This is a genomic window from Paraburkholderia sp. JHI869, assembly GCF_038900775.1.
GTDB lineage: Bacteria > Pseudomonadota > Gammaproteobacteria > Burkholderiales > Burkholderiaceae > Paraburkholderia.
The window spans coordinates 57,672-114,095 of sequence record NZ_JAYMSC010000009.1 but is presented as its reverse complement, the minus strand read 5'-3'; the positions used below and the strand labels follow the sequence as shown (position 1 = coordinate 114,095).

53 protein-coding genes (2 of these 53 running past the window's edge) are annotated in these 56,424 nt (G+C 65.3%); 37 read left to right on the top strand and 16 right to left on the bottom strand.

The window, feature by feature from the left end; genetic code table 11:
* From VSR72_RS17425 to VSR72_RS17415, 3 genes are all read right to left on the bottom strand, one after another.
* Positions 1-1,007, bottom strand: partial view of a branched-chain amino acid ABC transporter substrate-binding protein gene (locus VSR72_RS17425; RefSeq protein WP_342953589.1) — the 5' portion only. The gene continues 142 nt to the left of window position 1, outside the view; 1,007 of the gene's 1,149 nt are visible here — the first part of the coding sequence; its start codon is at positions 1,005-1,007; its stop codon lies beyond the left edge, outside the window.
* Positions 1,008-1,083: 76 nt separating this feature from the next.
* Positions 1,084-2,316: an FAD-binding oxidoreductase gene (locus VSR72_RS17420; protein WP_342953588.1), complete on the bottom strand. Its 1,233-nt coding sequence runs from the start codon at positions 2,314-2,316 to the stop codon at positions 1,084-1,086.
* A complete protein-coding gene (locus VSR72_RS17415) occupies positions 2,316-3,647 on the bottom strand; it encodes an amino acid permease (protein WP_342953726.1) in 1,332 nt (443 codons plus the stop codon). The genes VSR72_RS17420 and VSR72_RS17415 overlap by 1 nt, the downstream gene beginning before the upstream one ends.
* 366 nt (positions 3,648-4,013) lie before the next feature.
* Here VSR72_RS17415 and VSR72_RS17410 point away from each other — a divergent pair, with 366 nt between their 5' ends.
* Both VSR72_RS17410 and VSR72_RS17405 read left to right on the top strand, forming a co-directional pair.
* On the top strand, positions 4,014-5,441 hold the full coding sequence (locus VSR72_RS17410; RefSeq protein ID WP_342953587.1) for a PLP-dependent aminotransferase family protein: 1,428 nt from the start codon (positions 4,014-4,016) through the stop codon (positions 5,439-5,441).
* Between the two features lie 307 nt (positions 5,442-5,748).
* Positions 5,749-6,285 carry a hypothetical protein gene (locus VSR72_RS17405; RefSeq protein ID WP_342953586.1) on the top strand — a complete coding sequence of 179 codons (537 nt, stop codon included), beginning with the start codon at positions 5,749-5,751 and terminating at the stop codon, positions 6,283-6,285.
* A 23-nt stretch (positions 6,286-6,308) separates the two neighbouring features.
* Here VSR72_RS17405 and VSR72_RS17400 read toward each other — a convergent pair whose 3' ends face one another.
* A complete protein-coding gene (locus tag VSR72_RS17400) occupies positions 6,309-7,913 on the bottom strand; it encodes an EAL domain-containing protein (RefSeq protein WP_342953585.1) in 1,605 nt (534 codons plus the stop codon).
* 192 nt (positions 7,914-8,105) lie between these two features.
* On the opposite strand from VSR72_RS17400, the gene VSR72_RS17395 reads away from it, so the two are divergent.
* From VSR72_RS17395 to VSR72_RS17365, 7 genes are all read left to right on the top strand, one after another.
* Positions 8,106-9,572: an MFS transporter gene (locus VSR72_RS17395; protein WP_342953584.1), complete on the top strand. Its 1,467-nt coding sequence runs from the start codon at positions 8,106-8,108 to the stop codon at positions 9,570-9,572.
* Between the two features lie 159 nt (positions 9,573-9,731).
* Positions 9,732-10,790 carry a LysR family transcriptional regulator gene (locus tag VSR72_RS17390; protein WP_342953583.1) on the top strand — a complete coding sequence of 353 codons (1,059 nt, stop codon included), beginning with the start codon at positions 9,732-9,734 and terminating at the stop codon, positions 10,788-10,790.
* A 100-nt stretch (positions 10,791-10,890) separates the two neighbouring features.
* On the top strand, positions 10,891-11,547 hold the full coding sequence (locus VSR72_RS17385) for a hypothetical protein (RefSeq protein WP_342953582.1): 657 nt from the start codon (positions 10,891-10,893) through the stop codon (positions 11,545-11,547).
* A gap of 62 nt (positions 11,548-11,609) precedes the next feature.
* Complete coding sequence (locus tag VSR72_RS17380) at positions 11,610-12,929, top strand: MFS transporter (protein ID WP_342953581.1); 1,320 nt, start codon at positions 11,610-11,612, stop codon at positions 12,927-12,929.
* An 80-nt stretch (positions 12,930-13,009) separates the two neighbouring features.
* Entirely contained in the window at positions 13,010-13,711 is a 702-nt protein-coding gene (locus tag VSR72_RS17375; protein WP_342953580.1) for a DUF2848 domain-containing protein, read from the top strand.
* 38 nt (positions 13,712-13,749) lie between these two features.
* Positions 13,750-15,132, top strand: coding sequence for an amidase (locus tag VSR72_RS17370; RefSeq protein ID WP_342953579.1), 1,383 nt, complete (start codon positions 13,750-13,752; stop codon positions 15,130-15,132).
* A gap of 68 nt (positions 15,133-15,200) precedes the next feature.
* Positions 15,201-15,551, top strand: coding sequence for a DUF2322 family protein (locus tag VSR72_RS17365; protein WP_342953578.1), 351 nt, complete (start codon positions 15,201-15,203; stop codon positions 15,549-15,551).
* A gap of 49 nt (positions 15,552-15,600) precedes the next feature.
* Here VSR72_RS17365 and VSR72_RS17360 read toward each other — a convergent pair whose 3' ends face one another.
* The 3 genes from VSR72_RS17360 to VSR72_RS17350 all read right to left on the bottom strand — a co-directional run bounded on the left by VSR72_RS17360 (position 15,601) and on the right by VSR72_RS17350 (position 19,310).
* A complete protein-coding gene (locus VSR72_RS17360) occupies positions 15,601-17,040 on the bottom strand; it encodes an MFS transporter (protein ID WP_342953577.1) in 1,440 nt (479 codons plus the stop codon).
* A 163-nt stretch (positions 17,041-17,203) separates the two neighbouring features.
* Complete coding sequence (locus VSR72_RS17355) at positions 17,204-18,355, bottom strand: CaiB/BaiF CoA-transferase family protein (protein WP_342953576.1); 1,152 nt, start codon at positions 18,353-18,355, stop codon at positions 17,204-17,206.
* 16 nt (positions 18,356-18,371) lie between these two features.
* Positions 18,372-19,310: a hydroxymethylglutaryl-CoA lyase gene (locus VSR72_RS17350; RefSeq protein WP_342953575.1), complete on the bottom strand. Its 939-nt coding sequence runs from the start codon at positions 19,308-19,310 to the stop codon at positions 18,372-18,374.
* Positions 19,311-19,438: 128 nt separating this feature from the next.
* Between VSR72_RS17350 and VSR72_RS17345 the strand changes: the two genes are divergently transcribed.
* Entirely contained in the window at positions 19,439-20,368 is a 930-nt protein-coding gene (locus VSR72_RS17345) for a LysR family transcriptional regulator (RefSeq protein WP_342953574.1), read from the top strand.
* A gap of 9 nt (positions 20,369-20,377) precedes the next feature.
* Here the strand turns inward: VSR72_RS17345 and VSR72_RS17340 are convergent, their stop codons facing one another.
* Positions 20,378-21,325: a LysR substrate-binding domain-containing protein gene (locus VSR72_RS17340; protein ID WP_342953573.1), complete on the bottom strand. Its 948-nt coding sequence runs from the start codon at positions 21,323-21,325 to the stop codon at positions 20,378-20,380.
* Between the two features lie 191 nt (positions 21,326-21,516).
* On the opposite strand from VSR72_RS17340, the gene VSR72_RS17335 reads away from it, so the two are divergent.
* From VSR72_RS17335 to VSR72_RS17290, 10 genes are all read left to right on the top strand, one after another.
* Complete coding sequence (locus tag VSR72_RS17335) at positions 21,517-22,584, top strand: ABC transporter substrate-binding protein (protein ID WP_342953572.1); 1,068 nt, start codon at positions 21,517-21,519, stop codon at positions 22,582-22,584.
* A gap of 55 nt (positions 22,585-22,639) precedes the next feature.
* Entirely contained in the window at positions 22,640-23,710 is a 1,071-nt protein-coding gene (locus VSR72_RS17330; protein WP_342953571.1) for an ABC transporter ATP-binding protein, read from the top strand.
* A complete protein-coding gene (locus tag VSR72_RS17325; protein ID WP_324140554.1) occupies positions 23,697-24,569 on the top strand; it encodes an ABC transporter permease in 873 nt (290 codons plus the stop codon). Before VSR72_RS17330 ends, VSR72_RS17325 begins: the two co-directional genes overlap by 14 nt.
* A 12-nt stretch (positions 24,570-24,581) precedes the next feature.
* Positions 24,582-25,379, top strand: coding sequence for an ABC transporter permease (locus VSR72_RS17320; protein ID WP_342953570.1), 798 nt, complete (start codon positions 24,582-24,584; stop codon positions 25,377-25,379).
* Positions 25,376-26,518, top strand: a complete 1,143-nt coding sequence (locus VSR72_RS17315) for an FAD-dependent oxidoreductase (RefSeq protein WP_342953569.1) — start codon at positions 25,376-25,378, stop codon at positions 26,516-26,518. The genes VSR72_RS17320 and VSR72_RS17315 overlap by 4 nt, the downstream gene beginning before the upstream one ends.
* 7 nt (positions 26,519-26,525) lie before the next feature.
* Complete coding sequence (locus VSR72_RS17310) at positions 26,526-26,900, top strand: (2Fe-2S)-binding protein (RefSeq protein WP_342953568.1); 375 nt, start codon at positions 26,526-26,528, stop codon at positions 26,898-26,900.
* Positions 26,890-28,320, top strand: a complete 1,431-nt coding sequence (locus VSR72_RS17305; protein WP_342953567.1) for an NAD(P)/FAD-dependent oxidoreductase — start codon at positions 26,890-26,892, stop codon at positions 28,318-28,320. The genes VSR72_RS17310 and VSR72_RS17305 overlap by 11 nt, the downstream gene beginning before the upstream one ends.
* Positions 28,313-29,494 (top strand): FAD-binding oxidoreductase, encoded by a 1,182-nt coding sequence (locus tag VSR72_RS17300; RefSeq protein ID WP_342953566.1) that lies wholly within the window; start codon positions 28,313-28,315, stop codon positions 29,492-29,494. Before VSR72_RS17305 ends, VSR72_RS17300 begins: the two co-directional genes overlap by 8 nt.
* Positions 29,495-29,551: 57 nt before the next feature.
* The gene (locus VSR72_RS17295; RefSeq protein WP_342953565.1) at positions 29,552-29,905 is read left to right on the top strand and encodes a RidA family protein; all 354 of its coding nucleotides are present in this window, start codon (positions 29,552-29,554) and stop codon (positions 29,903-29,905) included.
* Positions 29,906-30,062: 157 nt separating this feature from the next.
* On the top strand, positions 30,063-30,728 hold the full coding sequence (locus tag VSR72_RS17290) for a DUF2278 family protein (protein WP_342953564.1): 666 nt from the start codon (positions 30,063-30,065) through the stop codon (positions 30,726-30,728).
* A 67-nt stretch (positions 30,729-30,795) separates the two neighbouring features.
* On the opposite strand, the gene VSR72_RS17285 is transcribed toward VSR72_RS17290, so the two are convergent.
* The gene (locus VSR72_RS17285; protein ID WP_342953563.1) at positions 30,796-32,985 is read right to left on the bottom strand and encodes a TonB-dependent receptor; all 2,190 of its coding nucleotides are present in this window, start codon (positions 32,983-32,985) and stop codon (positions 30,796-30,798) included.
* A 361-nt stretch (positions 32,986-33,346) separates the two neighbouring features.
* Here VSR72_RS17285 and VSR72_RS17280 point away from each other — a divergent pair, with 361 nt between their 5' ends.
* Positions 33,347-33,652 carry a hypothetical protein gene (locus VSR72_RS17280; protein ID WP_342953562.1) on the top strand — a complete coding sequence of 102 codons (306 nt, stop codon included), beginning with the start codon at positions 33,347-33,349 and terminating at the stop codon, positions 33,650-33,652.
* A 156-nt stretch (positions 33,653-33,808) separates the two neighbouring features.
* Positions 33,809-34,924, top strand: coding sequence for a linear amide C-N hydrolase (locus VSR72_RS17275; protein ID WP_342953561.1), 1,116 nt, complete (start codon positions 33,809-33,811; stop codon positions 34,922-34,924).
* Positions 34,925-34,945: 21 nt separating this feature from the next.
* On the opposite strand, the gene VSR72_RS17270 is transcribed toward VSR72_RS17275, so the two are convergent.
* Positions 34,946-35,371, bottom strand: a complete 426-nt coding sequence (locus VSR72_RS17270; RefSeq protein WP_342953560.1) for a VOC family protein — start codon at positions 35,369-35,371, stop codon at positions 34,946-34,948.
* 102 nt (positions 35,372-35,473) lie between these two features.
* Between VSR72_RS17270 and VSR72_RS17265 the strand changes: the two genes are divergently transcribed.
* The 10 genes from VSR72_RS17265 to VSR72_RS17220 all read left to right on the top strand — a co-directional run bounded on the left by VSR72_RS17265 (position 35,474) and on the right by VSR72_RS17220 (position 44,263).
* Positions 35,474-36,364, top strand: coding sequence for a LysR family transcriptional regulator (locus VSR72_RS17265; protein WP_342953559.1), 891 nt, complete (start codon positions 35,474-35,476; stop codon positions 36,362-36,364).
* A gap of 37 nt (positions 36,365-36,401) precedes the next feature.
* Entirely contained in the window at positions 36,402-37,004 is a 603-nt protein-coding gene (locus VSR72_RS17260; protein WP_342953558.1) for an alpha/beta fold hydrolase, read from the top strand.
* Between the two features lie 134 nt (positions 37,005-37,138).
* Positions 37,139-38,260 (top strand): alanine racemase, encoded by a 1,122-nt coding sequence (gene alr / locus VSR72_RS17255; RefSeq protein WP_342953557.1) that lies wholly within the window; start codon positions 37,139-37,141, stop codon positions 38,258-38,260.
* Positions 38,261-38,403: 143 nt separating this feature from the next.
* The gene (locus VSR72_RS17250; RefSeq protein WP_342953556.1) at positions 38,404-39,474 is read left to right on the top strand and encodes a fatty acid desaturase family protein; all 1,071 of its coding nucleotides are present in this window, start codon (positions 38,404-38,406) and stop codon (positions 39,472-39,474) included.
* Between the two features lie 43 nt (positions 39,475-39,517).
* On the top strand, positions 39,518-39,826 hold the full coding sequence (locus VSR72_RS17245) for a non-heme iron oxygenase ferredoxin subunit (protein WP_342953555.1): 309 nt from the start codon (positions 39,518-39,520) through the stop codon (positions 39,824-39,826).
* Between the two features lie 178 nt (positions 39,827-40,004).
* Positions 40,005-41,237, top strand: coding sequence for a SpoIIE family protein phosphatase (locus VSR72_RS17240; protein ID WP_342953554.1), 1,233 nt, complete (start codon positions 40,005-40,007; stop codon positions 41,235-41,237).
* A 14-nt stretch (positions 41,238-41,251) separates the two neighbouring features.
* The gene (locus tag VSR72_RS17235; protein ID WP_342953553.1) at positions 41,252-41,815 is read left to right on the top strand and encodes a SiaB family protein kinase; all 564 of its coding nucleotides are present in this window, start codon (positions 41,252-41,254) and stop codon (positions 41,813-41,815) included.
* An 18-nt stretch (positions 41,816-41,833) separates the two neighbouring features.
* Positions 41,834-42,220, top strand: a complete 387-nt coding sequence (locus tag VSR72_RS17230; RefSeq protein ID WP_342953552.1) for a DUF1987 domain-containing protein — start codon at positions 41,834-41,836, stop codon at positions 42,218-42,220.
* A 23-nt stretch (positions 42,221-42,243) separates the two neighbouring features.
* A complete protein-coding gene (locus tag VSR72_RS17225) occupies positions 42,244-42,984 on the top strand; it encodes a GGDEF domain-containing protein (protein WP_342953551.1) in 741 nt (246 codons plus the stop codon).
* A 163-nt stretch (positions 42,985-43,147) separates the two neighbouring features.
* Complete coding sequence (locus VSR72_RS17220; protein ID WP_342953550.1) at positions 43,148-44,263, top strand: patatin-like phospholipase family protein; 1,116 nt, start codon at positions 43,148-43,150, stop codon at positions 44,261-44,263.
* 101 nt (positions 44,264-44,364) lie between these two features.
* Here the strand turns inward: VSR72_RS17220 and VSR72_RS17215 are convergent, their stop codons facing one another.
* The 4 genes from VSR72_RS17215 to VSR72_RS17200 form a co-directional block, all read right to left on the bottom strand.
* Positions 44,365-45,612 carry an FAD-dependent oxidoreductase gene (locus VSR72_RS17215; RefSeq protein WP_342953549.1) on the bottom strand — a complete coding sequence of 416 codons (1,248 nt, stop codon included), beginning with the start codon at positions 45,610-45,612 and terminating at the stop codon, positions 44,365-44,367.
* A 17-nt stretch (positions 45,613-45,629) separates the two neighbouring features.
* A complete protein-coding gene (locus VSR72_RS17210; protein ID WP_342953725.1) occupies positions 45,630-46,622 on the bottom strand; it encodes a sugar ABC transporter substrate-binding protein in 993 nt (330 codons plus the stop codon).
* Between the two features lie 97 nt (positions 46,623-46,719).
* A complete protein-coding gene (locus tag VSR72_RS17205) occupies positions 46,720-47,043 on the bottom strand; it encodes a non-heme iron oxygenase ferredoxin subunit (protein WP_321939159.1) in 324 nt (107 codons plus the stop codon).
* A gap of 49 nt (positions 47,044-47,092) precedes the next feature.
* Complete coding sequence (locus tag VSR72_RS17200) at positions 47,093-48,151, bottom strand: fatty acid desaturase (protein ID WP_342953548.1); 1,059 nt, start codon at positions 48,149-48,151, stop codon at positions 47,093-47,095.
* 251 nt (positions 48,152-48,402) lie between these two features.
* Between VSR72_RS17200 and VSR72_RS17195 the strand changes: the two genes are divergently transcribed.
* The 4 genes from VSR72_RS17195 to VSR72_RS17180 all read left to right on the top strand — a co-directional run bounded on the left by VSR72_RS17195 (position 48,403) and on the right by VSR72_RS17180 (position 52,992).
* Positions 48,403-49,440, top strand: a complete 1,038-nt coding sequence (locus VSR72_RS17195; protein WP_342953547.1) for a LacI family DNA-binding transcriptional regulator — start codon at positions 48,403-48,405, stop codon at positions 49,438-49,440.
* Positions 49,441-49,581: 141 nt separating this feature from the next.
* Positions 49,582-50,373: a DeoR/GlpR family DNA-binding transcription regulator gene (locus VSR72_RS17190; RefSeq protein WP_342953546.1), complete on the top strand. Its 792-nt coding sequence runs from the start codon at positions 49,582-49,584 to the stop codon at positions 50,371-50,373.
* Positions 50,370-51,584 (top strand): MFS transporter, encoded by a 1,215-nt coding sequence (locus VSR72_RS17185; protein ID WP_342953545.1) that lies wholly within the window; start codon positions 50,370-50,372, stop codon positions 51,582-51,584. Before VSR72_RS17190 ends, VSR72_RS17185 begins: the two co-directional genes overlap by 4 nt.
* A 112-nt stretch (positions 51,585-51,696) precedes the next feature.
* Positions 51,697-52,992 carry an MFS transporter gene (locus tag VSR72_RS17180; RefSeq protein ID WP_342953544.1) on the top strand — a complete coding sequence of 432 codons (1,296 nt, stop codon included), beginning with the start codon at positions 51,697-51,699 and terminating at the stop codon, positions 52,990-52,992.
* Between the two features lie 25 nt (positions 52,993-53,017).
* Here VSR72_RS17180 and VSR72_RS17175 read toward each other — a convergent pair whose 3' ends face one another.
* On the bottom strand, positions 53,018-54,112 hold the full coding sequence (locus VSR72_RS17175; RefSeq protein ID WP_342953543.1) for a beta-propeller fold lactonase family protein: 1,095 nt from the start codon (positions 54,110-54,112) through the stop codon (positions 53,018-53,020).
* Between the two features lie 53 nt (positions 54,113-54,165).
* Positions 54,166-55,725 carry a methyl-accepting chemotaxis protein gene (locus tag VSR72_RS17170; protein WP_342953542.1) on the bottom strand — a complete coding sequence of 520 codons (1,560 nt, stop codon included), beginning with the start codon at positions 55,723-55,725 and terminating at the stop codon, positions 54,166-54,168.
* A gap of 418 nt (positions 55,726-56,143) precedes the next feature.
* Here VSR72_RS17170 and VSR72_RS17165 point away from each other — a divergent pair, with 418 nt between their 5' ends.
* Positions 56,144-56,424 carry the start of an MFS transporter gene (locus VSR72_RS17165; protein WP_342953541.1) on the top strand. 1,075 nt of this gene lie beyond the right edge of the window, so the window shows 281 of its 1,356 coding nt (coding positions 1-281); the start codon lies at positions 56,144-56,146; its stop codon lies off the right edge, out of view.

Below are 56,424 nucleotides of genomic sequence, written 5' to 3'. Positions count from 1 at the left end.
AAGCTCGCGACGATCTTCGCGCGGTCGAGCGAATCGGCGTCGCGAATCGCCTTGATCATGGCGAGTGCGGCGTCATACGCAAACGGCGCATATAGTTCGACATCCTGATTGAAGCGCGCCTTGTAGCGCTTCGCGAACGCCTGCGCCGAAGGCAGCTTGTCGAGCGCCGGCCCCGGTTCCAGGTCCTGCGTGCCCTCGCCCGCCGGACCCGCGATCTGCAGGAAGGCATTGCTCTTCAATGCACCCGCGCCGAAGAGCCGCGCCGGCATGCCGAGCGTGCGCATCTGCTTGGCGAGCATCGCGCCTTGTTCGTCGAGCCCGCCAAAGAAAATCACGTCGACGTTCTTCTCCTTGAGCGTCGTGAGAATGGCGCGAAAGTCCACGGCCTTGTCGTTGGTGAACTCGCGGTCGACGATATTGCCGTTGGCCTCCTTCGCGCCTTTCTGGAACGCGTCGGCGAGCCCCTGGCCGAACGCCGTGCGGTCGTCGATGATGCCAATGCGCTTCGCCTTCAACTGCTCCACCGCGAACTTGCCGGCGATCACGCCGCCTATGCCGTCGTTGCCCATGGTGCGAAACACGTTCGCGTAGCCCTGCTGGGTCAGCGCCGGGTTGGTGGATCCCGGCGTGATCATCGCGACATTCGCGTTGTGATAGACCGCCGAAGCAGGAATGCTGCAGCCCGAGTTGTAGTGGCCAATCACGCCGACCACGCCGTCGTCCACGAGCTTTTGCGCCACCTGGACGGCCACGTGCGGGTCGGCCTGGTCGTCCTGCACTTCGAGCACGTACTTCACCGGCTTGCCCGCGATCGTCGGGTGTTTGGCGTTCTCCTCGTCGATCGCGAGCTGCGCGCCGTACTGCAAATCCTTGCCGACGCGCGCGACCGGGCCCGTGAGCGGGCCCGCGAAGCCGATCTTCACAACCTCGGGGTCGGCCGCCTGCGCGGGGCCGTGCAAGCCCATCAGCCCGAGGGCCATCGTTAGTACGAGAGTGCGGCGGTTCATGATGGAAATCCTCGCTCGGAGACTGTTGCGGTGGGTGTTACGTGGTTTGTGGCCGACAAGTGGCTGGAAAAATGGGTTAAAACCGGCGCGGACTATAAGGCGCGAGATCGAGTGGCGGCGCACGTTGCGCAACGAGATCGGCCACCACGCTGCCCGTTACGCCGCCAAGCGTTACGCCCAGATGCTGGTGCCCGAACGCGTAGATCACACGCGGCGAGCGGCTTGACGCGCCCACCACGGGCAGCGCGTCGGGCAGGCTCGGCCTGAAGCCCAGCCAGTCGCTATCCGGCTCCGGCAGTCCGGGCAGCGCCTCTTGCGCGGAGCGCGTCAACAGCCGCAGCAGGTCGGCGTTCTTGCCCGCGCCGTTGGCCGCCAGCTCGACGGTGCCCGCGGCGCGAATGCCGCCATCCATCGGCGTCATGTAGAAGCCGCGCTCGGCCCAGCCGCACGGGCGCGAAATTCGGTTAGCGGTGCCAGGAAAGCGCACGTGATAGCCGCGCTCCACGCCTAGCGGCACCGCGTCGCCACATTGGCGCGCGAGGCGCCCCGAGAACGCGCCGGCACACACAATGGCCTGCTCGGCGTCATGCGCCTCGCCTGCCGTATCGATCAGCTTCACCGCGCTGGGCGCAGGCTCCAGCGTCTCGACGGCCACGCGCCGGTGCACGAGGCCGCGCTCCAGCAACATCGCATGCAAGGCCTGAAGAAAACCGCGCGGATCACTCAGAAACCAGCTGCCCTTGAAGAGCGTGCCCTGCGCAAAGAGCGGCGCGAGGCCCGGCTCCAGGTGTGAGATTTCGCTGCGCGCGAGCGTTTCGAACGCCACGCCCATCGATCGCCGCAGCGCGAGCGACGGCTGCGCGGCCTCGAACGACGCCGCGCTCGAATACAGATACAGACATTCGCGCTCTCGCACGAAAGAAGCGAGCGTGTCGACGGCCAGCATTTCCCGATAACCGTCGAATGCGCGCGAGAGCAGTTGCGCGAGTGCGCTCACGCTGCCCTCGTAGCGGCGCGGCGTGGCGCTCAGCAGGAAGCGCGTGAGCCACGGCGCGAGCGCCGGCACGTCGCCCCAGCGAATGCGCAACGGGCTCGTCGACGAAAACAGATAGCGCGGGATGTTGCGAAACACGTCGGGGTTGTTCACGGGAATGCACGCGTAGTTCGCGAACGTGCCCGCGTTGCCGTACGAGGCGCCCTCGCCCGGCCCCTGCGCGTCGTACAGCGTTACGCTGTGCCCGTCGCGCATGAGCCAGTAAGCACACGACAACCCCACGAAACCCGCGCCGATGACAGCCACTTGCGCCATTACTTCTTCCAGTTGGTTGCGGGCTCACGGAATTCCTGCACGTGAGTCCTCTTGCGCGTGAGCACGTAAGCCGCCGACACCACCGCCAGGCTCGCGAAGCTCGCCATGAGCTGGCCCGAGAGCGCGTGGTCGAAGCCCATCGCGCAGAGCACGCCGGCGATGGCCGCCACGACGGCCCACGAAAGCCAGGGAAAGAGCCACATCTTGAACGTGAGCCGTTCGGGCGCCGTTGCCTCGAGACGCCGGCGAATCACGATCTGCGAAACGGCGATGGAGAGATACACGAACAGCATGACCGCGCCCGATGCACTAACCAGATAGAGAAACACGCCCTGCGGCGAGACGATCGCCGCCACGATGGCCACGTAGCCGACGATGCTGCTCGCGACCACCGCGAGACGCGGCACGCGGCTCTTCGAGAGCGTGAGCAGCCTGCGCGGCGCGTCGCCGCGCTCGGCGAGCCGGAACACGATGCGCGAAGAAACGTACAGCCCGGAGTTCAGCGCCGACAGCACGGCCACGAGGACGATTGCATTCATGATGTCCGCGGCGCCCGGAATATGCATGGTTTCCAGCGCGGCCACGAACGGCGAGTAGCCCACCTTGATGCTCGCCCAAGGCACGATGCACGCGATCACGAAGAGCGAGCCGACATAGAACGTGATGACGCGCAGGATGACCGAGCGCGTCATCGAAGCCACGTTGCGGCCCGGATCGTCGGATTCGGCCGCGGCGATGGTCGCGATCTCCGCGCCGCCCACGGCGAAGATCACCGTGGGCACGCCCGCGAAGATCGACATCGCGCCGAACGGCATGAAGCCGTGGTCGCCGCTCAGGTTGTTCACGGTCTGGTGCCACGAGCTGAACCCGAACAGGTAGCTCGCGCCCACCACAATGAATACGATGATCGCCGCGACCTTGATCGACGCGAACCAGTACTCGAATTCTCCATACGATTTCACCGAGAGCAGGTTCACGACCGTCATGAGCGAAAGCAGCACGAGGCCGATCACCCACACCGGAGCGGGAATCCAGCGCTGCAGGATGCCCGCGCCCGCCACCGCCTCCACGGCGACCACGATCACCCAGAAGTACCAGTAGAGCCAGCCATTCGTGAAACCGGCCCAGTCGCCAAGACCAATGCGCGTGAACTCCGTGAACGAGCCGACGCCCGGATGCGCAAGCGCCATCTCGCCGAGCATGCGCATGACGAACAGCACGACGATGCCCGCCAGCAGGTAGCTCAGGCATGCGGCCGGCCCCATCGCGCTGATGGTGGCGCTGCTGCCGACGAAGAGCCCCGCGCCGATGATGCCGCCGAGCGAAATCATCGTGACGTGCCGCTTGCGCAGCGAATGGCCGAGGGGTGTTGATGTTCCGTCAGATGCGGGTGTGGGTTGCCGGGTTGCCACGAGCCTGTCCTCCTGTAATACAGTGCGTGTTGCGCCGAACTGCTGGCCGAACAAAACCTTGGATTCATACTCACACAATAATTTTTTGTGTGCAATTAAAAATGCTTTGTGTGGAGACCAGGAATTTCCCTGGCGGATGGCCTTTCGGCCTGAGGAGTAAGCGGCTAAGCTCTTGCCAGACATCACATTTCTGGGTTAAAGATGCGGTAGCGACGCTGGTGACGCAGCTCACAGTGGCAAAGCAATGTGGCAGACGATCGAGTTTTGTATGGAGTTACTACTTGCATGAAAGCCGATGATTACCAGACAAAATCGGATGACAATATCCAGACAAAGGGTCGTCAAGCCACGTATCTGGAGGTCTCCCGCAATCTCGAGGAGCAGGTGCGCAGCGGTCAGTACCCGCCCGGCAGCCGCCTGCCGCCGCAGCGCGATCTGGCCGTGGAGCTGGGCATCAATGTCTCCACCGTTTCGCGCGCCTACAAGGAGTTGCAGGCGCGCGGGCTGATCGTGGCGAGCAAGCGGCGCGGCTCGATCGTCACCGGCGGGGCCATGCCCGCTGTCGGCGGCGCGGCGCAGCGCAGCGCTGAGGCGAGCGGCGCCGAAGCGAGCGGTGTGGTCGACCTCACCGTCAACCGGCCGGCAACCGGAGAGTTTCTCGCGCAACTCGCTCGCACGATGGCGTCGATCCCGCGCGACCCGCGCTTTGCGGAAACCCAGGAATACCAGCCGCCCCAGGGCGCGGAATGGGCGCGCGCGGCGGGCGCGCAATGGATCGCCGCGCCCGGCTTCACGCCCTCGCCCGACAATCTCGTCGTGACGAGCGGCGCGCAGCACGGCATCTACGCGGTCCTGAGCAGCCTGATGGGACACGAAGGCGTGATCCTCTCCGACAAGCTGACCTATTACGGCCTCAAGGCGCTCGCGCCCGTGTTCCAGTTCGAACTGGTCGGTATCCCGAGCGACGCCGAAGGCCTCCTGCCCGATCAGCTCGAAGACGCGTGCCGCCGCATGCCGGTGAAGGCGATCTTCACCGTGCCGAACCTGCAGAACCCCAGCGTGGTGACGATGAGCCTCGAGCGGCGCCTCGCGCTCGTGGAAATCGCGCGGCGGCATCACGTGGCGATCATCGAGGACGATGTATACGGGCCGTTGCTGCGCAAGCGCCTGCCGACCATCGCGAGCCTGTGCCCCGAACTGACCTTCCACGTGGCTTCCACCTCGAAGGTGCTGGCGCCGGGGCTGCGCATTGGCTATCTGCTCACGCCGCCGCATGGGGCGGCGCTCGCTGCCGAAGCCGTGCGCACGACGGCGTGGATGCCCGCGCCGCTCACCACGCTCATCACCACGCGCTGGATCGAGGACGGCACCGCGCAGCTCATACTCGAAGCGCAGCGTGCGGAGCTGCACGCACGGCAGGAACTCGCGCTCGAGATCTTGCCGCGCGATCTGCTCAACAGCGACCCGGCGTGCATGTTCGTCTGGTTGCGCGTGCCAGCGCCGTGGCGCTCCGACGACTTCGCCGCCAACGCACTCGCGCGCGGCGTGAACACCATGCCCGCCTCGGCCTTCGCCGTGGACCGCTCGACGCTCGAGCACGGCGTACGCATCAACCTCGCGTGTGCAACCTCGCGGGAGCAACTGGCGCGCGCACTCAAGGTCCTCGCACGCACGCTGCAGGACCGGCCGCGCGCGCTCTTTGGCACGATCTAGGCCGCACTCGTATTTTCCCCAATGGGCTAGCTTCGCTGGCCGATCGACCATCCGCAATTTCTTCCCCTGCGGGTGGTCTTCCCGACGCCCCAATTGGTCATATCGTCTGCGATGTTAGGCAACGACATCGCACGCCCATCTGCAAGCTGGTGGACTTTGCATCCATCTGCATAACGTGCGCACAGATTCGGCTAGCAGGACGCAAATCAAGTACTAGAATGCATTGATGCACGTGATGCAAAGGCAGTCTGTTCGGCAGGAACTTTCGACAGTTTGATGTTTCGAGTTCGTCATTGGAGGCATGCTCATGACGTGCCTGAACGAAAAGATTGTCGGTGCAGCCTTTTTTATGCTGAGCGGTTATGCATTCGCTCAGAGCACCACTGTGGACACTCCCGAAACCATGACGGTCGCCAATATCCCGTCCATGCCTCTGGAAGTGGTTCCAGCGCTACCACCGGAACCCCAGGCGTACCTGCGCCGGTACGAAATGGAATATCAGGCGAATCAGCCAAAGCCCTTTTACGCGCAAGTCGAAAATTTTTATAGCGCGCCGGTGGCACAAGACAAATACCATTACGAGTTCGTGAAATCCGCACCCGGAAGCCATTACGGCGCGCAGCAGGCTGCGCAGCCCACTTCCGGTTATCTGCAGATGGGCCCTTCCACAGCGCCGCAAATCTCGATTCTCACGGTGCCGGACAGCACGCTGAACATCGGCGCCCAGCCTCAACGAAGACTCTCGTTGACCGTTGACGAGTGGGTGTTTTCCGCCACCGCGCGCGTCGCCATTCTTCATTCTCACAGCACAGGCGCAACGGTTACGGTTCGGCGCGGCTTCTAAATGCGCGGGTTGTTTTATTCACACTAGCGCACGGGCGTCGACACCGCGTAGCGCACCAGACTCGCATCGCGCTGCATTTCGGCAATGCTCGCAGCGCAGCCCGGCCGACGGTAGAAGTACCCCTGCGCATAGCGAATGCCCAGTCGTTGCAGCATCTCGTGCTGCGCCTCGGTCTCAACGCCCTCGGCGATGATCTCCATGCCGAAGTGGCTCGCCATCGCCACGATTCCCTTGACGAGTTGATCGCCGCGCCGCTCGAGTTGCCGCACGAACTGCCCGTCGATCTTCACGTAGTCGAAGGGAAAGCGCCCGAGCGTGTCGAGGTTGCTATGGTGCGTGCCGAAGTCGTCGATGGCGAACTTCACGCCGCGCGCCTTCAGCGTCTCGAACACCGCCTCGATGCGGGCGCGCTGTTCGAGCAGGAAGCGCTCGGTCACTTCGAGAATCAGGATCACGTCCGGCGGCAGGCGCTCGATCACGGCGAGCACGTCCGCCACGAAGTCCTTGCGCTCGAAGTCCAGCGGCGCCACATTCACGGCGAGGTGAAACGGGCGCACGGTCGTCGCGCGGACCATCTCCGTGGTGGCGCGTTCGAGCACGAAGCGCGTGAGCGGCCCAAGCAGGCGGCTGCCTTCCACATCGGCCATGAACACGGCGGGACTCACCGCGCCGAACTTCGGATGAGTCCAGCGAATCAGCGCCTCCGCGCCGCTCACGCGGCCGGTCGCCAGTTCGACCACAGGCTGGTAGACCACATGAAACTGGCCGTGCCTGAGCCCGCGGCGCACCGCCGAGAGCAGCAAGCGGCGCGGCGCGAACGCGATGAGCCAGGCCGCGCCGATCAGCAGATCGACCAGCAGCGCCGCCGCGCCAAAGCGCAGGCCGTACTTCCAGCGCGCGTCGCGATACGCGCTTGCCGCAAACGCCACGTCAACGGCAAAGCCCCAGCGCGAAGACGTGGCGCGCGCGCCCGCATGCCGCGCCGGGTCGCCGGCGGCGAGCAGCGCGCCGCGATCGTCCAGCGCCGCCGCGCCCGGCACGGAAAGCGTGACGCTGCCCGCGCCGTAGCGTATGCCGTGCGCAAGCGCATCGGTCAGATAGGCCGACTCGATCACGTAGAGCAAGCCGACGTTTTCGCCAGTGGGAACATAAAGCGGCATGACCGGCACGTGCGCCTGCCAGGGCGAGCCGCCAAGCAGCGAGATCGCGGTGCTTGCGGGCACCTGCGCGAAGAACGGGGCGAGCGGCAGGTCGTAGGAGCCGAGCGCGGACGAACAGTAGAGCCGCCCGTTCGCCACGAGATTGATACCGCGCACGTAGTTGACGTGTGTTCGCAACTCTGCGAACTGCCGCGCCACACGCTCGCAGGGTTGCCCCGGGAGCGCCGCGAGCGCAGCGCTTTGCGCGTCGAGCACGCTGTCGAGAATGTGCTCCACGGCGGACACCATATCCTGCGCAATCAGTCCTTCGCGTGTACGGATCGACTTGTCGCCTTCCCTCACGCCGGTGATCACCGCGAGCAACAGCAAGCTTGCGGCGCACAAGAGCGTGACGATGGCGGCAAGCGTGGGCGTGAGGCCCGACAAACGGGATTGGCGATGCGGAGACCACGTAGCTGGTTTTGTCATGAGCACACCTGTGCATGGGTGGCGCGCCCCGTTGCGGACATGGGCTCCCTGCGCGTCACGCGCTTTTGTATGAACAGATGATACGTCACGGCACCCGCTCCCTCACATGCTGATTTTTCTGTTTTTACGCGCGCCCTCGTTTCGGGAACGGCGCATGCTACAAGGCAACGCGTGCCTTAGCCGCCCTGTCCGATGAATCCTCCCAATACGACCGAGACGACCGATAAGCCCGCTATCATCGAAACCACGCTGCCCGCGCGCCTCGACCGCTTGCCGTGGGGGCGCTTTCACGTGCTCATCGTCGTGGCGCTGGGCGTCACCTGGCTGCTCGACGGTCTCGAAGTCACGCTGGCCGGTGCGGTAGCGAGTGCGCTAAAAACGAGCCCGGTGCTGCATCTGGACAACGCGCAGGTGGGCCTTGCCGGCAGCGCGTATATCGCGGGCGCGGTGTGCGGCGCGCTCGGCTTCGGCTGGCTCACGGACCGGCTGGGCCGCCGCAAGCTCTTCTTCATCACGCTTGCCGTGTATCTGCTGGCCACCGCCGCGACGGCGTTCTCGTGGAGCTTCGCGAGCTTCGTCGCGTTTCGCGCGATCACGGGCGCGGGTATCGGCGGCGAGTACGCCGCCATCAATTCGACGATCCAGGAGTTCACGCCCGCGCGCGTGCGCGGCTGGACCGACCTGAGCATCAACGGCACGTTCTGGGTGGGTGCGGCCATCGGCGCGGCGGGTTCGGTCGTGCTGCTCGACCCGCACCTGCTGCCCGCGGACTGGGGCTGGCGCGTGTGCTTTTTCATCGGCGCTGTGCTCGCGCTCATCATCTTGCCCATGCGACGCTGGATTCCCGAAAGCCCGCGCTGGCTTCTCACGCACGGCGAGCACGACGAAGCGAAACGCATCGTGGATGGCATCGAAACGCGCTTTCACGACGCAGGCCATACGCTCGACGACCCGCCCGGTGATCCGCTGCGTTTGCACGCCCGCAGCCACACACCGTTGAGCGCCGTGTTTCATGCCATTTTTGTGCGGCACCGCCGGCGCGCGCTGGTGGGTCTTTCGCTCATGACGGCGCAGGCGTTCTTCTACAACGCGATTTTCTTTACCTACGCGCTCGTGCTCACGGAGTTCTATCACGTGCCGGGCGGCGACGTGGGCCTCTATCTGCTGCCGTTCGCGCTCGGCAACTTCCTCGGGCCGATCGTGCTGGGGCGGCTGTTCGATGTGATCGGCCGGCGCACGATGATCGCCGCGACCTATGCGCTCTCGGGCGTGCTGCTTACGGTGAGCGGTTGGCTCTTCGAGCAAGGCATGCTCACGGCGACGATGCAAACCGGCGCATGGATGGTGATTTTCTTTTTCGCCTCGGCGGCAGCGAGTTCCGCGTATCTGACCGTGAGCGAATCGTTTCCGCTGGAGATTCGGGCGCTGGCCATCGCCGTGTTCTATGCGTTCGGCACGGCGCTGGGCGGCATCATCGGGCCGGCGTTCTTCGGACGACTGATCGATACGCATCAGCGCAGCGAGGTGTTCACGGGTTATGTGGTGGGATCGGCACTCATGCTCGCGGCGGCTCTCGTGGCCGCGATCTGGGGCGTGGATGCCGAGCGCAAGTCGCTCGAACATGTGGCTGCGCCGCTTTCGGCTGTGGAGGACGAGTGAAGCGATTGACCACAGAGGTCGTGCATCTCATACCACACTGAATTTGATTCGCATTCCGATTGAATCCGGCAAGCGCTCGAACGGGATTTCCGGCAGCGATTCGGCAAGGGAAATATGACGCGCTATCATGCGTCCTCGCCGTCCGCCCTTCACCGAATCATGAATATCCGGTTTCTCGAAACATTCATCTGGCTAGCGCGCCTGCAGAATTTCCGTCTCACCGCGGAAAAGCTCCACACCACGCAGGCGGCCGTGTCGAGCCGCATCGCTGCGCTGGAGGAGAGCTTCGACGTTCGGCTCTTCGACCGCAATTCGCGCTCGGCCACGCTCACGCCCGCGGGCCGCAAGATGCTCGCGTACGCCGAGCGCATCGTGAATCTCGGCGAGGAGATGCGCCGCGAGGTCGAGGACGCGAGCGGCGGCGGCGGTCTCATTCGCATCGGCGTGGTCGAGTCGATCGTGCATAGCTGGTTTCCCGCGTTGATGGCGCGCGTGCGCGAGCGCTTTCCGCATCTGGAGATCGAAGTCACGAGCGACACCACGATCCACCTCACGCAATTGCTGCGCGCCGACGCCGTCGATCTGATCCTGCAAACGCATGCGCTGGGCGACCGCGAGTTCGCCGACGTGCCGCTGTGCGAATTCCCCATGCGCTGGGTCGCGAGCCCCAAGCTCGGGCTCTCGGGCCAAAGCGTCGACCTTGCGCGGCTCGCCGAATTTCCCATCATCAGCTTCTCGCGCCATTCCGGGCCGCACATCGCGCTCGAACGCGAGTTTGCGCGCGCGGTGGAGCGCCCGGTGCGCATCAACTGCATCAGCTCGGTCGCAGCCATGATCCGGCTCGTGGCCGACGGCTTCGGCGTGAGCGTGCTGCCGCCCGCCATCATCCCGCGCGAGTTGCGCGAGGGCGCGCTCAAAGTGCTCGACGTGGAAAGCGGGTTCGTGCCGCTGCCGCTCGTGGCGAGCTACCGCCTGCCGAGCCAGCCGCTGCCCGCTCGCATCGCCGAACTGGCCGCGGAGCAGGCGCAAGCGTTCGTGCTCACTTTAGGGCCGGAACTCGACGGTGTGCCACCGGCCCAATCCGCCAGCACCGCGCACCGCCCGAAAGCCACGGCCCGCGCGGCAGGGGGTGCAAAGCCCGCCGCAAAACCGGCGATAGCCGCGCGCCAAGGACCGGCAAAACCAGAGCGCGCCGCCAGCGACAAATCACGGCGATAAAAAAACCTGTTCACTGCGTATTTTTTTTCTTGTTGGACCGAAGCGGTCCGCGCTCGCCAAACTGCGTCTATCCGAATCAACGTATGCGCAGGAAGACCCGATGAGCACGACACCGACCGCCCAGCCCGGCCAGCTTTGCATCTGGACCGATACCGACCCGCACGCCGAAGCCGATTTCAACGCGTGGTACGACCGCGAGCACATGCAGGAGCGCGTAGGCATTCGCGGCTTTCGCCATGCGCGCCGCTTTCTTGCCAACGACGGCCATGCGCGCCGCTACCTCGCGCTCTACGTGACGGAATCGCTCGACGTGTTCCGCAGCGACGCCTACCGCCAGGCCTTCACGGTGCAGACCGACTGGTCGCTGCGCAACTTCGCGCGCATGAGCGATACACAGCGCCGCGTGGGCGAGCTGGCGTTCGAAGCGGGTGAAGGCGAAGGCGCGCACGTCGCGATCTTCGTGGCCGCGCCGCAAGCGCTTGCCGCCGCGAACTGGCGCGATGCGGCGGCCGCCGCCACGCAAGAACCCGGCGTCCACGCAGTGCGCGTGTTCCGCACCGAGGGCACGCTTTCCTCGCCGCTTGCGACCGGCGGCGATGCGGGCACGGCGCGCGCCGCGCAGGAAGACGCAGTCGTGTTCGTGGAAGGCAGTTCGAACGCCGCCGCGCGCGCCGCCGCCGAACAGCTCGCGCAAGCCGCGGGCGTGGCGCGCGAGACGGTGCGCAGCTTCGACATGCTCTGGCGCCTCGCGGCGTGACGCAGCGCAGGCCCTGAGCACTTCACGCAACGCTTCACGCAACCCCGGCCCGCTCAACGACTATGGAGTCCCCGATGAACTCTCTCGCCCAGGCCTCGACGATCGGCCGCACCCGCACCGGACGCGGCCGTCTTGCGAGCGCCAGCATGATCGGCACGTCGCTCGAATGGTATGACTTCACCGTCTACAACACGCTCGCCGCGCTGGTCTTCAATCATCTGTTCTTCCCTTCGGTCGACCCGCTCGCGGGCACGCTGCTCGCGTTTTCGACCTACGCCGTGGGCTATGTGTCGCGGCCTCTGGGCGGCTTCATCTTCGGCAATCTCGGCGACCGCATGGGCCGCCGCGCCGTGCTCATGATCACGCTCGTGCTTATGGGCATTACCACTGCGCTGATGGGCGTGCTGCCCACCTACGCCACGGCCGGCATCCTGAGCCCCATGTTGCTCGTCGCGCTGCGCTTCGTGCAGGGCATCGCGCTCGGCGGCGAATGGGCGGGCGCGGTGCTGCTCGCGGTGGAGCACGGCGACCAGAAAAAGCGCGGCCTGAACGCTTCGTGGGCGCAGGTCGGCCCCTCGTTCGGCACGCTGCTCGGCACGGGCTTCATCGCCGTGATCACGATCTCCGTGTCGTCCGATGCGTTCCTCTCGTGGGGCTGGCGCGTGCCGTTCCTCGCGAGCCTGCTGCTCGTGGGCTTCGGCATCTGGGTGCGCAGCAGCGTCGGCGAAACGCCGCAGTTCGAAAAGCTCAACGAAGCGCACGCCACCGCCGAAGTGCCCGTGCTCGAAGTGTTCTCGCAGCACTGGCGGCGCCTCATCGTGGCAGGCGGCGCGCGCATCGGCTCCGACGTGCTGTACGCCCTGCTCGTCGTATTCACGCTCACTTATGTGACCACGGTGCTCAACCTCTCGCGTTCGCTCGCACTCACCGCCGTGCTTGCGGGCACGGCCTGCAACGCCCTTGCCGTGCCGTTCTTCGGCGCGCTTTCCGACCGCTTCGGGCGGCGGCCCGTGTACCTCGGCGGCGTGATCGCGGCAATCGTCTGGGCGTTCGGCTTCTTCACGCTGATGAACACCTCGCAGCCCGCGCTGATCGTGCTCGCCGTGATGGTCGGCCTCGTGATTCACGCGGTGATGTACGGTCCGCAGGCCGCCTTCGTCACCGAGCAGTTCCCGACCCGCGTGCGCTACGCCGGCTCCTCGCTCGCCTATACGCTCGCCGGGATTCTTGGCGGCGGCTTCGCACCGCTCATCATCGTCGCGCTGTTCCGTAGCTCGCACAGCACCGCGGCCGTCTCGCTCTATGTGAGCGGCGCGCTCATCGTCACCGGCATCGCGCTGATCGCCGCACGCGAGACCGCACACCGCCCGCTGCAGGACTGACCTCCGCTTTTCCTCCCGGCGCGCGAGCCAGTGCACCAGCAAGCGCGCCGGGAGCGCCCTACCTCTTTCGAACTGCCACCATGACCACGCTTTCCTTCACCGTCCTTCCGGCCGGCGGCGCAGCCACGCCGCTTTCGCTCGACATCGACACGCTCGTGATCGCCGGCTGGGCCGGCCGCGACGCCCACGCGATCCAGCACCACATCGACGAACTCGCCGCGCTCGGCGTGGCGCCGCCTTCGAGCACGCCGCTCTTCTACCGCGTGGGTGCGGAGCAGCTGAACCAGGCCGAAACGGTGGAGGTGCTCGGCACCCACACGAGCGGCGAGATCGAGTGCGTGCTCGTGGCGAGCCCGCTCGGCACGCTCCTGACGATCGGCTCCGACCACACCGACCGCAAGGCCGAGGCGTATAGCGTGGCGGTGTCCAAGCAGGTGTGCCCGAAGCCACTGGGCCGCGAGGCGTGGCGCTACGAAGACGTGGCAGGCCACTGGGACCGCCTGACGATGCGCGCCACGCTCATCACGGCGAACGGCGAAACGCGCGCTTACCAGAGCGGCGCCGTGGACGGCCTGCTGCCGCCCGCCGACCTGTGGCGCCGCTACACGGAAACGGGCGCGCTGCCGCCGGGCAGCGCGATGTACAGCGGCACGCTCGCGGTAAACGGCGAAATGGCGGCGATGGAATCGGGCGACGCGTTCGAGCTCGAACTGCACGACCCGGTGCTCGAACGCAGCCTGCGCGCGCGTTACGCGGTTCGCGCGCTGCCCGTCGTCGCCTGAGCGCTCCCCCTTCTTCCCGTACACGCGCAACGAAACCCATGTCATTCCTTCCTGCCACGCCCCTATCTCAACTCGCCGCCGACCTCGACGCGGCCCGCACGACGAGCCGCGCGCTCGTGGAAACCGCGCTGGAGCGCATCGCAACGGCAGGCGGCAACGGCGGCCACGCGTTCATCGCCCTCGACGCCGAACGCTCGCGGCGCGAAGCCGACGCCCAGGACGCGCTGCGCCGCGCGGGTGTGCGGCTCTCGCCGCTCGCGGGCCTGCCGGTTTCCATCAAGGACCTGTTCGACGTGGCGGGCGAGCCCACGCGCGCGGGTTCGCGCGTGCTCGACGACACGCCGCCCGCCGCCTTCGACGCGCCCGCCGTGGCACGCCTGCGCCGCGCCGGGGCCGTCCCGCTCGGGCGCACCAACATGAGCGAGTTCGCGTTCTCGGGGCTCGGCCTCAATCCGTGGCGCGGCACGCCGCGCTCCCCGTGGCGCGACGGCGACGGGGCACGCGTGGCGGGCGGGTCCTCGTCAGGCGCGGCGGCATCGGTGGCGGGCGGCATGGCCGCGGCCGGACTAGGCAGCGACACGGGCGGCTCGCTGCGCATTCCCGCCGCGTTCTGCGGCCTCACCGGCTTCAAGCCCACGGCGCGTCGCGTGCCGACGGCCGGTACGTTCCCGCTCTCGACCACGCTCGACTCGATCGGCGCCATCGCTCCGAGCGTGGCGTGCTGCGCGCTGGTGGACCGCGTGCTCGCGGGCCTGTCCACGGACGGCGACGCAGCGCGAGTGCGCCCCGCCGCGCCCAAGGGCCTGCGGCTCGCGGTGCTTTCGAACTACGTGACCGAAGGCATGGACGCGCATGTCGCGCGCACATGGGAAGCCACGCTCACCCGCCTCTCGCGTGCGGGCATGCAGATCGCGCCGCTGAATCTGCCGCTGCTGGAGGCGCTGCCCGCCATCAACCGCTTCGGTTTCTCGCCGATCGAGGCCTACGCGACGCACCGCAGCCGGCTCCATGCGCACGCGCAGCGCTACGACCCGCGCGTGCTCGCGCGCATTCGCCTCGGTGAAACGGCGAGCGCCGCCGACTACATCGACCTGCTCGCCGCGCGCGCCTCGACAATTGCGCAGGCGCGCGCCGCACTCGCGGGCTTCGACGCCTTCCTGATGCCGACCGTGCCCATCGTGCCGCCCGCCATCGCGGCGCTCGAAGCCGACCCGGCGCACTTCGCGGCAACGAACGCGCTCGTGCTGCGCAATCCCTCGGTGGTGAATTTTCTAGACGGCTGCGCGGTGTCGCTGCCCTGCGCGCCCCGCGACGAGGCTCCCGTGGGCTTGAGCGTGGCGGGACTCGCCGAAAGCGACGCGCACGTGCTGAGTGTGGCCGCCGCGATCGAAAGCGTGTTACAGGACGCGAACGCCGCCTGATGCACGGCGGCACTCACCCCGATCGGCTAAGATACGGCTCCGCAAAAGCCATTTATCGAACCAACGGAGTGTTTTCAGTGATTCAGGCAATTCAACCGGGCGCCGTCTTCAAAGACAATCTCGCACTGCTGCCGGGCATCGACGGCATCGCGCGCATCGATCTCGTGGACGCCCAGGGCATCGTGGCCGCGAGCATCGAGAACCAACCCGGCAAACAGGGCTCGCTTGCGGTCTACCTCTATCTGCGCCAAGCCTTCGGCACGCTCGACGCCAACGCCGCCGAGCATGGCCTCGCCGTGTTCGCCGAGCACACCGCCGACGCGCGCAACCGTCCGGGCGCGCACCCGAACGTCGATCGTCTGCTGGAAATCGCGGCAGGCGGCCCGGCGCTGCGCATCGACGTGATCGCCGCAGCCTGAGCGTTGCCTTGGCAGGCGTGCCCCGCGGCACGCCTGCCTCCCTTGACCCTCACGCCGAAAGTTCTTCCAGGCGCACACCATTCGTGCGCGGCCCGAACCCGCCGATGGAAATCATCACCGCGAGCATGCACACGGTGATGCCGGCGAACACGCCGCTCACGCCAAAATCGCGTAACAACGCGGCGATGATGAAACCCGACATCATCGCGCCCACGCGGTTCGCGGAATAGACGATGCCGTTGGCGCTGCAACGCACGGCCGTGGGGAAAAGCTCAGCCTGGTAAGCGTGATAGCACACGGAAATGGTCTGCCCCGCGAGACTGATCAGGACACCGAGCGAAATGAGCGCAACCGGGCCGCGCGCCTGTGAGAACAGCAGCCCGAACACGATAACCGCGAACGCCGAACCGACGATGAGCCACTTGCGCTCGATGCGATCGGCCACGAACATCGCGAGCAGCGGCCCGCTCGGCAGCGCGATGGCGATCACGACCGCATAAAGCAAGCTCTTCGTGACGGTCACGCCCTGCCCGATCAGGAGCGTGGGCACCCAGTTGGCGAAGCCGTAATAGCCCACGGCCTGGCACAGATTGAACGCGATCAGCATGATGAGACGCGAGCGGTACGGAGGCTTCCAAAGCTCCGCAAGCGAAGCGCGCCGATGCGCGGGCAGCACGAGCGTGGGCGAAGGCTCGGGCAAGGCCTTGCCGCTTTCGCGCACGGCGCGCTGCTCCATCTGCGCGATCACGCGTTCGGCCGCTTCCGTTTGACCGTGCGTCACGAGCCAGCGCGGGCTTTCGGGCACGGCGCGGCGCACGAACCATACGATCGCCGCACCGAGCGAACCGGCGAGCACGACCCAGCGCCAGCCGTCGAGACCGAAAGGCGCCTGCGGCACGAGCCACCACGAAAGCAGCGCCGAAATGGGCGCGGCCGAAAACATGATCGCCTGATTCAACGCCATGGCGCGCCCGCGCATCTGCTGCGGGACCATCTCCGTGACATAGCTGTCGATGGTGACGATCTCGATGCCCACGCCTATGCCGGTGATGAAGCGCCAAAGAATCAGCCCCTGCGAGGTATGCTGAAACGCCATCGCCACCGAGCCCACCGAATACCAGAGCAACGAGAACGTGAACACGCTTCGGCGTCCGAAGCGGTCGGGAAGCCAGCCGAAGAAGAACGTGCCGATGAAAAGTCCCGCGAACGTCGCCGCGACGAACGCGCCTATGCCGTTGAAGCCAAAGAACGCGTGCGTGGTCGTTTGCAGCATGCCGCTTTTGGCCATGCCCGGCGCAATATAACCCGTGAAGATGAGATCGTAGACCTCGAAGAAGCCGCCCAGCGATATGAGCATCACCAGCATCCAGAGCTGGCGCGTGGCGGGCAGACGGTCGAGCCGGGCGGAAAGCGCGGCGGCCGCGCGATTGCCCACGTGTGGGGCCGTGACGGCGTCGAGCGGGGCGTCCGCGCCGAGGGTTCGTTGCATGCTTGTCTCCGTGACGACGCCTCACCGGGCGTCATTCTTGTGAACGCCGGGCCTGCGTGCGCGCGGCGCGTGCGAGCTTCTGGCGGCTCGTTGCACGCGCAACCGTATGGCAAACCGGCGGGGGAACCGCTAACGTGCTGCTGCTACTTTGTGTGCCGCCTGCTCAGGGCGTGGCGTGTGACTTCAGCCCCGCCAGCACCTCTTCGGTATGCTCGCCCACCCGCGCGAGCGGCTGCCTCACGCCCGGACGGCGGCCGCCCATCATGAGCGGCAGCAGCACGACTTCAGTCGTGCCGCCGTCGTCGGTCTGCATCGGCACGAGTCCGCCGCTCGCCTTCAGGTGCGGATCGTCGAGCAACTGGTCGGGGCGCACGATGGGCGCGTAAGGAATGCCCGCCGCTTCGAGACGCGGCATTAGTTCGGCCACGTGGTGGGTGGCGAGCACGGCGCCCAGGCGGTCGAGCAATTCGGGCCGCACCGCCACGCGCAGCGCGTTGTTCGCGAAGTGCGGCTCGTCGGCAAGCTGTGGGCAGCCGATCACGTTGCACAGCGTCACGAACTGCTTGTCGCTCACCGCGCCGATAAAAAGCTGCTCGCCTTCGGCAAGCGTGAACACGTCGTACACACTCCAGGCCGACACGCGCGACGGCATGGGCGGCGGCGCTTCGTGCGTCATCGCGTATTGCTGCATGTGCTGCGCGCTCAGGAACACGCAGTTCTCGAACAACGCGCTCTGCACCTCCTGGCCGAGCCCCGTCGCATCGCGCTCGCGCAGCGCGGCCAGCACGCCGATCGCGCCGAACATGCCGCCCATGATGTCGTTGACCGACGTGCCGGCGCGCAGCGGCCGCCCCGCGGGCCCGGTCATGTACGAGAGGCCGCCCATCATCTGCACGACTTCGTCGAGCGCGAGACGTTTTTCATAGGGGCCCGGCAAAAAGCCCTTGTGCGAGACGTAGATGAGGCGCGGGTAGCGCTGCGAGAGCGTGGCGTAATCGAGGCCGAGCTTTTCCATGAGGCCGGGCCGGAAGTTTTCGAGCATCACGTCGCACTCGCCGATCAGTTCGACGGCGGCCGCGCGCCCCGCTTCGGTGTTGATGTCGAGCACCACGCTCTTCTTGTTGCGGTTGAACGAGCGAAAGAAACCGATGCCGAGGCCCGGCAGGTTGCGCGTCTTGTCGCCGCCGGGCGGTTCGATCTTGATGACTTCGGCGCCCAGGTCCGCGAGAATCATGCCGCAAGTGGGACCCATGACCATGTGCGTGAATTCGACGACACGCACGCCTTCGAGTGGAAGCCGGTTGACAGTATTCATAAGGATCTCAAACTAATCAGGCGTGATGCGCGATTGCGCCAAAGGTTTTCGGCAGGCCGGCGCGCCACAGCGTGCCATGCAGCGTTTCGCCCTCCAGCCACTGGGCCACGCGCGCGCGCAGCGCGAGCAGCCGCTCGATGTCGATGCCGGTGTCGATGCCCATGTCGGCGAGCATGAACGCGAGGTCTTCGCTCGATGCATTGCCGCTCGCGCCCGGCGCATGCGGACAGCCGCCGATGCCGCCGAGCGTGGCGTCGAAGCGCGTCACGCCCGCTTCGAGCGCGGCGTAGACGTTGGCGAGCGCGAGGCCGCGCGTGTCGTGGAAGTGCGCGCAGCACAGGCGCTCGCCTGCGATCACACGCGCGGCTTCGAAGAGTTCCCGCACGGCGGCGGGGTTCGCGTAGCCCACGGTATCGGCGAGGCTCACGCGGTCCGCGCCTGCGTCGAGCAGCGCTTGCATGCAGCGCAGCACTTCGGCGGGCTCCACGCGCCCTTGCAGCGTGCAGCCGAACGCCGTGCCGATGCCGCCTTCGATCAATGTCTTCGCGCCGCTGGCGTCGCGCGCGGCGCGTATGCGAGCGACTTCCGCCACGACTTCATCGGGCGTCTTGCGCAGGTTCGCGAGGCTATGCGCTTCGCTTGCGGAAAGGGGCACGAGCAGCAGGTCCGCTTGCGCTTCCAGCGCGCGCTCGGCGCCCTTCAGGTTCGGCACGAGCACCGAGACGACCAGGTCCGGCAGCGTCCTGGCGTAGACGACGAGTTCCGCCGTATCGGCAAGTTGCGGCAAGAGGCGCGCGGGCACGAACGAGCCCACTTCGATCTCGCGCTGGCCGGCTTCGTGCGCCGCGCGTATCCATTCGATCTTGTGGTCGGTCGGCAGCACCGTCTGGATGCTCTGCAGGCCGTCGCGCAGGCCGACTTCGCGTATCACGCAACGCTGCGGTAATGAGGGCATGAAAGTGTCTCCGTCTTTTGTTTCCAGCGATGTGCTAACTTTAGGCATTCCGCAAAATACATAAAGCGGTATTTTGGAAGCTTCAAGATTCCAATTCGGAAACACACAACACGCAGCAAGGAGACGCCGTGCACGACATCGACCTCAAAACCCTGCGCCTGCTCGTGAGCGTGTGCGAGCACGGCAACATGGGGCGTGCGGCGCGCGAGGAGCATATCGAGCCCTCCGCGATCAGCAAGCGCATCGCCCAGCTCGAAAGCGAATTCGGCGTGCCGCTGCTCACGCGCTCGCGCCGCGGCGTGCAGCCCACCGCGGCGGGTCTCGCGCTGCTCGAACACGCGCGCAGCGTGATCTTCACGCTGGAGCGCGCGGCCAGCGACGTTGCCGCGCTCGGCAGCGGCCTTTCCGGCAGCGTGAGCGTGTGCGCCTCGGCCTCCGCGATCGCCGAGGCGCTGCTCGACGATCTCGCGTCGTTCATGCGCTTGCCCGCGTACAAGAACATTCGCGTGAACGTGGAGGAGCGCACGTCGCACGAACTCGTGGAGCGCGTGCGCGACGGCGCGGCTTCGCTCGGGGTGTGCTGGGACAACGTGGAGCTTGGCGGGCTGCAGTCGCGCCCCTGGCGCGAAGACCGGCTCGTGCTAGCCGTCCATCCCGAGCACCCGCTCGCGAAACGCCGCACCATCGCGTTCGAGGAGACGCTCGATTACGAACACGTGGGCCTGCCGCCGTCCACGGCAGTGCACACGATGCTGCGGCAGTCGGCGGCGCGCAGCGGGCGCACGGTCGCCTATCGCGCGGTAGTGTCGACGCTCGACGCGGCGTTCCGCGTCGTGGCCGCCAATCTCGGCATCAGCGTCGTGCCTCAGGAGGTGAGCAACACCTACCGCCGCATCATGGACGTGCACACCATTGCCCTCACCGACGCCTGGGCGCGGCGGCGCTTTATCGTCTGCTTTCGTGCGTTCGACACGCTGCAGCCCGCCGCGCAGCGCATGGTCGAGCATCTCGTGGAGCGCGCGGCGCACAAGCAACGTGGCGCGCGAAGCAAGGCTTGATCGTCCGATTCAAGCCACTGTTTTCTTCGTACGTTTACGCGCGGGCGTGCGATCGACTGTTTTCATCTCCGCAATCAAACCATCGTGGTGCTCGCGCAGCACCTCGACGAACTCGGCCACCAGACGCTCGCGCGGCCGGTTCGGCGGAAACAGCAAGTAGGTGGGAAACAGCACCGCCGGCGAGAACGGCCGGATCGCAATGTCCGGCCCCGCGAAATCGCGCGCGACGATAGGATGCGCGAGCGTCACGCCCATCCCGCAGCGGACCATCTCGCAGCAGATCGCCGTGTATTGCGCCTCGATGGCGAGCACGCGCTCCACGCCCGCGCGCTGGAACACTTCGTCCATTTGGGTGCGCGTACCGTCGCCGTGACACAGCGAAATGAACGATTCGCCCTCCAGATCGGCTGGCCGGATCATGGCCTTTTTCGCGAGCGCATGCGTCGCCGGCATGACGCACACGGCCGAGACCTTCGAAAGCAATTCGACCTCGCAATTCGACGCCTCGCTGATGTACACGGCCACGCCCAGATCGCAGAACTGCGAACCGGTCCAGTGATTCACCGTGCCCGAGGTGTTCACATGCAGCGAAACCGTCACGCCCGGAAAGAGGCGGCGAAACTTGTCGATGGCATGCGGCACGAGCGTGAGCCCCGCGGAAGGCATGGCGGCGATGCGCAAGCGACCGCTGCCGAGATTGCGGATTTGCGCGGCGGCGGTGCTGAGTCCTTGCAGGCCCACATACGCGCGCTCGACTTCGCGAAAGAACGCATTGCCCTCGCTCGTGGGAATGAGGCGGATGCCCACGCGCTGGAACAGCGTGAGCCCGGTCTCGCGCTCCAGTTGCCCGATCAGGCGGCTCACGTTGGGCTGCGAGGTATAGAGCGCCTTCGCCGCGGCTGTCATCGAGCCCGACACCATCACCGCGCGAAACGCTTCGACATGCTTCAGATTCAAGGCGATCTCTCCTGGGCTTAACCCTGATTCAAGCCTGGTCCATACGCCAGGGCCTAACCCTGGTCCATATCATTCCCGTATAGGTTGGCATTTTATTCGTATTGGACGATATGGCCAGCCCGGCACAGACTGCGATGCATCGGCGCACTGTCCGGTTCGCCGCTCCCCACATCCGAATGGAGATCGTCGTCATGAAAGCCGCGATGCGCCGTCGTTCAACCTTCCCCCCTAAAGCCGCATTCGTCGCACTCGCCGTCGTCGGCACACTCGCCGCGGCCTCGCTCGCCCAGGCCGAAACCACGCTCTACGTCGCCAACGTCGGCGGCTCCAACGAGCAGCTTTATCGTCAGAAGATCATCCCGGCGTTCGAAAAATCGCATGACGTCAAGATCGTCTACGTGGCGGGCAATTCGAGCGACACGCTTGCGAAACTCCAGGCGCAAAAGGGCCACCAGCAGATCAACGTCGCCGTGATGGACGACGGCCCCATGTACCAGGCGATGCAACTCGGCCTGTGCGGCAAGATCGACGACGCACCCGTGATGAAGGACCTCTATCCGCTCGCGCGCATCGGTCCGAGCGCCGTGGGCGTGGGGATGGTGGCAACCGGCATCGGCTATAACGAACAGGCGTTCAAAAAGCTCGGCCTGCCCGCGCCCGATTCGTGGAAGTCGCTCGAAGACGCGCGCGTGAAAGGCAAGCTCGGCGTGCCGCCGATCACCAACACCTACGGCCTGCATACGCTCGTGATGCTCGCGCGCCTGAACGGCGGCGGCGAGAAGGATATCGAGCCCGGCTTCAAGGCCATGACGAAGCAGGTCGCGCCCAATGTGCTCTCGTGGGCGCCCACACCCGGCGAAATGGACGGCCTCATGCAGTCCGGCGACGTGATCATTGCGCCTTACGGCAGCGGCCGCGCGGTGGCGCTGCAAAACACGGGCTTCCCGCTCAAGTTCATCTACCCGAAGGAAGGCGGTGTGGCGCTGCAGGTGGCCGCGTGCTCCGTTGCACAGAACGCGCAGCCGCAACTCTCGCAGCAGTTCATCCAGTTCCTGCTGAGCCCGGAAGTGCAGGCCCAGCAGGCGGCGGACATCGGCCTTGGCCCCGTCAACAAGACCGTCAAGCTCACGCCTGAAGTGGCCGCGCGCGTGCCCTACGGTCCTGACCAGATCTCGAAGCTCACGGCCATGGACTGGACCACCATCAACGAGCATCGCACCGAGTGGACCGAGCGCTGGAATCGTTCGGTCGAGCGCTGATGCGCGCGCTTCCTGCCCCGCAACCCATGCACGTGTTCAGCGAGGACCGACGCTCATGAGCTTCCTCACCCTGCAAGGCATATCGAAGCGTTACGGCGACTTCACGGCCATCGAGCAGCTCGACCTCACGGTCGCGCGTGGCGAGTTTCTTTCGCTGCTCGGTCCCTCGGGCTGCGGCAAGACGACCACCCTGCAGATGATCGCGGGCTTCGTCACGCCGAGCACGGGCCGCATCACGCTCGATGGCCGCGACATCACGCACGAGCGTCCCGAGAAACGCGGCATTGGCGTGGTGTTTCAAAGCTACGCGCTCTTTCCGCACATGACCGTGGCCGGCAACGTGGGCTTCGGTCTGGAAATGCAGAAGATGAAGCGCGCGCAGCGCGCCGAGCGCATTGCCGAAGCGCTGGAGCTCGTGCGCCTGCGAGGGCTCGACGCGCGCTACCCGAAGGAGCTTTCGGGCGGCCAGCGCCAGCGCGTGGCGATCGCGCGTGCACTTGCCATGCAACCCGAATTGCTGCTGCTCGACGAGCCGATGTCGAACCTCGACGCCAAGCTGCGCGAGGAGATGCATATCGAGCTGCGCGCGATCCAGAAGCGCCTTGGCATCACGACCATTCTCGTGACGCACGATCAGGTCGAGGCGATGACGATGAGCGACCGCATTGCGGTCATGCATCGCGGCACGATCGCGCAGTTGAGCACGCCGTTCGATGCCTACGAGCGCCCGGCTACGCCGTTTGCCTCCACGTTCCTTGGCCGCACCAATACGCTGGCTGGCGAAGTGCTGCGCCGCAATCCGCGCTGCGCCGAGGTCGAGGTAGCCGGGACGATGCTGCACGTGCCGCACGAAGGCCGCGAGGTGGCGGGCGCCGTGAACGTCTATATCCGCCCGGAGAAAGTGCGCCTCGCCAACGGCGACGCGCGTCTCACGGGCCGCGTGACGACGCGCGTATTCGTCGGCAATCAATGGCTGCTTGCCGTGGAAACCGAGCTTGGCAGGATGCATGTCGCGCAGCCCAACCACGGCGCGCCGCCGCCCGAGGAAGGCCACGAAGTCGGACTCGCATGGACCGACGACGATCTGCGCGTGCTCACGCGGGAGGGCGCTCATGGCAACGCTTGACGACTCGCGCGCGGGCGCCGCGCCGTGGCTGCTATCCGCACCCGCGCTACTGCTCTTTCTTGCGCTGCTGCTGGTGCCGCTGCTGCTCACCTTCGTGCTCTCGTTTCATGTGTTCAGCGACATTGCGGGCGTGCAGCGAGGATGGACCGTCACTAATTACCTGGAGGTCCTGAGCGATCCCTACTACGGCGAAATCTTCCTGCGCACAGCGGGTCTCGCATTCGCCGTCACGCTGCTTTCCATCGTGCTGGGCGTGCCCGAAACGCTCGTGCTCGCACGCATGCGGCGGCCCTGGCAATCGGTTTGCCTGCTGATCGTGCTCGGCCCGCTGCTGATCTCCGTGGTCGTGCGCACGCTCGGCTGGCAAATTCTGCTGGGCAACAACGGCGTGCTCAACAACGCGCTCCAGGCGCTGCACATCACCGACGAACCCATTCGCCTCGTCTTCACCATGACGGGCACCATCATCGCCCTCACGCACGTGCTCGTGCCGTTCATGGTGATGTCGGTGTGGGCAACGCTGCAAAAGCTCGATCCGCAGGTGGAATGGGCCGGCCGCTCGCTCGGCGCCTCGCCACTGCGCGTGTTCCGCCGCGTGATCCTGCCGCAGATCATGCCGGGTGTGCTCTCGGGCTCGATCATCGTGTTCGCGCTTTCGGCCTCCGCGTTCGCCACGCCCGCGCTGATCGGCGGACGGCGCCTGAAGGTCGTGGCCACCGCCGCCTACGACGAGTTCCTCGGCACGCTGAACTGGCCGCTGGGCGCGAGCATCGCCGTGCTGCTGCTGATCGCCAACGTGGCGATCGTCATGGGCTGCAGCCGTCTTGCCGAACGCCGCTTCAAGCACATCTTCGACTGACGGGGGCTCCACATGAAACGCAACGGATTCCTCGGGCTCGCGTTCAATGCGCTCTTTCTCGCCTTCATGCTCGCGCCGATCGTCGTGGTGCTGCTCGTGGCCTTCACGGACAAGGGCTATATCTCGATGCCGTTCGACGGCGCCTCGCTGCGCTGGTTTCGCGCGATCCTGCAAAACGGCGACATCGTCTCGGCGTTCTGGCTTTCGGTGCGCCTCGCGTTCACCGCGGCCACCATCGGCGTGGCGCTCGCGGTGCCCGCCGCGCTCGCCATCGCGCGCTACCGTTTTGCGGGCCGCGGCGCGCTGGTGAGCTTCTTCCTCTCGCCGATGATGATTCCCGCCGTGGTGCTCGGCATCGCGTTCCTGCGCTTTCTCTCGCTGCTCAACCTGAACGGCTCGTTCTGGGCGCTCGTCGCCGCGCACGTGGTGATCGTGCTGCCCTATGCGCTGCGCCTCGCGCTCTCCTCGGCAGTCGGCCTCGACCGCGACGCCGAGCGTGCGGCCCTCTCGTGCGGCGCGAGCCGATTCACGGCTTTCCGCCGCGTGGTGCTGCCGATGATCCGCACGGGCGTAGCGGGCGGCTGGGTGCTGTCGTTCATCCAGAGCTTCGATGAACTCACCATGACCATTTTCGTCGCGACGCCCGGCACCACCACGCTGCCCGTCGCCATGTACAACCAGATCGCGCAGACGATCGATCCGCTCGTCACCTCGGTGTCGGCGGTGCTGATCGTCGGCACGATCCTGCTGATGCTGCTGCTCGATCGCATGGTTGGGCTGGACCGCATCCTGATCGGAGAAGCCCGATGACACAACACTCCTGTGCAAGCCCCGACGTGCTCGTGATCGGCGGCGGCCTCGTCGGCTCCGCCGTAGCGTACGGCCTCGCACGTGAAGGCGCGCGCGTGACCGTGCTCGACGAGGACGACGGCGGCTTTCGCGCCTCGCGCGGCAACTTCGGCCTCGTCTGGATTCAGGGCAAGGGCTACGGCCTGTCGCCGTATGCGCGCTGGTCGCGCAGTTCGGCGCAGCGCTGGCCGCTGCTCGCACAATGCCTCGCCGACGAAGCGCGCGTGGACGTCGCGCTGCGTCAGCCTGGCGGCTTTCATATCTGCTTCTCGGACGAAGAGCTTGCCGAACGCCATAAACGACTCACCACCTTACAGGCCGAGATCGGCGATTATCCGTTCGAACTACTAAATCATCGCGAGCTGCGTGAGCAGTTGCCAGGGATCGGCCCGGCCGTCGCTGGCGCGAGCTATACGCCGATGGATGGCCACGTCAATCCGCTCAAGCTGCTGCGTGCGCTGCATGTCGCGATGCAAAAGCGCGGCGTGCGGCTCGTCTCGGGCGAGCGCGCCGAGCGTATCGTCGCCGGGCCGGGCGGCTTCAGCGTGCAAGGCCGGCGCGGCGTGTACAGCGCGGCTCGCGTCGTGCTCGCAGCGGGCCTCGGCAATCGCGCGCTCGCGCCGCACGTGGGCTTGAATGCGCCCGTTGCGCCCAATCGAGGCCAGGTGCTCGTGAGCGAGCGCGTCGCGCCATTTCTGCGCTACCCGACCATCAACGTGCGGCAAACCGACGAAGGCACGGTGCAGTTCGGCGACTCGATGGAAGAAGCCGGCTTCAACGACTTCACCACCACGCCCATCCTGCGCCAGATTGCGGCGCGCGGCGTGCGCGCGTTTCCCATGCTCGCCCATGTGCGGCTCGTGCGCATGTGGGCCGCGCTGCGCGTGTACAGCCCCGATGGCTTTCCGATCTACGACCACTCCGAGGCGCATCCCGGTGCTTTTGTCGTCACGTGCCATAGCGGCGTGACGCTCGCCGCGGCCCACGCGCTGCGCATCGCGCCGTGGATCATGGGCGCGCCGATGCCCGCCGAACTGCCCGCCTTCTCCGCGCGCCGCTTCGCTACCGACGCGGCTGCCGAACCGATCCTCGCTCACTAACCCTGCCATGACAGCCCAATCTACCCAAGCGCCCGCGCCACTGTTCAAGACGCTCTCCGACGCCGAAGCGCGCGTCGATATCTGGTTCAACGGCCAGCCGCTCTCCGTGCCTGGCGAGCGCTCCGTCGCCGCCGCACTGCTCGCCGCCGGCGTGTCGCGCTTTCGCGCCACGCCAGTTTCGGGTGCGCCCCGCGCACCGTTCTGCATGATGGGCGCGTGCTTCGAATGCCTTGTAGAGATAGACGGCGTGCCGAGCCGCCAAAGCTGCATGGCGCCCGTGCGCGCGGGCATGCATATCCGCTCGCAGGAAGGCGCGCGCGACCTGCCGCCCGAAACGGGCGCGAATGCCGACACGCTCGAGGAGAACGCTCATGCCCGGTGATTATCAAGGCGATGCCAAAGCCGATTTCCATGCAGAAGCCGTCGATCTCGTCGTGGTCGGCGCGGGCCCCGCAGGCATGAGCGCGGCCACCCGCTCGGCGCGCGCAGGACTCTCAGTGGTCCTGATCGATGAGCAGGACGCCGTGGGCGGCCAGATCTATCGCGCGATAGGCCGCGCCGACGCGCACCGCAAGGAGATACTCGGCCCCGACTATGCGGCGGGCGATGCCATCGCCCAGGCGTTCGCGCGTTCCGGCGCGCGCCACGTCGCCCATGCCTCCGTGTGGCAGGTCACGCGCGAGCATGCCGTTCACTACCTCAAGGACGGCAAGGTAGGCAGCTTCCAGGCGAAGCGCGTGATTCTCGCGAGCGGCGCACTGGAGCGGCCGTTTCCCATTCCGGGCTGGACACTCCCCGGCGTGCTCACGGCGGGCGCCGCGCAAATCCTGCTGAAGAGCGCAGGCGAAGTGCCCGCCTCGCCGCCCGTGCTCGCCGGTTGCGGGCCGCTGCTCTATCTGCTCGGCTGGCAGTACGTGCGGGCAGGCGTGCCCATTCGCGCGCTCGTCGACACCACGCGCCACGAAGACCGCTGGCGCGCGAAACGGCACCTGCTTGCCGCGCTGCGTTCGTGGCCGTTCCTCAGCAAAGGCCTGCATTTGATCCGCACGCTGCGCGACGCGAATGTGCCCATTTTCGAAGCCGCCGACGACCTCGCCGTGGAAGGCCGTCAGGGCAGCGACGGCGTTCAGCGCGCAGCGGCGCTCACATTCACGTCGCAAGGCCGCGCGCAACGCATCGAAGCCGATGTGATCCTGCTGCACCAGGGCGTGGTGCCCAACACGCAGTTCACGCAGGCGCTGCGCGCCGCGCATGGCTGGGACAACGGGCAGCTTTGCTTCAAGCCGCAAACGGATGCCTGGGGCGAACTCGACGTGCCCGGCATCTTCGTGGCCGGCGACGGCGCGGGCATCGGCGGCGCGCAGGCCGCCGCGCAACAGGGCGTGCTCGCGGCGCTTGCCGCCGCCGCACAGCTAGGCTCGATCGACGCCGCCGCGCGCGATCGCGAGGCGGCCCCGCATCGCGCGGAACTCGACCGCGTAATGCGCATCCGTCCGTTCCTCGACAGCCTCTACCGCCCGCGCGACGCGAACCGTATTCCCGCCGACAGCACCGTCGTCTGCCGCTGCGAGGAAGTCACCGCGGGTGAGCTGCGCGGCTTCGTAGGACTTGGCTGCCTCGGCCCGAACCAGGCGAAGTCGTTCGGCCGCTGCGGCATGGGGCCGTGCCAGGGCCGCATGTGCGGCCTCACCGTGACCGAAGTGATCGCCGATGCGCGCAAGGTGCCGCCAGCCGAGGTGGGCTACTATCGCATCCGCCCGCCGATCAAGCCGCTCACGCTCGGAGAACTCGCCGGTGAATGACGCCCGAACTCCACTTGCGAGCGCCGTGCAGGAAGCGGACGTGCTCGTGATCGGCGGCGGCCTGCACGGTTCGAGCAGCGCCTTTCACATGGCGCGGCGCGGCGCGAGCGTAATCGTGCTCGAAGCCGACTACGTGGGCCGCCATTCGTCGGGCGTGAATGCGGGCGGCGTGCGCACGCTCGGTAGGCCGTTGCCCGAGATCCCGCTTGCGCTCATGTCGCGCGAAATCTGGCACGCGCTGCCCGAAACCATCGGCGACGACGGCGGCTTCGTTCCTTCCGGACAACTGAAGATTGCCGAAACCGATGCAGAACTGGAGGAGTGCCGCGAGCGCGTCGCGTTGCTCGAATCGCATGGCTTCACGCACGAAAAGCTGATCGACCGCGAGACGGTGCTCGAACTCGAACCTGCGCTGGCGAAGCACGTGACGGGCGGCATCTGGGTCGAGCGCGACGGCTATGCGCTGCCCTTTCGCACCACCACGGCGTTTCGCCTCGCCGCGCAAAAACATGGCGCGCGCTTTTACGAAGGCACGGCGGTCACGCACATCGAGCCTCGCGGCGAGCGCTGGATCGCGAAAACGCCACGCGGCACCTTTGCCGCGCGCAAGCTGCTCGTGACGGCGGGCGCATGGTCGGGCGAACTGGCGCGCCAGGCCGGCGAGCCCGTTCCCGTCCACCCCGAAGGGCTCATGCTGATGGTCACGCACCGCGTGGCGCCGTTCTGCCGCGCCACGCTCGGCGCAACGGGCCGGCCGCTTTCCTTCAAGCAGTTCGACAACGGCACGGTGGTGATCGGCGGGAAGCTGATCGGCATTGCGGACCTGCCGGGGCGGCACGGCGAAGTCGATTTCATGCGGCTCGTGAAAAGCGCGCAGACCGTGGTCGATCTCTTTCCGCATCTGCGCCATCTGGGCGTGAACCGCGCGTGGGCCGGCGTGGAAGCGTTCACGGCCGATTCGTTGCCCATCATCTCCGCAAGCCGGCGCGCCGCGAACCTCTACTACTCGTTCGGCTATTGCGGCAGCGGCTTTCAACTCGGGCCCGCGTGCGGTCGGCTCGTATCCGAACTCGTGCTCGACGGCGCGCCTTCGCTTTCGCTCGATGCGTTCGCAATCGACCGCTTCGAGCGTGCCGCGGCGCACGCGCCGCTCATGGGCGTTGCCGCGCATTGACCTCATCGACTCTCTCTCACCCTGTAACGCCATTGCGGCGAAGGAGCTTGCAGACACATGAACGATATCGTTCGCATTGAAACCAATCAGCGCATGAGCCGCGTCGTGAAGGCGGCGGGGCTCGTGTTCGTGGGTGGCCAAACGTCGGCCGATCCGTCACCCGACGTGAAGATCCAGACCGCCGCCGTGCTCGCGAAGATCGATGGTTTTCTCGCCAATGCCGGCATCGACAAGACGCGGCTCGTCTCCGCGCAGGTCTGGCTCGCGGATATCGCGCGCGACTTCGCGGGCATGAACGAGGTGTGGGACGCGTGGGTGCCCGAAGGTTGCGCGCCCACCCGCGCGACGGTGCAGGCGCAATTGGCGTCGCCGCAATTGCTCGTGGAAATCGCGGTCGTGGCACTAGGCTAAGCGCCGCATCAGCCTGCCGGCGCGAAGATGAAAGCGCGCCGACAGCCACCGTCGATCAACCGTAAAGCGAAGGCGCGGCATCGCGCGCACGCTGTAAGCGCAAGTTCACGTTCGCACGGCACAATGGCAAAACCACCCGAACCAAGAGGAGCGCGCGATGGCCCTTCCTTACGGCTACGTCAAGGCGAAGATCGTTACCGCACCGCAACTGAAGTCCACGCGGCGGCCGCACGAAGTCCAATATCACCTGCACTTCGGTGTGACGGTCAACGGTGCGCAATGGGACATCGCCGTCAACGTGGGCACCACGGACGCTGACGACCTGCTGAAGTACAAGCTTGTCTTCGATTTCAACCACAATGTGCTCACCACGCTTGAGGGCGCGGCGGAAGGCCAGACCGATCTCACGGGCACCGATGCGCTGCCCGCCATCGACTTCGAGCGCAGCGACTTCCTCGCCAATACCGGCGCGTGGCGCAACAGCGACGTGATGGACGGCTCCGACCAGGTGGAGCCAGTCGCCTCGCTCAAACGCCTGCTGTTGCGCGCGCAACAATCTTCGCTCGATGTGTATGTGTTTGGCCGCTTCTACAGCGAAGGCGACGGCATTCACGACGTGCACATGAACCAGGGCTCGAAGGGCGAGTTCATCCACCGCGCGGGCAACGACTCGAACGATCACAACGACATCTGGCAGGACGGCGCGCTGCTCGTGGATCTCGGCGACCCTGAGTGGGCCTTGTATGTCGCGGCATTCGACCAGCAATACGTGCCCACCGACGATCTCGGCAACCCCGTGCCGAATTCGCAGCCGATTTCGTGACCTCGACGGCAAACGGGCGCATCCCGGATAACCGGCATGCGCCCGCTCGTTCAGACAGCTCGACCGTTTAGAAGTCGATCTTCGCGTTGAGGCTGACCGTGCGCGGATCGCCCGGGGCGATGTAATCGGAGTACTGGAACATCCAGTAACGGCGATTCGTGATGTTGTCGATCGCCGCGCGCAGCGTCACATCGTGGCCGCCAATGCGGGTGAAGTAGTTCGCACCCACATTCACGAGCATATAGCCGCCCGTTTCGAGATTGTTTGCCGGCCGCACCTGCGTGCTGCCGGTGAACTTCGCATCTGCCGCCAGTTGCAGGCCTTGCACGTAAGGCACGTCGTAAGTCACGCGGCCCGCGGCGACGAACGTCGGCGCGCCGGCTACGCGATTGCCGTTGAACGACTGGCCCTTCGCGTACCACGTGTCGAGCAGCGTGACGCTGCCCGCCACCTGCCAGCTACGGCCAAGCCGCACGCTGCCGCCCGCCTCGATCCCTTCGTAGATCGAGTTTCCGTCCTGCACGTAGACGTTGTCGCTGTTGGCGTAAGCGGCGCCGCGCTCGATGCGGAACAGTGCCGCCGTCGCGCTCCAGCGCTCGTGCTCGCTTTTGATGCCGATCTCGTACTGACGCGAGCGCAGCGGACGCAGCATCGCGCCGCCGTTCGCGTAGATGCTGTCCACGATCGCACCCTGCTCCAGCGCCTCGACATAACTAGCGTACAGCGTCGTATTCGGCTCGAGCTTGTACATCAGCGCGAAAGTCGGCGTGAGCACGCCGTTCTGGCTGTACTGCGACGTCTTTTCGCCCGTGGTTGCGTAGTTGTTCTGACTATAGTTCGTGTAGCGCAAGCCCGCGAGCACTGACCAGCGGCTCGTGATCTGCATCGTGTCGCTCACGAACGCCGAAGCTTGCGTGATATCGCTCGCGCGGTACGTTTCGAGCCCGCCGCCCGAATAGAAGCGCCACGGGTTGGGCTGATACAGATTGCCGTTGCCGAGCACCGTGTAAATGGAGTTCGACGCGTAGTTGTTGGTCTGGTGCTGATACGCGCCGCCAATCACGAGGTCATGCGTGAACGGCCCGGTCTTAACCTTCCCCTCGAACATGCCCTGCCAGTAGATGTCCTGGTGACCTTCGTCGCCGTTCCAGCGCGCGTCGGTGTAGTCGCCTTCCTGGTTGAGCAGCGTGAGCGTGCTCTCGTTGCGGTCGCGCGCCGACTTGCTGTAGCTGCCCGAGGTGGTGAACGACCAGTCGGGCGTGATCTGGTAACGCACGCCCGCCGTGTAGAGCTGCAGGTTCGTGTTGATGTGCTGGTCGGTGCCGCCAAGCAGGTTGCTGCCGCCGCTGATCACCGCAGGCAGGCTCGACGCCGTGTAGCTGCCTGTGTAGATCGCGGGCGTCTGGCCGCTGGAACGGACGGTCTGGTAAAGCGCGTTGAACCAGACCTGCAGGTCGCGCGTAAGCTGGCCGTCGAGCGCGAGCGAAACCGAATTGCGGTTGATATCGCCGGCGTTATACGTTTTGCCCGCTTCCTTCGTGTAGTTCAGGCGCGCGCCGAACATGTCGTCCGGGCCGAAGCGGCGGCTCAGGTCCACGTGCGTGCTCAGCACGCCGTCCATGCGGTAGCCCACGTCGAGGCTCGTGACGGGGTCCTTGTCCGGCCGCTTCGTCACGTAGTTGACGAGGCCGCCCGGCTGCGCGAAGCCGTACATGAAGCCGCCCAGGCCCTTGAGCAGTTCCACGCGCTCCAGTTGCTCGTAGGGCATGGTGATGCCGTACGAGATGAACGGATTGCCGTCGATGCGAAAGCCGTTTTGCCAGTCCACGGGCAGGCCGCGAATGGTGATGTACGTGGCCCACGCGTTATAGGCGTTGCTGTTGTTGGTGACCGAGGCGTCGCCGGCAAACACGTCGCCGAGCTTGTAGACCTGGCGCTCGGCGAGGTCCTCGCCCGTCACAACGGTGGTCGAGAATGGCGTGTCGAGTTGCGAGCGCGTGCCGAGCGCGCCGCTGTTCACCGGTGTGTTCAGGTGCAAAGGCGAATCGGCGGTCTGGCTCGCGCTCACCTTCACGGCGGGCAGCGCCTGGTCCGTGCTGGTGGTGGCCGCGGCGCCGTCCTGCACGGTGGCGGGGGTCTCTGTCTGGGCAACGGCGGCCTGGGCCGCCGCAAAAGTGAGCCAGGCCGCAAAATGCAACGGCCGTAGCGGCCGGGGCTGCGTGCGTCGTGTGCGCCGCGCGTGTTCTCGGTTGTTCATGTCGTTTTAGAAGGGTCGTCTCGCCAGTGCTTGCCGGATACTTCAATGAGAAGCATTCTCATTTCCACTGGCGGGCGATATTAACAAACCCTTACGACTTTTCCTAGAACCGGCATCTCATTCGTCAGATTTGACGTATTCCGTGGGAATACTGCTCAAAACAGACGTAACGCGGCCGAATAACGTCTGTTTAGCGCAAGAATCATCGGAAATTGTCAGGATTGGACAGCCGTGCGGAGCGCGGCTCGGGCCGCTTCGCGAGCGCGCACCTTGCTGCTTTGCGAAATGTCGGCGCCTGGAAATACGCTAAGTCGCGACATAAAATACAGGCCCAGTCAGTCCATTCACGTGGTGGCCGCGTATGAAACACGCTACGTTCCCCGTGCTGATCGTTCTGGCTTCGGTCCCGGCCGCATGGGCCATGGGCCTCGCCTGCGCAAACGAAAACACGGATCTGCCCTCTCCCCAGCGCGCGGCGCCTGCCACGCTGCATTGGCCTCCCCCCTCGCCTTCATCCATCCCGCCAGGCATTTCGCGCGCCGCGTTGCATACGGGGCCCCAGAAAGACGGCAAGACGTATTTCGAAATGCTCCCGGACGGCGATAAGCAACTCGACGATCAGGGCGCGCCTTTACGCGGCGATCGTTTCCACTGGCAGCAACCCTAGCCAGATAATCAGTTTTACTGATTATCTACGTGAACCGCCGGACGCTATCCGCGTCGCATAGCACGCGCGAGGGCATGCTTGCGCCCCGGCCACGCTCGAGCGGCCCAAAGCGCGTTCCATGACATGATCGGCGCGTCCTGCAACTGGAACGCCATCATGACCCGTCTGTTTCGTACGTCTGTGCGCCTGAAAGCCTGCGTGCTTGCCGCTTCGCTCGCCTTGCTGGCGGCTCCGCTCGTCATCGATTCCGCGCAAGCGTGCACGCGCGCCCTCTACGTGGGTGACAGCGGTCTCGTCATCACGGGGCGTTCGATGGACTGGTCCGAGGACATGCGCTCGAACCTCTGGGTCTTTCCGGCCGGCATCGAACGCGACGGCAACGCGGGCCCGCGCTCGCCGCACTGGCGCTCGAAATACGGCAGCGTGGTGGTGTCGGGCTACGACATCGGCAGCGTGGACGGCATGAACGAACGCGGCCTCGTGGCCAACGCGCTCTATCTCGCCGAAACCGATTACGGCAAGCCCAACTCGGGGCGCCCGCCCCTTTCCATCAGCCTGTGGGCGCAATACGTGCTCGACAATTTCGCCACCGTTGGCGAGGCTGTGGACGCGCTGGGCCACGAGCCGTTCCAGATCATTGCCCCGCCGTTGCCCGACGGCAAGCCGATCACGATCCACCTCGCGCTTTCCGATGCGCAAGGCGACTCGGCGATCCTCGAATATATCGACGGCAAGCTCGTCATCATGCACAACAAGGCATACAAGGTGATGACGAATTCGCCGATCTACCCCGAGCAGCTCGCGCTCGATACGTACTGGAAAGGCGTGGGCGGTCTCGCGTTTCTGCCCGGCACGAATCGCGCGGCGGACCGTTTCGTGCGCACCTCGTTTCTGCTCGACGCCATTCCGAAGAAACCCGACCCGGCCTATATGGCGGGCGTGCCGCAGCAGAACCCCGCTTATCAGGCCGTGGCGAGCGTGATGAGCCTCATGCGCTCCGTGAGCGTGCCGCTCGGCATTACCACGCCCAACATGCCGAATCTTTCGTCGACGATCTGGCGCACGGTGGCGGACCAGACGAACCGCGTCTACTACTTCGATTCCGCCACGCGCCCCGACACGTTCTGGATTTCGCTGAGCAAGCTCGACCTCAAGCCCGGCGCGCCCGTGATGAAGCTCACCATCGAATCAGGCCAGGTGTATTCGGGCGAGGTGTCGGGCAATTTCGTGGCGACGCCGTCGTTCAAGTTCATGCCTGCGCCCGCGCCTTGATCGCTGCGCGGGCATCCTCGCCTATTTGGCGAAAAGCTGGCCGATGTCCTTGAACGCCTTGAATTCGAGCGCATTGCCGCACGGGTCGAGGAAGAACATGGTGGCTTGCTCGCCCACCTGCCCCTTGAAACGCACGTAAGGTTCGATCACGAACTTCACGCCGAATGTCTTGAGGCGCTCGGCCAGTGCCTCCCAGTCGTCCCAGCTCAGCACCACACCGAAATGCGGCACGGGCACATCGTGGCCATCCACGGGGTTCGTGTGCGCATGGTCTTGCGAGGCCGTTTTCGGATGCTCGTGAATCACGAGTTGATGGCCGAAGAAGTCGAAATCGACCCACTGCGCGCTGGAACGCCCTTCCGCAAGACCGAATACGCGGCCGTAGAAGTCGCGCGCGGCGGCGAGGTCATAAACGGGAATGGCGAGGTGAAAGGGGGAAAGCGACATGGGTGTCTCCACGGTCTTCGAACGCGATCCCGCCATGGTAGACAGACCAAAGCAAAAACAAAATCAATATATAATTTTCTGATACACAAATATTCTTGATGAATGATACGCGAACTCAGAACCCTCGTTGCCGTGGCGAGAGAAGGCACATTCGCCGCGGCAGGCCAGAAGATCGGCCTGACCCAGGCCGCCGTCAGCGCGCAGATGCAGCGCCTCGAGGCGGAGATGGGCTTTGCGCTGTTCGACCGCGAGGGGCGCGCGGCGCGCCTGAACGCGATGGGCCAGCAGATCCTCGCGCAGGCGCAGGAAGTCATCCGGCTCTATGAAAACCTGAGTTCGAGCGCGGCCGGCCCCGCGGCGACCGGGCGCGTCACGCTCGGCGCGATCGCCTCCGTGCAGCGAGCGCTCGTACCCGAGGCGCTGGCCGAATTCCACCGCCGTAGCGCCGGCTGCCGCACGCGCGTGATCCCCGGCGTTTCGATGGAGCTTCACAATCTCGTGGATGCAGGCGAAATCGACATGGCGGCCATCATCCGGCCACCCTTCGCACTGCAAAGCGATCTGCGCTGGACCACGCTTGCGCGCGAGCCGTTCCGGCTCATCGTGCCGCGCCACGTGAAAGGCCACGACTGGGCCGACCTGCTGGCGACGCAGCCCTTCATCCGCTACGATCGCGCGTCGTTCGGCGGACGCCAGGTGGACCGCTTCCTGCGCCGCATGCACTACACCGTGCAGGACCTGAGCGAGCTCGACGAACTGGAAGCCATCGTCGGGCTGGTTGCGAACGGCGTGGGCGTCGCGCTGGTGCCGCAAACGTCGGCTTGGCGGCGCTGGCCCGCTAAGGTGCGCGCGATCGATCTCGGGCAGCACACGTTCCACCGCGACGTCGGCCTCGTGCATCGTGCGCCAGGCACGCTCAGCGAGCCTGCGCGCCTGCTGATCCAGTTGCTCGAATCGCGCGCCCAGGAGCAGCAAGCGGGCGTGGAGCAATGACCACCCCCTTCCTTTGTCGCCTGGCGGAGAAACATACGTGAGCAGTCCAGAACAATTGCTTTTCCTGCCCGGCGCCTCGGGTAACAAGGCCTTCTGGCAACCGCTGTCCGGCCGTCTCGCCACGCCGGCTGCGCGTCGCTTCGTTGGCTATCCGGGTTTCGGCGGCGAACCGGCTAACCCGGCAGTCGCCAGCATCGACGACATCGTGCAGCGCGTGCTGGCCGTGATCGATCGGCCCACGGCGTTGATCGCCCAGTCGATGGGCGGCGTGATCGCCGTGCGTGCGGCGCTCGAGAAGCCACAGTTCGTCACGCACCTGGTGCTCTCGGTCACGTCGGGCGGTATCGACACCGCGGCGCTCGGCGCGCAGAACTGGCGCGCGGGCGACACCAGCGCGTTTCCCGACTGGTTCGTGTCCTTTCACACGGACCTGTCGAGCCAGATCGCACGCATTGCCCAGCCGGCTTTGCTGCTATGGGGCGACAACGATCCGCTGAGTCCCGTTGCGGTTGGCGAGCGGCTCAACGCCCTGCTCGCAAATTCCACGCTGCATGTGGTGCCCGGCGGCCAGCACGATCTCGCGAGCGTCCACGCTCAAATACTGGCGCCGCTCGTGGATGCGCATTTGACGACGTTTTGAGGCATAAGCGCGCCGCAGTGCCGAGCAGTCGTTTCAACCAATTTCTCCAAAAAATACATTAAAAATAACTGGACGAAAATCAATACGATTGCACAAATCACTAGACCGTCGCCGCCCAACCCACAGGAACGCCTATGCCGCGCCCCATTACCGCACGCATTCAACCCGACGCCATCCGCCACAACCTGCACCTCGTCAAGCAGATCGCCGCCGGCTCGCGCGCCTTCGCCGTGATCAAGGCCAACGCGTACGGCCATGGCATCGAGCGGATCTATCCGGCGCTCGCGGGCGCCGACGGCATCGCCCTGCTGGACCTCAATGAGGCCGTGCGCGTGCGCGAACTGGGCTGGACCAAACCGCTGCTGCTGCTCGAAGGCGTGTTCGAGCCCGCCGACGTCGAGTTGGCCGTCGCACACCGGCTCACCGTGGCCGTGCATTGCGACGAGCAACTCGACCTGCTCGCGGCAGCGAAGCCGCAGCATCCCATCGACATTCAGCTGAAGATGAACTCGGGCATGAACCGCCTGGGCTTTCGCCCGCATGCGTATCGCGCAGCGTGGGAACGCGCGCGGGCCATCCCGTCGATCGGCGCGATCGGGCTCATGACGCACTTCGCGAACGCCGACGACGGCCAGGTCGACTGGCAGCTCGACACGTTCGACGCCGCCGTGCAGGGCATTCCCGGCGAGCAGTCGGTGTCGAATTCGGCGGGCGTGCTCTGGCACCCGCGCGCGCATCGCGACTGGGTGCGGCCCGGCACGATCCTTTATGGCGCGTCGCCCACGGGCGTGGCGCGGCACGTGGAAGGCTTCGGCCTGCGTTCGGCCATGACGCTCACGAGCCGCATTATCGGCGTGCAGACGCTCGCGCCGCAGGAAACCATCGGCTATGGCCGCACTTTCGAGGTCGACCGTTCAATGCGCATCGGCGTAGTGGCGTGCGGCTACGCGGATGGCTATCCGCGCCACGCACCCACCGGCACGCCGATCGCCGTGGATGGCGTGCGCACGCGCGTGGTGGGCCGCGTGTCGATGGACATGCTCACGGTCGATCTCACGCCCTGCCCGCAGGCGGGTATCGGTTCGAGCGTCGAACTGTGGGGCGACCAGGTGCGCGTGGACGAAGTGGCTGAAGCGTCGGGCACGATCGGCTATGAGCTGATGTGCGCGCTCGCGCAGCGCGTGCCGGTGGTCGTGGCCGACGGCGCGGATACGCCGGCCGATGCGCGCACACACGGCGAGCACGTAGCAGCTTGACTGCGCGCCTGACTACGCCGAAAGCTCGCTGACGAAATATCGTCAAACTTCGGGTTGAGCCCCGGCCTTGCGTCACCTATTTTTGTGTTGACACGCGCAGCGCATCGCACGCCGCTCGCTGCCAACACTTCAAGGAGACACACGTGGCCGACCAGGAGACTCACGCCTACGCGCCGCATCACGCGGACTACCGGCTCATCGGCGGCGCAGGCGAACGCGCGCGCACAGCGGGCCTCGTCAACGCGGACTGGTACCGGTGCGCCGTGCCGCGCCCCGTGATGAAGCAGTTGATGCAGCGCAGCGACGCGCGCGCCATCCGCGACACCGTGATCTGGTACGCGGCCATCGTCGCGAGCGGCGTGCTCGCCGGTTTCCTCTGGCACGTGCATTCGTGGTGGGCCGTGCCCGCGTTCCTGCTGTACGGCACGCTCTATTGCAGCCCCGCCGACTCGCGCTGGCACGAATCGGGTCACGGCACCGCCTTCAAGACACGCTGGATGAACGACGTGCTCTACCAGATCGCGTCATTCCAGGTGTTTCGCTGCGCGACCATCTGGCGCTGGAGCCACGCGCGCCATCACACCGACACGCTCGTGGTGGGCCGCGATCCCGAGATTGCCGCGCCTCGCCCCACCGACTGGTTCTCGCTCGCCCTCAACATCTTCGCGCTCAAACACGTCTCGCGCGAGTTGCCGCGCATGATCTCCGCTGCGTGCGGGAGACTGGGCGCGGAAGAACAAAGCTTCGTGCCCGCCTCCGAATGGCCCAAGGCCATTCGCGAAGCGCGCCTGAGCCTGCTTGTGTATGCGATCGTGATTGGCCTGTGCATCGGCTTTCGCACGATCCTGCCGCTGCTTTATATCGGCCTGCCGAGCCTTTACGGCGCGTGGCTCTATCTCTACTTCGGCCTCACGCAGCACGCTGGCATGCCTGAGAACGTGCTCGACCACCGGCGCAACTGCCGCACGGTGATGATGAATCCCGTGTTCCGCTTTCTCTACTGGAACATGAATTATCACGTCGAGCATCACATGTTTCCGATGATTCCTTTTCACGCCCTGCCGCGCCTGCACGATGTCGTGAAGATGGATATGCCGCCGCCTTATCGCAGCAGCCTTGCCGCCTACGCGGAAATCATTCCCGCGCTCGTGCGGCAAACACGCGATCCCTCGTATCACGTGGCGCGCCCGGTACCGGGCCACGCCGAAGCCTGACCCGTTGCACGCACAACCATTCAGAAAGACTGGAGACTGAGACATGACCCAATGGATCGACGCAGCCGCACTCGACGATATCGAAGACGAAGACGTCATGCGCTTCGACCACGGCGGACGCACCTTTGCGATTTACCGCGTGGAAGACCAGGTGTACGCAAGCGACGGGCTCTGCACGCACGAACACGTGCACCTGAGCGACGGCCTGGTGATGGGCCACGTGATCGAATGCCCGAAACACAATGGCCGCTTCGACGTGCGCGATGGCAAGCCGCTTTGCGCGCCGGTATGCGAGAAGCTCGCAACGTACCCGGCGAAGGTCGAAGGTGGACGGATTTTTATTGAAGTGTGATGCACCGAAACCTTGCACCTGGGAAGCGAAAAAAATGCGCAAACGTTAGCGCGAAGTTTGCGGATCGTTACGGTGTATTAAACAAGCCAAATTGAGCGCTTACTCGGGACCATGTAACGAGAATGACATAAATAGCCATTAGCGTGCTGATTCTCCATATTAATCGGAATGGATAGTCATGCACCCCGCGCTCGCGCAGTTTCGTCGTCCGGGTCTTCCCGCAGGCCCGCGCAGCGCCGGAGAACTGGCTCTGGAAGTCCCGGCCATCGACGCTTCGGATTCGAACTCTCTCGTCATGGAGATTTTCTATTCGAGGCGCGACATGGCCAGTCTCGCAGTGATCGACAAAGATCGCCCCATCGGCCTCATCAATCGCGATATTTTTCTGTCGCAGATGAGCAAGCCGTTTCATCGCGAGCTATACGACAAGAAGAGCTGCATCGCGTTCATGGACAAGGAGCCGTTGATCGTCGATGTGGACATGAGCATCGAAGCGCTCACGTTCAAGACGGTCGAAGTCGGTGAAAAGGCGCTGGTCGACGGTTTCATCGTCACGCGCGAAGGCCGCTTCGTCGGGGTAGGCAATGGCTTGCGGCTGCTCTCCGTCGTGGCGGAAATGCAGGCGGAAAAGAATCGTCAGATCATGCAGAGCATCGAGTATGCGAGCGTGATCCAGCAGGCTATGCTGCGCGCTTCCCGCGAAACGCTCGCGACCATGCTGCCCGATGCCGCGCTCGTCTGGGAACCGCGCGACGTGGTGGGCGGCGACTTCTACCATTTCGCGGCGTTCGCCGACGGCTGGTTCGGCGCGGTCGCCGACTGCACCGGGCACGGCGTGCCCGGTGCTTTCATGACCTTGCTCGCCTCGGCTTCGCTCTCGCAGGCGCTCGAACAGATCGGTCCGCGCAACCCTTCCGCGCTGCTGGCAGCCGTCAATCGCAATGTGAAGGGCCTGCTCGGGCAGATCAACGGCACAGGCGACGCCCCGCAGTCCAACGACGGCCTCGACGCCGCGTTCTTCTGGTTCGACGCCGCCAGCCAGGTGCTGCACTTTGCTGGCGCGCGAGTCGCCCTGCACGTATTGCGCCCGGACGCCGCCGAATTTGAAAGCATTGCAGGCGACCGCATGGGCGTGGGCTATGTCGACAGCCTCGCCGACTACACGTGGACCCGGCACGCCGTGGCCGTGCCGTACGGCAGCCTGCTTTTCGTTTCCACGGATGGTCTGACCGACCAGATTGGCGGCCCGCGAAAAATCGCCTTCGGAAAACGCCGCACACTCGAGCGGATTCTCGCCGGGCGCGAGCACGCTTCTTCTTTCATCTGCGCACGCCTGCTCGAAACCTTTGCCGAATGGCAAGGCTCACAGGCGCGCCGCGACGACGTCACGCTTTTCTTCGCACGAGTTTGAGGTAGTTCACCAATATGTCTGGAATTCTGGATCAAAACTGCTGCTTCTTCGAAATCGCACAGAAGCGCAATTTGCTCTTCTATCACAAGGGTTATTTCTCGCACAGCATCGTCGCGGCGATGAGCGAGGTCGTGAAGCTGCAGCTGGAAGTGGCGGGACTGAGCACGTCCACGCGCAGAAGGATCTTCTCTTCGTTCATCGAGCTTTCGCACAATATCGTGCATTACTCGTGCGACGCGCTTTCCGAGGATCCTGGCCACGGTGGCGCCATTCGCGAAGGCGCGATGTGCATTTCCGCCGAAGGCGAGCGCCACCTCATGGTCTGCGTGAATCCCATCGCCACGGCGGCCGTGGGCGAACTGCGCGAGAAGCTGGAGCCGCTGCGCAATATGTCGATCGAAGAAATCAAGCAGGCCTACAAAATGTCGTTGCGCGCCGAAACGCCTGCCGACAGCAAAGGCGCGGGACTGGGTTTCTTGACGATGGCGCGCGACGCCAGTGCGCCGCTCGAATTCGCGTTCCATCCACGCGAAGACGAGACGGGCACCACACTGTTTTGCCTCAAGACCATCATCTGACCAGGGCACGCGTACAAAATGGATAACCTTTTTATCGCCGCCACGGCAACGTCGCCGGAGATCGACTTCCGCTTCGACGAAAACGTCCTGTCACTGCGAGGCGAATCGTACCCAGAGAATGCGGCCGCATTCTATGCGCCGATCATCGAGCGGCTCAATCTGTGGCTCAAGGCTTGTGAGAACGCCGCGATCACGGTCGAGGTCACGCTCACCTATTTCAACAGCTCGAGCACGAAAATGCTGTTCAGCGTGTTCGACGCACTGGACCGCGCCGCCGCGGCGGGCAACCAGGTGCAGGTGAACTGGTATCGCGACGAAGAAGACGAAACGATCCTCGAATTCGGCGAGGAACTGCAAACCGACTTCACGGCAATCAAATTCAATGATTGCCCGGTTGCGACTTGACGGACGCTTTGAGGAAAACGCGCGTGGAAACGACTGCCCTGCGGGACACATTGAAGGATCATTACCTTGACCTGTTCCGCAGCGAAAACGAGGCGCTGGAGCGGGCCCGTGCGATTGCCGCGGGTTCGGAGTCGCACGCGCAAAGTCATCGCGAGGCGCTCATCGAGCTGATCCAGCATTACGAGCGCCTGATGCGCGAAACGCGCCGCCTGATCGGGCGCAGCGATCGCGCCGAGCGCGAAATGCAGGCGCTCACGCAGCAACTGCAATATCGCGCGACGCACGACGCACTGACTGGCGTACTGAACCGCAGCGCCGTGATCGAACGCACGGTGAAGGCGCTGCGCGCGAATCGGGCGGTCATGATCCTGCTCGATATCGACGACTTCAAGAAGGTCAACGACGACTTCGGCCATCCGGCTGGCGACAGCGTCATCTCCGGCATCGTGAACTGCCTGCGGCGCATTCTCGGCGAGACCGGCATCATCGGGCGCGTGGGCGGCGAAGAGTTCACCGTCGTATTGCCGGGCTTCGATATTGCCGACGCCCTGCAGCTCGCCGAGCGCATGCGTGCGGCCATTGCGAGCCACGCGTTCCCGGCGCCCGTGTGCCGCGCCATCACCGCCAGCTTCGGCGTAAGCGACAATGCAGCCGGCACCGATTTCGACACCGCATACGGACTCGCGGACTCCGCGTTGTACACCGCCAAGCGCGGCGGCCGAAACTGCGTGACGTTCGAAGGCCAGATCGCCTCGGCAGGCTGAAAACAGCGGCTTGCTCGCCGTTGCCGCGCAACGCTCATCTTTTCCTGACGCCACTACAATGGTGCGGAGAAAATGGCGACGCGTATGAAGAATTCAGGTCACGAAAGTTCACGAAAACGCGCGTCGGGAATGCCAAACAGCGGCCAATAGAGCGAGGCGATCGATGACAGCGAAACAGCCGGCACGCCTGGCATTACCTGGGCAAGTCGTACTCGTGTTGCAGGGTGGCGGCGCATTGGGCGCCTATCAGCTCGGCGTCTATGAGGCGCTGCACCAAGCAGGCATCCAGGTCGACTGGGTGATCGGCACTTCTATTGGCGCGATCAACGCTGCGTTGATCGCCGGGAACGCCCCAGAGCGCCGCTTCGAGCGTCTGGAAGAATTCTGGCATCGCGTCACCGACCGCACGCGCCTCGACGCGGCCGCATGGCCTGGCTTTGACAAGACGTTTGCAAAGCTGATGATCATCGGCGGCGGCATCGAGGGGTTCTTTCAGCCCAACCCGGCGTCGTGGTTCGGTCCGCTCGCGCGCTTAGGCGTCGATCGCGCGTCCTACTACAAGATCGCACCGCTGCGCGACACGCTCACCGCCCTGGTCGACTTCGAATTGCTCAACGCGGGGCATCCGCGCCTCACCGTGGGCGCGGTCAATGCACGCACGGGCGCGATGCGCTATTTCGATTCGCGCGACCAGCGCCTGAATGTCGAGCACATCATGAGTTCCGGCGCGCTGCCGCCCGCATTCCCGGCGGTGCGCATCGACGGTGAGCCGTATTGGGACGGCGGCATCTATTCCAACACGCCGGTCGAGGTCGTGCTCGACGACAAGCCGCGCAACAGCTCGGTCATCTTCTCGGTGCAGGTATGGAATCCAGCGGGCCCGGAGCCGGAAAGCATCTGGCAGATCGCGGAACGGCAGAAGGACATCCAATACGCGAGCCGCACGGAAAGCCATATCGCGCGCCAGCAGCAGATACACCGCTTGCGCCACGTGATCCGCGAACTGGCGAAGCGCTTGCCCGAGGCCGAGCGCGACTCAATCGACGTGCAACAACTCGCGGCATGGGGCTGCGAAACCACCATGCGGCTCATCAAGCTCGCGGCGCCACGGCTCGACGGCGACGACCAGTTGAAGGACATCGACTTCACGCCGTCCGGCATTGCCGCGCGCCGGCGCGCGGGCTACGCAGCCGCCATGCGCGCGATTGAAGCAAAACCCTGGGAAGCGCCGATGGATCCGATAGAAGGACTAAGCGTCTACAGCGCGGACGAAGAATAAAAGAAAGCGATAGGGCATGAGGCCCCTATCGCCCCACTCGAACCGCAGTGGAAAAAAGGCCGGCGGGTGGAGCCGCCGGCCGAGCAGATCGGTACGGCCATTCACTGCACGGTGGCGGCGAGCAGCGATTTGAGCTTGGTCGCGCTATCGGCAAGTCGCTCGGGTTCGATGCGCGCCCGGCGCGCGATCAGTTCCTGCGCAATGCGCACGTCGCGGGCGATGTCGCCCGTTTGCCCCACGCCGCTCGCGCCCACCAGCACGCCCGTCTCGTCGAGCGCGAAAAACACCTTCGATGCTGCGCCCGTTGCGCGCACGGCCTTCGTCGCGCCGAACGCAGGCAAGCCCGCAATCTGGATCGTCATGTCATATTGATCGGACCAGAACCAGGGCACGGCGCTGTGCGCCTCATCGTGGCCGAGCATGTTGAGCGCGGCCACGCGCGCCTGGTCCTCGGCGTTGCGCCAGCATTCAAGACGAATGCGCCGCCCATACAGCGGATGCACGAACGAGCACACGTCACCCGCTGCGTAGATGTCCGGGTCGCTGGTGCGCAGCGTGGCATCGACAGCTATGCCGTTGTCGATCGCAAGTCCCGCTTCCTGTGCGAGCGCCACACGCGGCGACACGCCAACGCCGACCACGACCGCATCGCATGGCACAACGGTTCCGTCGCCGAGCACGACGGCGTTGACGCGCCCGTTACCCTCGAAGCGCTGCACCTGCACGTCGAAGCGCACGTCCACGCCGCGCTCGCGATGCAGGTCCACGAGGCACTGCGCCACCTCTGCGGGCACCGCGCGCATCAGCGCACGCGGTGCGGCTTCGAACACGACGACTTCGCACCCGCGCTGCACCGCCGAGGCCGCGACTTCGAGCCCGATGAACCCCGCGCCGATCACCGCAATGCGCCGCCCCGGCCCGAGTTCGCTGGCGATGGCGAGCGCGTCGCCGGCATTGCGCAACACGTGCACGCCCGCGAGCTCCGCGCCGGGCACGCTCATGCGGCGCGGCTCCGAACCGGTTGCGATCAGCAGGCGACGGTAGCCGAGCGTTTCGCCGCTCGCGAGGGTGACCGTGTGCGCGGCGCAATCGATCGCGCTCGCGGCGCTACTGCTGCGCAGATCGACACGCTGCTCGCGATAGAACGCCTCGCGGTGGATGGCGCCCTGCTCCGGCGTGCGCTCGCCCAGCAGCACCGCCTTCGAAAGCGGCGGCCGTTCGTACGGCTGCGCGGCTTCGTCGGCGATCAGCGTAATCGCGCCTTCCCAACCGCCTTCGCGCAAAACCTGCACCGCGCGCGCGCCGCACTGGCCGCCGCCAATCACCACCATGACATCGCCCGCACTCATGCTCACTCCTTGCGCGCTCAACGATACTGCCCAGCGAGCGCAGACACCTGCTGAATATTCTGCGGCGTGATGAAGCCCGGCCCCGAGCTGATATTGCGCGCCTCATACACAGGCTTGAGCCCGTAGTCCTTCAGGCGCTGCTGGAACTTCGGGTTCTGCTCGAGCGCCGTGCGCGCCTGCAGCACATCGTCGTTGTGGCGCTGATGCATGATCGCCAGCAGCGCAACGGGAATATAGCCCTGCAAATACGGTTGCTGATCGGTGCAGAACTTGATCGTGCCGTCCTTGATGCCCTTCGCCACGTCCGAGTCGATATCGAAAGTCGCAAACCAGATCTTGCCCGCGAGTCCAAGGCTCTTCACCGCGCGTATCGTCGGATCGGCCGAGGTCGGACCGAGCGTCAGCACCGCCTGCGTATCCGGATGATTGCGCAAATACGCGCTCACCTTCGATTCTATGCCCGTGGGATCGGTACCCGCATCGAGCACCGATGTTTTCATGTTCGCGCCGATGGCATCGGCAAAGCCGCGGCAGCGTTCGAACGAGAGCGGGTTCGTCGCGTAATGGTTCACGCACAGGAACGTCTTGACGCCGTCCGCCTTCGCACGCAACCCCGCTTCCTTGCCCGCGAGATATTCGGGCTGGCCCACGTGCATGAGCGCACCAAGCTCGGCGCTTTGCTGCTCGGTGCCCGTATTCGCGGTGATGAAGGGAATGTTCTTCGACTTCAGCCGCGAGACGGCGCCCTTGAGCAGATCGAAATCCGCGATGGTCGTGACCACGCCGTCGTAATTGCGCGCCGCCGCCTGATTCACGAGTTGCACCATGTCGGCGATATCGCCATTGGGCGGGTTACGGTAATCGGTCTGAACATTGAAGTCCTCATCGGCCTGCTTGATGCCGTTCTTGACTGTGTTCCACCACGCGTCCGAATCGGGCGCATGCGAAATGAAGTCGAAATGCGCGACCGGGTCCGCGTGCGCCGCGGGGCTCAGCGCGAGTGCGAACACCGTAGCCGCCAGCGGCAACACCTTCAGGAAAGGAATATTCAAGGCTGTCTCCTAAGTTGCGTCTTTTTCGTGGTGATTCAACGATTCGTATGCCGAATCATTCGGCGGCGAGCCCAAGATAGATCGTGCCGCCCTCCACCTTGACCGGATGTGTTGCGAGATTCACGCAAACCGGCGCCCCCTTTGCCGCGCCCGATGGAATGTGAAAGCGCCCCATATGCATGGGACATTCGATGATGTCGCCGAATACGAGACCTTGCGCGAGACGCGCCGTTTCGTGTGTGCAAACTCCCGCAGAAGCGTAGTAGCCCGTGGGCGTGTGATAGATCGCGTAAAGCTCGCCTTCATGCTCGAACTCCATCACGTCCTCTTCTTCAAGTTCGTCGCTCGCGCACACCTCGTGCCATTGAAGAATGTTCATGGTCGTCTCCTCCTCCATCTTTCGAACAATTGACGGGTTAGCCCGCGCGTCATTGCGTATCGGCGGCAAAGGCATTCGAACCGGCGATGTCGAGCATCACGTTCGCGGTTTTTCCGGGCACCTGCGGCGTGATCATGTAGTCCGGATCGTGGCGCTGCATGCGCAACACGTGCAGGATCTCCGACCACGCATCGAACAAACCGTCGTAAGCAGGCGGCAAGTCAGCCTCGATCGCCTTGCGCAGTTTGGGCAGCGCATGAAACGGCACGTTGGGGAACATATGGTGTTCGACGTGATAGTTCATGTTCCAGTACAGGAACTGCAGCACGGGGTTCAGGCGCAGCGTGCGCGTGGAGAAACGATGGTCGAGTTCGTTCTCGCGCAGGCCGGTGTGCTGGGTAATGGCCAGCAGTTCATGCAGCCAGGCGCCGTATGCGCGCGGCAGCAGCAGGAACGCCACCGGCAGCCAGCTATGCGCAACGAAGGCCCACACGCCAACACCCACATACAGCGCGAGAATGACCCGCGAATTGCGGCGCATCGCGCGATATTCGATCACCGGCACGACAGCCTTCGCGCTCCTCGTCACCATGCCGAAGCTGTGCAGCACGATGTTGCCGAGATGATGAATGCCGTGCGAGATGCGCAGGAAGTCGGTGGCGAGCTTGAGGTAGTTGACCGGCCGCTTGACAGCGATTTCCACGTCGGCGGGCACCGTCGCCGTGAGATGCGTATAGGTGTGATGCTGCGCGTGCGACCAGCGGCTATAGATCTGCTCGCGCCAGGTCATGAAGCAGATCACCCAGTGCACGGCCTCGTTGAGCCACTCGCTCCTGAACGGCGTGCGGTGACGCAATTCGTGCTCCATCGCCTCCGCGAACGCGTAGATCGTGCCGTAGAGCAGAAAGGCCGGAATACACCAGAGCGTGCCCAACGCAAGCCAGGCGAGCGCCCCCGTGGCAAGCACGAGCGCCATGAAGCCGCCGAAATACGCGATGGCAACCCGGTCGTTGCGCCGCGTGACTTCCTTGAGCACCTTGCGGTCGAGCGGACAGCGATACCAGCTGTCCATCGTGATGACCTGTGGCGAGCCTTGCTGTGCGGACATGAATCGAACTCCCGTGCATGACGTTGAACGCTGATGAGCCGCCTTGATTTCGCTCATCCTTGAGGCGAATTACAGGCTCTAAATGAGCCATCGTCAAAGGCTAAAATGACTCATTCTGATCATCAAAGGGTTTTCACCTAAAAATTGGTCGCCTGAAAACGTTCTCCACGTGGAGATATAATTCAAATACTCGCATCAAATGACTCATATTGAGGCAAAATGATGTCGCACTCACCCGTTGCGGAGATCCGATGAAAAGCCGCCCCACGCTGAAGCAGTTAATGGAACTCACGCAACTGAGCCGCGCGACCATCGACCGGGCGCTCAACGACCGGCCAGGCGTGCATCCGCGCACGCGCAGCGCCGTGGAAGCGGCGCTCAGGCAGCTGGGCGCGAGCGATGACCACGCGTTGCCCGCAGCCTCGCGCGCCGCGTCCAGTGCGCTGCGCGTGCGCCTGCTTCTGCAGGCCGGCGACGCCTTCACCGCAGAACTCACGCGCACGGCGGCGAGCCTCGAAGCCGAGTTCGCGGCGGCGGGCGTCACGCTCGACGTGGTCAATTGCGTGGGTGCCAGCGACGAAGACGTCGCGCTGAGCGTGCGCGAAGCCGCAGAGGGGGCGCAGGCGGACGCCATCGGCATCATCTGCACGAACACGCCGCCCATTACGTCGGCGTTGCGCGAATGCATGTCGCGCGGCCTTGGCGTGGTGACGCTTATCACCGACGTCGACGCCGATGCGCGCCACACCTACGTGGGCGTGAACAACCGCGCCGCCGGCCAGTCGGCCGCGTTCCTCGTTGGCCGGCACCTGGAGGGGCGGCCCTCGCCTTCGGTGGCCGTTGTGGTCGCAACGTTCTCGTACACCTGCCACGAAGACCGCGAGATCGGCTTTCGCTCGCTGTTGCGCCAGCGCTTTCCCCACGTGAATGTCGTCGAGGTGATCAAGGGCGCCGACTCGGGCGCGGCGACCTACGAGGCCACGCGGCGCTGCATGGAAATGCACGGCGCGCTCGACGGCATCTACAACGTGGCGGGCGGCAACGAAGGACTCGCGGCGGCGCTGCGCGAGCGCGGGCTCGCGGGCCGCACGCTCTACGTGACGCATGAGGTGAACGCCGTGACGGAACCGCTGTTGCGCGCGGATGTGATCGACTATCTGCTCTCGCAAGATTTGCGTTTGCTGCTGCGCACGGCTGTCGAGCAGATGCGCAACGCTGTATCAGGCGGCACGCCCCCTGCGCAGGCACTCATGCCGATCGAGACATATTCGCGCTATTCGCTGCCCTGAAGCGGCTTCCCCGCGCGCCGTCGCGCCGCCTGTTGCATGCATTGCCCGTTTACGATATTTTATGCTCGTTTTTGCTCGATTCACCAGGCCGAAACGAGCAACCCAACGAGCAACGCAACGATCAAGCGGGAGCCCAAACCCATGCAACGAACACGCCAGGAGGCCAGCGAAGGCCTGCTCCCGGACGAGCGCGAGCGCCTGATCCTCGAAAAACTGCGCGCCGAGGGCCGCGTGCTGGCCGCCGACCTCGCCGCGCAGCTCGACACCTCGGAGCACACGATCCGGCGCCATTTGCGCGATCTGGCCGAGGCGGGGCACTGCAAGCGCGTGTACGGCGGGGCACTGCTCACCTCGCCCGCCAACAAGCCCGCCTCCGTGCGCATGCGCGAGCAACTGCCGGCCAAGGCGCGCCTCGCGCGCGCCGCCGCCGCGCTCGTCAAGCCCAACCAGGTGATTCTGCTCGACGCGGGCTCGACGAACGTCGAGATCGCGGCGGCGCTGCCCGAAAACGCCGGCCTCACGGTGGTCACGACTTCGCCGCAGGCCTGCGTGCGGCTGCTCGAGCGCCCAGGCATCGAAGTGATCCTGATCGGCGGCCGCGTGAGCACGCAGGCAGCGGGCGCGCTGGGCGCGACGGCGCTCGTGCAAATCCAGCAGATCAAGGCCGATCTGTGCTTTCTCGGCGCATGCGCGCTCGATCCCTCCGAGGGCATCGCCGCATTCGATGCTGAGGATGCCGAAATGAAGCGCGCCATGGTCGCAGCAAGCGGCCAGATTGCGGCGGCCGTCACCACCGAAAAACTCATGACGTCTGCGCCCTTCGTCATCGCGCCATCTGCTTCGCTCGACTATCTGGTCGTCGATGCCGACGTGCCGAAACTCCATCTGAAGCAACTGAAAGCCGCGTGCGGCGACGTGACGGTGGCGCGATGAGACCCCTACGCGAACGCTACGCCACCACGGCCGTCTTTCTGGCGAACGGCTTCGGCATTGGCGCGTGGGCCGTCGAGGTGCCGCGCGTGAAGGACAAGTTGCTCCTTGGCGACTCCCTGCTCGGCGTCGCGCTCTTTGCCTTCGCGCTGGGCGCCATCGTCGCCATGCCGCTTGCGGGACGCCTCGCGCCGAAGTTCGGCAGCGGCCGCGCGACCGCGCTGCTCGGCGTGCTGTTCGCCGCCGCGTTTGCGTTGCCTGCGCTCGCGCCCAATGCAGCGTTGCTATGCGCCGCGCTGCTGCTGCTCGGCGCGCTCAATGGCGCGCTCGACGTTTCCATGAATGGTCATGCGAGCGCTATCGAAAAGGTGTGGAACGCGCCGATCATGTCGTCGTTCCATGCAGCCTGGAGCGCGGGCGGTCTCGCGGGCGCAGCCGTTGGCACGGTACTGCAAAAAGCAGGCTTCGGGGTGCTAAGCGGTCTTGCGCTGCCCGCTATTCCGATTGCCGTGTTGATCGTCGGCGCGGCCCTCTTCTCGCTGCGCGATGTGGGCACGCGCCCGAAAGCAGCGTCGGGCAGTGGCTTCGCGTTGCCGCAGGCGGGCGTCGTCAAACTCGCTGCGCTCGCGTTTCTCTGCATGATGACCGAAGGCGCCATTGCGGACTGGAGCGCCGTGTATCTGCGCTCCGCCTTGCCCGCTCATGCGGATAGCGCGGGCGTCGGCTATACGGCATTCGCCTTCGCCATGGCGGCATGCCGCGTAGTGGGCGACGCGTTTGTGAAGCGCCTCGGCGCGGTGCGCGTGGTCGCGCTCGGCGGCCTGCTTTCGGCTGCGGGGCTTGCGGCAGTGCTCGCAGCGCCTGCGCTCGCAACGGCGGTGGTGGGGTTCATCTGCGTCGGCATCGGGCTCGCCAATGTGGTGCCGGTGATTTTCAGCGCGGCCGGGCGCACGACCGATCCGCCCGTTACGGGCGTTTCGATGGCGGCTACGGCTGGTTATGCGGGCTTTCTCGTGGGGCCGCCGATCATCGGTTTTGGCGCGGGGTTAGTTGGCTTGCAGCTTGCGCTCAGCGTGCTCGTGCTCGCTACGCTCGCTGTGTGCTTTGCAGGTAGCCGCGCGGTTCGTGATGTGGATGCGTCGCGCGGCGCATCGCCCACGCCTGCGCACGTGCACCGCGATACGCGTGACGCGGACCGCATCGAAGCGGAGTGACCTGCGAGCGCCCGGCGCATCGACATCGAATATCACCACAAGATCCGGATATCCCCACCCGCACGCCCTACGTAGACTCGATCCCGAAGCTCTAAACTTCGGGACATCTACGATGAGCATCACGACAGGCAACACCAATCCTCAGCGCGTCGTCGTCAATCTTTCGCATGCGAGTCTCGCGGCGCAATTCAGCGAGCAGATGGCCATTGCGGTCATCCCGATCGTCGCCGTGGTGGCGCTAGGCGCGAGCGCGCAGCAAAGCGCCTCGCTGCAGGCCATCAATACGCTGCCGTTCCTGCTGCTCTCGCTGCCAGCCGGCCTAATTGCCGATCGCAGCCGGCGCAAGCCACTCATGATCGCGACCGAACTGCTGCGCGCCGCCGCCCTCTTCGTGCTGTTCGCGTTGTTCCATGCGCGCATGCTTTCGCTCTACACGCTCGGCTCGCTGGGCTTCGCCATCGCAACCGGCACCGTCGTATTCAGCGTAACCGCGCCTTCGCTCGTCGCGGCGATGGTCGAAACGGGCGACCTGCTCACCGCCAACCGGCGGCTCGAAATCGCGCGCAGCATCGCCTATACGGCGGGGCCTTCCGTGGGCGGGATGTTTGCGGGCTGGGCGTCGGGCGTATTTGCGTTTCTCGCGGCGTTCGTCCTGTCGCTCGCAAGCGCATGGTTTCTCGCGCGCCTGCCCACCGAAGCGCCGCGCCCGCGTTCGCGTCGCGCGCTTGCTCGTGAACTCTTCGACGGCGTGCAATTCATCGCGCGCAGCACGCATTTGCGGCCAATCGTGGCGACGGCCTTCGTCTTCAACACGTCGTGGTATCTGCTGCTCGCCGTGTTCGCGTGGTATGCGATACACCGGCTCGCGTTCGCGCCATCGGCCGTGGGCGTTGCGCTTGGCGTGTATGGCTTCGGGATGGTGGGCGGCGCGTTTCTCTACAAGATCATCGCAAAGCGCCTTGTATTCGGGCGGCAAATCCTGCTCGGCCCCATGAGCGCCGCGCTTGCCTCGCTGCTCATGGCGAGCACCGCGCTCACGCATTCGCGCGCGACCGTCTTTCTGGCCTTCTTTCTGTTTGGATTCGGGCCGATCGTCTGGACCATCTCGACCACGGCGTTGCGCCAGGTCGTCACGCCTCGCGATCTGATCGCGCGCGTCTCGTCGGTCATCATGATGGCGACGTTCGGCGCGCGCCCGCTCGGCGCCCTGCTCGGCGCGTTCCTGAGCACGCGCCTTGGCATGACGAGTTGCCTCGTGGGCGCCGCATGCGGTTTCGCCGTTCAGCTCGCGATCATCGTGTTCTCGGCGCCTGCGCGGCTGCGCTCGATCGATGGACTCGATCGGGCGCGAGCCGAACCGCGCAACGCAAAGGCAATGCGCTTCGCGACCGAAAACCAGCAGGAATGAGGCGACCTAAGCCGCCTCTTGTTGCTTAGTCGTTCGAACCGTCGAAATCCACCACTTCGACCCAGTTCGCGCCCTTGCCCACCGGGTACTTGCCAAGCTCATGCAACGCGCCGCTCTTCGCGTCGATGCGGTAAGCACTCAGCGTGGGCGAGAGTTGGCCCACTGCAAAGAGATACTGGCCCGAAGGATCGATATTGAAGCCGCGCGGCTGCTTCTCGGTGGCGTACGTGCCGATGCGCGTGAGCTTGCCCGTCTCCTTGTTCACGCGGTACGCGCCCAGCGTGCTCGACGTGCGCTCCGAGATATACAGGTGACGGCCATCGGGCGTGAGGTGCACGTCGGCGCCCCACGGCTTGTCGCCGGAGAAGTCGGCAGGCAGGATCGAGATCGTCTGGATCGGCTTGACCGTGTTGTTCGCTGCGTTGAACGCGAGCACGTGCAGCCTGCCGTCGAGTTCGTCGATCAGATAAACAAAACGCTGGTCCGGCGAAAACTGGAAGTGGCGCGGGCCGGAATCCTTGGGCAGCGAATAGGCGGGCTTCGCGTCTTCGGTGAGCGCGCCTGTCGAGGCGTCGAACTTCAGGCGCAGCCATGCGTCGGCGCCGAGTACCGAGGCGAACGCATAGCGGTTGTCCGGCGAGGTGCGGATGATGTGTGCCATCGGGCCCGTCTTCACGGTCTGCTGCACATCGCCCGCCACGCCGTTTTCGCCGATGCGGTTCACCGCCAGCAAATTGCCGCCGTACGAAGCGGAAAGCAGATAGCGCCCGGTGCCGTCGGTGGACACATAGGCCATGCTCTCCGCGAGCGGCGAGCGGCCCAGTTCGACGAGGCGGCCATCGAGCGGATTCACGGCGAAGCTCACCACGCGATACGGCTTCGAGCGCAGCGCAGCGTAGAGGTGATGATGGTCGGGCGAAAACGCCATCGGCATCACGGTGCCGCCCACCGGCACGGTTTCGACCGCGGCCAGCGCGCCGCTTTGCGCATCGAGGCGAAACACCGAAATGTCCTGGCTGTCGGCGTTCGACACATACACGTAGCTGGCCGCGTGCACAGCCATCGATGCCGCGAGCCCGAAAACGGCACCCGCCACGCTGCGCAAAATCGTCTTCTTCATCTACTCTCTTCCAGTTTGTTAGTTATATTGAATATTTTCGCGTTTTTCTATTTTCACGCGAGCGCGCCAACGCGAAACACCGAAACCGCTTCCTTCATCGATTGCGCCTGGTGCTCCAGCGCGCTCGCGGCGGCGGCGGCCTGCTCCACGAGCGCCGCGTTCTGCTGCGTGACCTGATCCATCTGGCTCACGGCCATGCCCACCTGCTGAATGCCGGTGCTCTGCTCGGCGGTGGCCGTGGTGATCTCGGCCATGATGGTTGCGACGTTGCGCACCGAGTTCACGATCTCAGTCATCGTTTCGCCTGCCTGCGCGACAAGCGCATTGCCGTTGCGCACGTCTTCCATCGAAGCGCCGATCAGTTCCTTGATCTCGCGTGCGGCGCCCGCGCTGCGCTGCGCGAGCGTGCGCACCTCGCCCGCGACCACGGCGAAGCCGCGTCCCTGTTCGCCCGCGCGCGCCGATTCCACGGCGGCGTTGAGCGCGAGAATATTGGTCTGGAACGCGATGCTGTCGATCAGGCTCGTGATCTCGGCGATCTTCTGCGAGCTGGCGCTGATGTCCTGCATGGTTTGCACCGCGCGCCCCACCACGTCGCCGCCGCGCTGCGCGAGATCGGCCGCGCCGGTTGCGAGCGTGCTGGCCTCGGATGCGTTCGAGGAGTTCTGCTTCACGGTGGAGGTGAGTTCTTCCATGCTCGCGGCGGTTTCCTCGAGCGAGGCGGATTGCTCTTCCGTGCGGCTCGACAGATCGAGATTCCCCGCCGCAATCTCGCGCGCGGCCGTGTGGATCGCGTCGCAACTGTCGCGCACGCCGGCCACGGTGCGTGAGAGCCCCGCCTGCATCCGGCGCATGGCCGCGAACAGCAGGCCGATTTCGTTGCGGCCCGCTTCGGGCACGCGCACGGTGAGATCGTTCGATGCGATACGGTCGAGCACCGCCGCGGCATCGGCCAGCGGGCGCGAGACGATGCGCTGCAAGGCGAAGTGCGTGACGACGACGAGCGCCAGTGCGATGGCCACGCCCACGCCCACGAGCGTCACGATCCACGTATAGCGCGCGTTGCCGTCATCAAGCGTTGCCTCGGCGAGCGCGTTGGCGAGCTTCTGGAACTTCTCCACGTTCACGGAGTAGGCTGCGCCCGCGGCGGTGATGTCGGTGTCGTTGACCGCCACGTAAGCGGCCGTGTCGCCGTTGCGCAGCGCGTCGGTCGCGCGCGTGAGCGTGTTCGAGAGTTGCGCAGCCGAATCGAGCAATTGACGCTTGAGATCGGCGTCCATGCCGTCGAACGCCGGGGCGCTGGCGAAGGCCTGTGTCTCACTCGCCGAAAGCTCGAAGCTATGGGCCGCGCTCTTCAGCGCCGAGTCGCGCGTGGCCGTGTCGTTGCGTTCCTTGAGCGCGCTATAGCCGCGCACGAGCGCCGAGCGCGTGCGCGTGGTGTCCTTGTAGGCGTCGTTGACCAGAATGGTCTGGCGCGCGATTTCGTGCAGGCGTTGGGCGCTGGCGTTCGACTCCCTGAGCGAGACCACGCCCGCGAAGCCGCCAATCAGGATCATCACGCCAAAGATCACCAGCACTGCAAGGAGGCTGGCTCGTACCGTCGTGTTGCGCATGTTGCTTCAATCCCCGGTTTCCATGGTGTTCTTCTTTACGGCTCAAACGCCGGAGTCTTGAGGGTGCGGCCGCCATGTTGTCCAACAACTTGGCCGCATCATCCCACATTCACGCGCCTGTCTTGAAATTCGAGTTTACCCTGAGGCACACCCAAAAGGCGCATAGTCCGGTTGCCGCGGCTTACGGGGCGTTGTACGATTGGCTCTGACAACCAGCCTTGATGTCAAACAACTTGCTGACAACTGGCTGAACAAGCAGCGGATCAGGTCCGCAACCGGAACGCGCCCGACGAGAGCCAGGCGCGTTCTTGCGTAAGTAGATGCGGCGCGCATGAGGCGCGCCGTCAGGAGACAGCAGATTCGGGCCGCAGCGTTACCCAGCCGGCCCGTGTCTCGCGCACGATAGAGGTCGATCCACATGTCGTTGAGCCGCACCGCCACGCAATCAGATGTCGCCAAGCGCACGAAGGTGCGCTATCTGATCCTCTCGCTGATTTTCATCATCACCACGCTCAACTACGCGGATCGCGCCACGCTCTCGGTCACGGGTTCGGCCATGCGCGCCGAATTCGGGCTCGACGCCATCCACATGGGCTACATCTTCTCGGCGTTCAGCTGGGCCTATGTGCTCGCGCAGGTCCCCGCGGGCTGGGTGCTCGACCGCTTCGGCGCGCGCCGCGTGTACGCGGGCAGCATTTT

What these genes read in the sequence shown, in the direction of transcription:
- VSR72_RS17375 (WP_342953580.1), top strand. Translation starts at nt 13,010, where the DNA reads ATGACCACGCTTTCCTTCACCGTCCTTCCGGCCGGCGGCGCAGCCACG.
- VSR72_RS17395 (WP_342953584.1), top strand. Translation starts at nt 8,106, where the DNA reads ATGAATCCTCCCAATACGACCGAGACGACCGATAAGCCCGCTATCATC.
- VSR72_RS17330 (WP_342953571.1), top strand. Translation starts at nt 22,640, where the DNA reads ATGAGCTTCCTCACCCTGCAAGGCATATCGAAGCGTTACGGCGACTTC.
- VSR72_RS17420 (WP_342953588.1), bottom strand. Translation starts at nt 2,316, where the DNA reads ATGGCGCAAGTGGCTGTCATCGGCGCGGGTTTCGTGGGGTTGTCGTGT.
- VSR72_RS17385 (WP_342953582.1), top strand. Translation starts at nt 10,891, where the DNA reads ATGAGCACGACACCGACCGCCCAGCCCGGCCAGCTTTGCATCTGGACC.
- VSR72_RS17370 (WP_342953579.1), top strand. Translation starts at nt 13,750, where the DNA reads ATGTCATTCCTTCCTGCCACGCCCCTATCTCAACTCGCCGCCGACCTC.
- VSR72_RS17280 (WP_342953562.1), top strand. Translation starts at nt 33,347, where the DNA reads ATGAAACACGCTACGTTCCCCGTGCTGATCGTTCTGGCTTCGGTCCCG.
- VSR72_RS17350 (WP_342953575.1), bottom strand. Translation starts at nt 19,310, where the DNA reads ATGCCCTCATTACCGCAGCGTTGCGTGATACGCGAAGTCGGCCTGCGC.
- VSR72_RS17175 (WP_342953543.1), bottom strand. Translation starts at nt 54,112, where the DNA reads ATGAAGAAGACGATTTTGCGCAGCGTGGCGGGTGCCGTTTTCGGGCTC.
- VSR72_RS17415 (WP_342953726.1), bottom strand. Translation starts at nt 3,647, where the DNA reads ATGATTTCGCTCGGCGGCATCATCGGCGCGGGGCTCTTCGTCGGCAGC.
- VSR72_RS17335 (WP_342953572.1), top strand. Translation starts at nt 21,517, where the DNA reads ATGAAAGCCGCGATGCGCCGTCGTTCAACCTTCCCCCCTAAAGCCGCA.
- VSR72_RS17275 (WP_342953561.1), top strand. Translation starts at nt 33,809, where the DNA reads ATGACCCGTCTGTTTCGTACGTCTGTGCGCCTGAAAGCCTGCGTGCTT.
- VSR72_RS17390 (WP_342953583.1), top strand. Translation starts at nt 9,732, where the DNA reads ATGAATATCCGGTTTCTCGAAACATTCATCTGGCTAGCGCGCCTGCAG.
- VSR72_RS17195 (WP_342953547.1), top strand. Translation starts at nt 48,403, where the DNA reads ATGAAAAGCCGCCCCACGCTGAAGCAGTTAATGGAACTCACGCAACTG.
- VSR72_RS17185 (WP_342953545.1), top strand. Translation starts at nt 50,370, where the DNA reads ATGAGACCCCTACGCGAACGCTACGCCACCACGGCCGTCTTTCTGGCG.
- VSR72_RS17200 (WP_342953548.1), bottom strand. Translation starts at nt 48,151, where the DNA reads ATGTCCGCACAGCAAGGCTCGCCACAGGTCATCACGATGGACAGCTGG.
- alr (WP_342953557.1), top strand. Translation starts at nt 37,139, where the DNA reads ATGCCGCGCCCCATTACCGCACGCATTCAACCCGACGCCATCCGCCAC.
- VSR72_RS17320 (WP_342953570.1), top strand. Translation starts at nt 24,582, where the DNA reads ATGAAACGCAACGGATTCCTCGGGCTCGCGTTCAATGCGCTCTTTCTC.
- VSR72_RS17205 (WP_321939159.1), bottom strand. Translation starts at nt 47,043, where the DNA reads ATGAACATTCTTCAATGGCACGAGGTGTGCGCGAGCGACGAACTTGAA.
- VSR72_RS17355 (WP_342953576.1), bottom strand. Translation starts at nt 18,355, where the DNA reads ATGAATACTGTCAACCGGCTTCCACTCGAAGGCGTGCGTGTCGTCGAA.
- VSR72_RS17380 (WP_342953581.1), top strand. Translation starts at nt 11,610, where the DNA reads ATGGAGTCCCCGATGAACTCTCTCGCCCAGGCCTCGACGATCGGCCGC.
- VSR72_RS17215 (WP_342953549.1), bottom strand. Translation starts at nt 45,612, where the DNA reads ATGAGTGCGGGCGATGTCATGGTGGTGATTGGCGGCGGCCAGTGCGGC.
- VSR72_RS17360 (WP_342953577.1), bottom strand. Translation starts at nt 17,040, where the DNA reads ATGCAACGAACCCTCGGCGCGGACGCCCCGCTCGACGCCGTCACGGCC.
- VSR72_RS17190 (WP_342953546.1), top strand. Translation starts at nt 49,582, where the DNA reads ATGCAACGAACACGCCAGGAGGCCAGCGAAGGCCTGCTCCCGGACGAG.
- VSR72_RS17290 (WP_342953564.1), top strand. Translation starts at nt 30,063, where the DNA reads ATGGCCCTTCCTTACGGCTACGTCAAGGCGAAGATCGTTACCGCACCG.
- VSR72_RS17405 (WP_342953586.1), top strand. Translation starts at nt 5,749, where the DNA reads ATGACGTGCCTGAACGAAAAGATTGTCGGTGCAGCCTTTTTTATGCTG.
- VSR72_RS17315 (WP_342953569.1), top strand. Translation starts at nt 25,376, where the DNA reads ATGACACAACACTCCTGTGCAAGCCCCGACGTGCTCGTGATCGGCGGC.
- VSR72_RS17235 (WP_342953553.1), top strand. Translation starts at nt 41,252, where the DNA reads ATGTCTGGAATTCTGGATCAAAACTGCTGCTTCTTCGAAATCGCACAG.
- VSR72_RS17265 (WP_342953559.1), top strand. Translation starts at nt 35,474, where the DNA reads ATGATACGCGAACTCAGAACCCTCGTTGCCGTGGCGAGAGAAGGCACA.
- VSR72_RS17295 (WP_342953565.1), top strand. Translation starts at nt 29,552, where the DNA reads ATGAACGATATCGTTCGCATTGAAACCAATCAGCGCATGAGCCGCGTC.
- VSR72_RS17285 (WP_342953563.1), bottom strand. Translation starts at nt 32,985, where the DNA reads ATGAACAACCGAGAACACGCGCGGCGCACACGACGCACGCAGCCCCGG.
- VSR72_RS17240 (WP_342953554.1), top strand. Translation starts at nt 40,005, where the DNA reads ATGCACCCCGCGCTCGCGCAGTTTCGTCGTCCGGGTCTTCCCGCAGGC.
- VSR72_RS17400 (WP_342953585.1), bottom strand. Translation starts at nt 7,913, where the DNA reads ATGACAAAACCAGCTACGTGGTCTCCGCATCGCCAATCCCGTTTGTCG.
- VSR72_RS17170 (WP_342953542.1), bottom strand. Translation starts at nt 55,725, where the DNA reads ATGCGCAACACGACGGTACGAGCCAGCCTCCTTGCAGTGCTGGTGATC.
- VSR72_RS17305 (WP_342953567.1), top strand. Translation starts at nt 26,890, where the DNA reads ATGCCCGGTGATTATCAAGGCGATGCCAAAGCCGATTTCCATGCAGAA.
- VSR72_RS17270 (WP_342953560.1), bottom strand. Translation starts at nt 35,371, where the DNA reads ATGTCGCTTTCCCCCTTTCACCTCGCCATTCCCGTTTATGACCTCGCC.
- VSR72_RS17220 (WP_342953550.1), top strand. Translation starts at nt 43,148, where the DNA reads ATGACAGCGAAACAGCCGGCACGCCTGGCATTACCTGGGCAAGTCGTA.
- VSR72_RS17410 (WP_342953587.1), top strand. Translation starts at nt 4,014, where the DNA reads ATGAAAGCCGATGATTACCAGACAAAATCGGATGACAATATCCAGACA.
- VSR72_RS17245 (WP_342953555.1), top strand. Translation starts at nt 39,518, where the DNA reads ATGACCCAATGGATCGACGCAGCCGCACTCGACGATATCGAAGACGAA.
- VSR72_RS17180 (WP_342953544.1), top strand. Translation starts at nt 51,697, where the DNA reads ATGAGCATCACGACAGGCAACACCAATCCTCAGCGCGTCGTCGTCAAT.
- VSR72_RS17230 (WP_342953552.1), top strand. Translation starts at nt 41,834, where the DNA reads ATGGATAACCTTTTTATCGCCGCCACGGCAACGTCGCCGGAGATCGAC.
- VSR72_RS17310 (WP_342953568.1), top strand. Translation starts at nt 26,526, where the DNA reads ATGACAGCCCAATCTACCCAAGCGCCCGCGCCACTGTTCAAGACGCTC.
- VSR72_RS17325 (WP_324140554.1), top strand. Translation starts at nt 23,697, where the DNA reads ATGGCAACGCTTGACGACTCGCGCGCGGGCGCCGCGCCGTGGCTGCTA.